Below are 57,671 nucleotides of genomic sequence, written 5' to 3' on the forward strand. Positions count from 1 at the left end.
TCGCTTCTGCCAAGGCGTCTTCAACCTTCTTAATCGCCGCTTTCTTCTCTTCTGTTGTTAAGTGCTGAACCGTGTCAAATGACGCTTTCTTCGTATTCGCTGTATTATCCAGAGAGGCAATCGCGTTCTCTCTCCCTACTGGCTTCACTCCGTTGATATTTCTCAACCCCTTTTGCAAGGCATCATCCACCTCAACAAAGCTGCTGGCATTGTCAAGCTCAAGTGTAGCTTGATGTGCATAGGTATCAACTTTTGCAGTAGCACTATTTTGCTCCACTTGGGATAAATTTTTATTCTTGCTAATAGAGTCGTTTTTTACTCGTCTAGCTTGCTCTATGTCATCCTTGGCACCCTCTTTCGCCTCCTGATATGTTCTGGAATGCCACTGATTGACAAGGAACGTCCATGCACCTTCATTTCCTCTCGTACCTACAGCATAGTCAAGCTTGTTGATATCGCTATTCCCTTGAGTATCGAAAGTTATTTTGTAACTATTGTCATTATTTCCCAGCGAAAAATAATATAAATGCGAACCACTATTATTTATATGTCTAAATTTTTCATTTGATTGGTCTTGCATCGCCTGAGTCTCATTTTTTCTCTCATATGGTTGGTTGTTTCTTACACCATGACGAGCTAAATCCTCAAAGGTGTCTACTGGTAGGCCGCTCGGACTATTCCTTCTATTGATACCAGTATTACTAACTGTTCCTTTAGTCTGATTGCCAAAGCCTGTTAGAGAGTGTCTTAGAAGATCAATCAAGTCCCCAGAATCAGAAGATACAGCAGTGGTGCCACCGTTTTTGCCATGAATACTAATACTATCTGTACCTTGCTTGAGTGTTTGCCCCGAAGGAATCGTCAACCAAACACCTGTCCCAGGTATTCGTCTATGTCCATTATTTATTTCAATATCCCAATGGAAACCATCCTTTGTAGGAGTTACTTTTGCAAGAATATAGGTTTTTGCATGATAGACAGGATCGGTCTTTTTGTTTATCGGTCTTCTACTAGAGAAAAACACATAGGTGTATCTATCGTAGGTTTTATCTCCCGACTTACCGTTTTCAATGTAACTTTCATGTCGATCTAAGGGACTTGTCGCCCTTGCAGACCTTCCACTGTAGGTAGCATTACGAAAGTCAGAGTAGCCACCATCACGTGGTTTAGGAGTTACTCCTCCAGCTGTAGTTTCCTCACCATATTTTTCTTCCAGCACTCCTTCGATGAGGTCTCGGGATTTTTTCAGGTCGACTAGGGCAGCGGCAAAATCTTCTTGGCTGATGGTATCACCCTTAGAAAATGCTTCATTAAACTTATCAGCTGCTGCTTTTGCTGCTTGGATTTTATCTTCCGACGCTTGATTTTCTTTAAGTCGTTTGACAATAGACTCTAATTCATCTTTTAGTCCATAGACGCCGTTTTCACCTTCTGTCGTATTGGTGTAGGTTGGAAGTTCTTGTCGACTAGGCTTTTCACTAGATTCAGTTTTTTCTGAGTTACCTACAGTTTCTGGGCTCACCTGATCCACAGCTGGTGTGGCTTGGCTCAAACCACCTCTTTTACGACGCTTTCCTCCACTTCCTTGATTGGTCACAGCTCCGTCTGGTGCAGAAAGCCCATGATTTGTCAGACTTGCTTCCTCTGAGACTGTAGAGCTTGGTAGCGACGGATTCAAGGCTTGATTGACACGGCGCGTAAGTTCTTCCATAGCTCTTACTTGCTCATCAACCTGTGCTTGTGTCGCTTTTGGATCTTCCAAAACTGCCTTAGCTGCTGCTAGACCTGCTTCCACTTCATCGTAGAGCGCTTTCATGGAGCTAAGAGTTAGTTTTTCCAACAAAGCTTGCAGATTGCCTTGGAGTGATTTAGCTTCTGTCGTTTTAGTGGCAGATGTGGGCTGGTCTTGCTCTTTTACTGCTCCTCCTTGAGAAGTTTCTTGAGCAGCTGGCTTCGTCTCTGGTTTGGTCGGAGCAAGGTCAGCTGTTTCCTGTCCCTTACTAGCGTCCTCGGCTTTAGTCTCTGGAGAGTTTGACTCCCCTGTAGACTTGAGCTCAGCCGACGGTTCAGTCTGAGAGACTTTCTCTGGCTCTTCCCCATCCGACTCCTGCGGATCCCCATCAGGGTTACCAGTAGCCCCAGCAACCACTTCACTAGCTGTTGCCGAAGATACTGCAGGTGCCTGCGCTTGCACCCCATTTGCAAAGAACATCAGAGCCGCAACCGCAACACTAGCAGCCCCAAAATGGTATTTACGGATGGAATAACGGAAAATTTTCTCTCCATTACCATCATTCTTTTTCTTGAACATAAGTAAATCCTTTCCTCGTCTAAGTGCTTTCTCAAGCTTAGAAAGCGCACAAAAAGCCGATAGACGATAATATATCAACTATATAGTAACACTTCTGACATACAAATCAACCCCCTCTCTGATAAGATAGAATCAGGAAATACAAGAAAAAAGCAACATTATATATATATATATGCACAGACATATAAAGTCTTTTAATACAGCTTATTTTTCAACAAAGATACAAGAGTTATACTACATTTATATATGCTCAACATCCTCTGCGCCAGTGTTACAATATTGTTACATTTTGATTACACAAACATTTCAAAATATATGATAGAAACCTGAGTATTTTATAGTAATTCTCTTCCTATCAATTAGGTCAACAGTTGAGTGTTACACCCTATCCTCAGCAAAGGACTATGGTCAGCATTTCCTAGCCGCTAGGACGCTCCAAACCACCTATTTAAGTCCATCATAGCTTGGGTCAGTAAGATACAGACCGCAAGGCGACGTTGACGTGGTTTGAAGAGATTTTCATTGAGTATAATTTTAACTTCTTATTTTTCATTCCTATTCCTTAAATAAAAAGCTCACTAAAAAAGTGAGCAACATTTCCAATGAGATACTTCTGTTGACGAGCGCGTCTCTCCGCCCCCTCATTGCCTTGCGAAGAGGCTTGGCGAATCGAAAGGAGGTGTTTTTTCCTGTTTTCAATTCTACTTATTTTTGTACATTTTTTTAATTTTATCAAACAAAAAAACGCAAGCCGAAGCCTGCGAAAAGTTTTTTTATAACCATTTAATTTCTTTCACATCTGTTTTACGAACTTTAGCATATTTCTTAGCGCTTGTAAAATGTAGAGTAACCGGTTTAAACACTCCACTTTTATCTCTTCGTAAACCTAAAATTGCGGATCTTTTGTTTCTATCTTCAAAAAATATGACGTCCAACTTCATAGTGTTTTTAGATAAATCTTTGGCTAGGATACAACAACTTGTTATCTTAGAATAGAAGATATCACCGATAAAACTATACAAAGATATCCTTTCTATAACATCGTTGTACATGGGATTATTTTTATATTCTTCCAAAATAAAAACACCAGCTTGAATAGCAGGTATTGTTTGACTAGCATAATCTCGTGTGATTTTGTGCAAGCCAAATAAGTGATGTAAATCAGTCAAGCAAAAATCTACTTCGAAAGTCTCTAAATGCTTATAATTCGTTGATACTTGACATGTTTTTCCATCGAATTTCTCTTGATAATCTAAAATACAATCAAGTAATTTCAACGACAAACTCCATATTTTCTCAAAATAAAAAAAGCACGGGGCAGTTCTCACTACTGCCCAAAGTGGATGATTAGAGTCGGCTTCTCTAACTCCCTATGTTGTGCTTATTAGGCTTATCGCAAGGGAACAGTTTTTAGCTCTGCCAAGCCACATAGCGTGCTTACTACTATGTGTCCATGTCTCCATGGATTGCCGAGCGGTTTAACGACGTTTTGGGAGTCGGGATAACGAGAAAAGTGATACTTTTACGTTTTTTCCAACTTAATTATGACATCTTTCTTTAAAAAAGTCAATATTTATCGCTTTCTTTAACGAAAAAAATCCCACAAGAACGAATCCTGTGGGGAGATACACATTTTAGAAAAGCTTTCCTTTATTCTACTATTTTTCTTGTATTTTATCATTCAGTATGATAAAATACAAGTTTTTTGATAAAATAACCAAAAACTACTCGCTATCCCCTCTCATATCACCCTACATATCGTTTGACATGCGACTGATAGTTCAGGGAAACTTCAAGGACAACTTTTCTCTCATCCCCTATGTAGGTCATTTCTACTCTTATAGGCTCAATTTGACACTTTTCTTCTTCGAATTGCTCATATTCCTCCTGAATAGTAAGTTCGATTTATCCAAATTTATTTTTGTCTATTTTGATGAACACTTCCACGAAGATAGTCTGAAAAAGAATCCGCCCCAATTTTCCTTCTCTTTTTAAGCATATTATTCCAGATATGATTGCCCTCTTGTTCAGTAATAAATTGCGCTTTAAACGCTTCAACCAGTATATCTCCTGTCGTCATATGTTCTAAAGAAAATTCTTCTACATATGGTTCAACATCTCTTAGGTTATTACTTCCTAATATCCCGTTATGCTTTTTCGCTAAGGAAATAGAAGCCGCTTCTCCCTTACCAATAACCTTGTTACTATCATGATTTCTTGTTAAATTTCTATATAATTCGTATTCCTCAGTTCCAATGTCTATGCTCACAATCTCAGCCGAACCCTTAGCTACTAACTGGTCTATCCTAGATTTTAAGTGGGGAATTGTAGGTATATTGATTTCATCATACACCTCTTGTGGAATAACAATTTTACCCGAATAGAGCTTTTCTAAAAGATGTTCAGTGCCAACCCATAAAAATGCTGAAATACAATCTGTATCAATAAATACACGACTAGTCAAACGACAACTCCCCCTCTTCATCTAGCCCATATACAATATCATATCTGAAAGCATCTAATAGCAGTTCCTCATACTTCCCTTGCGAAATTCTGTTATTTTCTAAAAGTTGTTCAGTCGATTTAATATAGTGTCCTAATACCATTTCCTTTTTACTTTCTGACAAAGGACGATATAAACTTGTATCATAGCCTAATCTTGAAGCTGTCTCTATAACACTAATATCCATCTTTTTAATTTCTTCTGCATCAAGGTATCCATCATTCCGCAATCTATATAACATAGCTTTATGACTGATACCATAAAACTGACCTAATTTTATAATATCTTCTACTTCAAGATGAGTTCTATTGGCATTTTCTCTTATTTCCTCAACCATCCTATACAGTGAAGATGGGGAAATTAAAAAATATGAAGCAAACTGATCCGCTTTTCTTTCAGTTTCATCTCCTTCACCAATCAAGATAAGACTGACTGAACTCTTCTTCACCTCATCATAATAAAGATGATACAATTCATGTGCTAAAGAAAATCTTTGCCTTCCTAATGACATGTCTGAATTGATTACAATGAGACTGGACTGAGTTCCTTTATAACAGACTCCGCTAATATTCTTTCCGAGTCCATAAAATACCAGCGTCAAATTTTCTATCTTTTGTACCAATTTAAAAATATCTATCGGCGCTTCACCATCAGCTCCCAACTTTTTTCTAAGATTTGAAGCTTTATTACTTAAATCCATTTTATCAATCATTTATTTTGTCTCCAATAGCTGATCTATCTCAAATTGATTCAATACAATTTTATTGATTTTCGCTAAAACTTTAATATCTTGGTCTACTATTTTATTTTTTCTAAACGATATGACACACTGTTGTTCAGCTTGTTCGCCAAACAAAAGATATTCAACCGTACAGCAAAACAGGGCAGATAGTTTCTCAATAACATCCGACGTGATATTCCTTTCACCTTTTTCCATTTTGGCAATCATGCTTTGATTCAAAGACAAATATTCAGCAATCTTATCTTGAGTAAGATTTGAAGATATTCTAAGTTCTTTTATTCTTTTTCCAACATCACATACATTTATCATATTCATACACCTCTCATAAAAAGAATAGCACACTCTTGTCATAAAGTCAATTTTTTAAATAAAAAAATTATGACAAAACAAGGAAGCAATTTATTGGTGCTGCTTAAAAATCCAAAAGTGATGATAGTAAACCTATTTGATGAGTTCCTATCAAAAATCATATCTTCAACCTCAAAACAGTACTTAAAGCTATCCGACTCGGTTTACATTGTCAAATTTAGATTTTATTTGAGCATAACTTTCTAGTTTGCTTTTTGATTTTTATTTAATATAGTAGCAAAAATTGAAGGAAATATCTCCACAAGAAAACGCATACTATTAAGCTTTTTCAAGGCCTAATAATATGCGCTGTTCTGATTTGAAAGACATTCCATTATTATTTTACTGTTATCAAGCCTTCAGGCTCGACTGTAAATTCTGGTTTTTCTGCTATCGTGCCATCTTCTTTAAGGTAATACCAGCCATCATTTGATTTGACAAAGGCATTGGAAACCATGTCCCCATTTTGACTATCAAGATAGTACCAAGTCTCCTTGTATTTGATCCAGCCTGTTTTCATGGCTCCTTCTGCGTCGAAATAGTACCACTTCTCAGCGATTTTCTTCCAGCCTGTCGCCATTTCGCCTGACTGATCAAACCAGTACCAGTTGCCGTCTATGTGCTTCTTCCAGCGGTCTGCAAGCATATAGCCTGAACCGTCAAAGTAATACCAGGTACCATTGATTTTCTCAAACTTATCTTTTGGATAAGAACCGTCTGAGTGTACATACCAGGTGCCAGTATCGTTCTGTTGCCATCCTGCTTCAATCGTCAAGCCGTTTTCAATATCCTGCTTGAATTGCTCACGGCTAATACCCCATTTGGCAAGATAAGGATAGGGGTCAATGTGATCTGAGTTGTTGTCAGGTTGGTTATTGGTGCAGTATTCGTGTGTCTTGATACCTGCCAAGTCGTCTGTATCAAGTGTTTTCGGTATACCAGCTTCATCCGCTAGATTGCGCAAGAGTTCGATATAGAGACGATAGTCAATCAGAAACTCTTCTTTTGATTCATGGCTTTCAATCAGTTCAACTTGTGCATAACCTTCTGCATTCCAACCGCCCCCAACGTCCCAGGCACCATTATCAACAGGTCCTACCTGCATAACACGACCATTACCGACTACGTGAGAAAAGAAGCCCAATTCAGGATCTTTTCTGTAATGGTAGTCAGCCTCATTTTGAACCGTTGAGTTGCGGTTGCCTGTGGAATGGGCATGGACTTGCCTATATGGTTGCACGCCGACTTGAGGCAAATCTGTTCTTAATTTACTCACATCAATTTCCATATTCTACTCCTTATCAATTAAAACAACTTATTTTTTTACAATCCAGAGCTAGAAACTCCTTTATTTCTACCTTACAAAGAAGACAATCTTAGTCACGATTAGGCTTGTAGATAGAACTTCAAAACGCACTATTTTGACATTGTAAATAGGACTGATAAGGTCTGCATTCTATCTACAACAACACCCCAGACTAAAAAGCTTTTCAAAAGTATATTTTTACAGTCTCTATATGTCCTTTTCATAAATACTATACTTTATTATATCATATAAAAGAAGTCAAAAGTATATTAAACTATTTTCAAGACCAAACTAAAGATGACAGCACAAGTTTTTTCGATTTTCACTAGAGGAAAGAGATTTTATTCAGTAAATCAAACTAGGATAACACTTTTGTTACCAAGATGGCCTTACCTTCTTTTATCAAGGGGTGACGGAATAATGAGAAGTACAGTTGAACTGTCATGGCAACCCAGATGAGGGGTTCACAAAGAATAACACCCTTATAGCCTGCCCAAGGGATAATCAAGACCACAAAAGCGATTTTCCCGATTAGTTCGATAAAGCTAGAAAGCAGAGGAAGAACCTTTTGCCCCAAGCCCTGCAAGCAATTGCGATAAATCAACAAGAGGCTCAAAATTGGATAAAAGGCTGAGCTGATTTGCAAGTAGAGACTTCCATTTTCTATCAAGTAACCATCTGTCGAACTAGCCAAGAAGGAAACCAAGGCTGGACTGGCAAAAAAGAGGAAGACACAAACAAACACTGCCCAGGACATACTTAAACGACTGCCGATTCGAAGACCTTGAACAATACGGTCTGGGCGCTTAGCTCCTAAATTCTGAGAAGCAAAGGTCGTCATAGATGCAGAAATAGCGGTCATAGGAAGAAGGGCGAAAGCCATAATGCGTCGAGCTGCCGTCTGGGCACTAATAATCACTGCACCAAAAGTATTGACAGAAGACTGTAAAATCACACTGCCGATGGACACAATTGAACTCATCAAGCCCATAGCCAAACCTTGCTCCAAAAGATCTGCGTACAAGGACTTATCCCATTTGAAATGCTTGCGCTGAGGCAAAAGTTCTGGCACACTCTTACGGATATAGTAAAAGCAGAGAACCGCTGATAAGCCTTGCGAAATGATGGTAGCAAGGCCCGCAGATTGTACTCCCAGATGCAGTCGCGTAATAAAATAGAGATCCAAAACCACATTAACCAGAGCAGAGAAAATCAGAAAACCAAGCGCAGCTAGACTGTCCCCAATGGACCGCAACAAGCCTGCAAAGAGATTATAAGCAAAGCTGACACCGACACAGGTCACAATCATAGAAATATATTGATAGGACTGGGGAAGAATTTCTGCAGGGGTATCTAGGTATTGCAAGAGAGGATACAAACCAAGAAAGCCCAGTAGCATAACTACAACACTCAAAAGAGCGCCTAAAATCCAGGTGGCTGCTACTGCTTCCTTGATTTTTGTAAAATTCCGAGCTCCATAATAACGGGCAATGACAATTCCCATGCCATTGCCAACACCAAGAGTAAAACCTACAATCAGGTCAAAAATCGCTGTCGTCGCTCCTACTGCAGCCAAGGAATCTTGACCAAGAAAACGCCCAACAATCAAGACATCAGCAGTGTTATAGAGCTGCTGAAAAATATTTGATAGCAAGATTGGGAAGGCGAAGCTTAAGAGCGAGGGAAGAATCGGACCATGTATCAAGTCCACTGTTCGTTTTTTATTCATAAGGCTATTATATCAGCTTTCTAGAGGAGCGACAAGAAACAGCAAACTGTAGGCAATCTGAAAACTTGAACAACAAACTGAAAAAGCAGTGGATTTCTCCACTACTTTGACAGCTTATTCTTCAATTTCGATTTCAAGTTCATCGCCTAGGTCAAGAGTTACTTCTTCATTCACAGAATCTGCTTGAACTGCTTCATCTTTTTTGTTTTCAGTATCTTGTTCTGAAGATTCTTCTCCATCAATCAAGCCAAATTTAGAACGGACTTGCTTATCAATTTCATCAAAGATTTCTAGGTGCTCTGCCAAGTATTTCTTAGCATTCTCAGAACCTTGCCCAATTTTTTCATCCTTGTAAGAATACCAAGCCCCTGCTTTTTTGATAATATCCAAATCGCTTGCGATCTTCAAGAGCTCACCAGTCTTAGAAATTCCTTCTCCGTACATAATTTCAACTACGGCTTCCTTAAACGGTGGAGCTACCTTATTTTTTACAACCTTAATCTTAGTTTCTTTACCGACATTGGTTTCTTTTTGGTCACCAGTTCCCTTAATTTGTGTATTACCACGAACATCCAAACGCACTGAAGCATAGAATTTCAAAGCACGTCCACCAGGAGTTGTTTCTGGATTTCCAAACATGACCCCAACTTTTTCACGCAATTGGTTGATAAAGATGGCAATTGTTTTGGTTTTATTGATAGAGGCACCCAATTTACGCATGGCCTGACTCATCATACGAGCCTGCAAACCAACGTGGCTATCTCCGATATCTCCATCAATTTCCGCACGAGGGACAAGGGCTGCAACTGAGTCAACCACGACAAGATCTACAGCACCTGAGTCAATCAATTTTCCTGCAATCTCAAGACCTTGTTCTCCTGAGTCTGGTTGAGACAAGAGTAATTCGTCAATATTAACACCAAGAGCCGCAGCATAAGCTGGATCGAGGGCATGCTCCGCATCGATAAAGGCTGCAATCCCACCTTCTTTTTGCGCTTGCGCAACTGCATGAAGGGCAACCGTTGTCTTACCAGATGACTCTGGCCCATAGATTTCAATGATACGTCCCTTAGGATAACCACCTGAACCAAGGGCAATGTCAAGAGCCAAAGAACCTGAACTCATCACTTGCACCTTTTGCTCGGCACGTTCACCCAAACGCATGATTGATCCTTTACCAAAGTCTTTCTCAATCAATTTAAGAGCGTCATTCAAGGCTTTTTCACGTTCTGCCCCAAATTTTTTTGAAATTTCATCTAATTTTTTTGGTTTTTTCGCCATTCTATTCTCCTACATTCTAATGGTCCTTAGACCTATCTACTATTATATCAAAAGTTAGTCACTTAATAAAGCCTTGCGAACTAGGTTAAAGGCATGCATAACCGCAATATGTCGTACATCTGCTCGACTTCTGCCTCCAATATTCACCTTGATAACCTCAGTTCCTTGCTCTTGAGCCAAGCCTATGAAGACTGTCCCAGCTGGCTGCCCTTCTAGGCTATCTGGTCCTGCCACTCCAGTCAAACTAAGGCCAAAATCAGACTGGGTCTTGCTTCGCGCCTGCTCAGCCATCTTCTGAGCTGTAAATTCAGACACCACACCGTGCTCTTCCAAATCCTTGACAGGAATATCCAACATCTTTGATTTTTCCTCCAGGCTATAGGTCACAAAACCACCCTTAAATATACTGGAAGCGCCCGAAAAATCAGCCACGGTCGCTTGGAAAAGACCTGCCGTCAAACTCTCGGCAGCCGTGATGGTTTTCTCTTGTTTTTTCAGTTCTTCTACCACAATGCTGGCTAAACTAGTTTCTTCCCCATAACCATAACAAAGTTCTCGTAAAGAAAGGCCTTCAAAAGTTTGGCGATTCAAGATTTGATGTTCCAAAATATCCAGCACTTGATTCGCCTCTTCTTGATTGCTAGCTTTTGTTGACAGACGTAGAGTTACTTCTCCTGTCTTGGCATAAGGTGCCAAGGTCGGATCTGTTTGATTATCAATCAAATCAGCCAAAATGGTCACCAGCTGGCTTTCGCCAATTCCAAAGAAACGAAGAACTCGGGAATATAGCTTGCTCCCTGTCATCAACTTGGGTAGAAGTTGGTTTAAAACCATGGGTTTCAATTCACTTGGTGGACCTGGAAGGACGACGTATGTCACTCCATCGACTTCCAATATTCCTCCCACAGCCAGTCCTGTTTCGTTTGGCAGTGGAGTCGCTCCTTCTACAATTTGAGCTTGTCTTTCGTTATTCGGTGTTCGGGCATAGTCTGGTCTCTGGGCAAAAAAGACATCCAACTTCTCCTGGGCCTGAGGATCGAAGACTAATTCTTTCCCTAAAAATTTAGCCAGAGTTTGTTTGGTCAAATCGTCCTCAGTTGGCCCTAAACCACCTGTCAAAATCACCAGACTGCTACGTTGACTGGCAATCTCAAGCAAGGATAAGAGACGGGCTTCGTTGTCTCCTACAGCCGTCTGAAAATATACGTCCACTCCAATCTCTGCTAGTTTTTCTGATAAAAACTGGGCATTGGTGTTGACAATTTGTCCTGTCAAAATCTCTGTTCCAACAGCAATGATTTCTGCTTTCATGTTTCCTCCTACCTATCTATTCGTATTTTTTTGAAAAAATCGCAGGAAATTTCCTACGATTGATTTTTTATTTGTATCAAAAGTTAATTATCTTCATCACCAACAGGTGCTCTTCCAAATAAATCTTCAAATAAAACCGCATTGGTTTCAAGCTGAGTAACTTCTTCTTGTCCCAAAGAACGTCGGAGTAGATTTTGCATTTCCAACATATGGGCTCTCGAAACAATCTGGTAAGAAACACCTTGAAGCATCTCTCCTTCACCCTGCAACTGCTGAGTTTCAATGGTTTTAAATGAATCTTTATAGCCTAGCAAGTTAGGGATACTTTTCGCAGACAAATCAATATTGGTCTGCATATTGTCACTCAAAGCTTTTAGAATCTCTTGATAATGACCAACGCTATTTAAACTGAGAGCTTTTTCCATGACTTTTTGAATAACTTCACGTTGACGTTTTTGACGACCATAATCCCCCTCAGGATCTTGGTAACGCATTCGTGCATAGACTAGGGCTTCTTCTCCCCCAATATGTTGCTCCCCAACACCGATAGAAATGGTATTAAATTCTTCTTGGTCACTGATAGAAATTGGGATACCTAGGGTATTATTGACTGTAATACCACCTACTGCATCCACTAGTTTTTGCAACCCTTTCATATTGACCATCACATAGCGATCAATATGGATATTCATCATTTTTTGAATGGTTTCTATAGCAAGCTCTGCTCCACCATCTGCATATGCTGAATTCAATTTCGCTTCATGAGCCTGACCATTCCCTGATTCAATGCGGGTCAGAATATCCCGCTCTAAACTCATCATCGTTGTTTTTTTCGTTTTAGGATTCACTGTCATCAAGATCATGCTATCACTTCTACCGACCCAAGTTTCAGTTCGTTCAGCATTTCCGGTGTCCACTCCCATTAACAGAATGGTCAAAGGTTCAGTTGCTTCTATAACCTTGGTTTCTTCGCCGATTTTTTTATAGGTTTTAGCTAAGGTTTCTGTCCCTTGTTGATAAATAGTATAAGCAAAAATACCTGCTCCTACTACAGTTACAGAAAGTAAAGCTAGCACCATTCCAATAATTTTTTTAACCATATTTCTACTAATCGATCAGTTTACCCATCAAGTAAACATCGATAAATTTCCCTTCTTCTATATATGCTCCACGCTCTTGGCGACCTTCAATTACAAAGCCATGCTTTTGATACAGATGAACTGCAGCTTGATTACGAGTTTGGACAGTCAGTTGGAGACGACGCAGAATGCCACTTGCTTGTGCCCACTCTATCGCTTCTTCTAGCAACAAACTTCCCAATCCATTATTCCAATATCTTTTTCCAATCACAATAAAGAGATCTCCAATATGACGAACTCTCTTACGCTGGTCAGCTGTGATATTTACAATACCAGCAATTTTATCATTTAAGAATGCAAGTAAGGTTATCTGATTGTCCGAACTAGCTTGCTTGTTGAGGAATACTTCCATCTCCTCACTGGTCAAGAGAATACCATCTCCGTCTAAGCTGGTAAAATCTGTCTCCAAACTTACACGATTTAAAAAGGCCACTAATTCAGCTGCATCTTTAGGCTCTGCTTCTCTAATGAGCAATTCATACTCCATGTTGAAGCTCCTCCAAGAGTTTTTCTGCACGCAAACCCTTTGCCTGAAAATTTAAACGGCGACCGTCTTCTTCTTTTAGAATTTCCAACTCTAAATAAGTATCTGGCAAGGCATCTCCTAAGAGATTTCCCCACTCAATAACAGTCACGCCTCCACCAAAGAGAAATTCATCCAAATCAATAGAATCCGCATCTCCTCCAATACGATAAACATCTAAATGGTAAAGCGGAAGACGCCCCTCATACTCTCTTACGATAGTATAGGTGGGACTTTTAATCATTTGAGAAATCTGCAATCCTTTCGCAAGTCCTTTAGTAAAGGTCGTTTTACCTGCGCCCAGTTCTCCAGTTAAGATTAAAACATCATTCTTTGCTAATAGATGACCCAAACGCTCCCCTAAGGATTGTAGCTCTTCTTCATTTTTTGTGTACATACTCTTATTATACCAAAAACTTTTCTTTTGTGTCTATTTTCCTACTAAACTTACCATCATAACATCCATAAAAACAAGCTTTCTCTAAAAGAAAATGAGCGTAGCAATGACCAATACAAGATCTCGGAAAATATGACCATAAAAGGAAACTTCCTTCTTAACCGAATTTGGGACAAGATAGGCTGCAAAAAACAAACCCAGTCCAATATAAATCAGAAGTGAGACAATGGTCATTGGATTTCTTAAGAAGAGAAGTGTTGCTAAAATAGTCACCAACACTGTCTTTTTTCTATCTAGCATAGCAAGCAAATCGCGCATGTATTTTTTCAAGGGTAAAAAAATCAGCAAATCTAGTCCAAATAGGAAAAAGAAGGATGGCAATAAAAAGTCAACTAATTCTTGCTGCAGCGTATTTTTGATGAACAAGTTATCTGACAGGACAAGAACAGCTCCTAACAAGTTAATTAAGAGCAAGATACTGTAAAAAAGCTTCACTGACTGCTTACTGGCTAGGACACTATGGACTTCTTGCTTACGGGTATAAAGATAATTTACTCCAGCACAGATTCCTGAAACGAAGACCATACTTCCGATGAAAAAAGCTGTACTTTGTTTAAAGGACAAGATGCATTCTTTCCATAGGAAACAGCTACTCAAACTGATTTGAATTAAAGCTAACAAAAATAAGATTCTCATTGATTTCATCTTTTCTCTCCCTTCCTACCAATCATTATACTAGGAGAAAAGAGAGAACTGTTTCTAATCTTCTCAAATGTCTCTTTAAGACGCTAAACAAACACGAGAGACTAATACTCAATGAAAATCAAAGAGCAAACTAGGAAGCTAGCCGCAGGTTGCTCAAAACACTGTTTTGAGGTTGCAGATAGAGCTGACGTGGTTTGAAGAAATTTTGGAAGAATATAAATTGAAATAAGGCTGATAGTATTCATTTCACTATCAGCCTTACAGGTTATTTAACGTTTCAGAAAAACTATAATGTCAAGATTAACTAAACAGTATCTAATTCCTTCAAATAATTTTCTATCTTCATCAGCATTAAAGGATTGTTATAAATCTTGCATAGCTCTCTTGCTTCCATATAATAATTTTTGACTTGTTCTCTGTCTAGAAATTTGGCTCCAGCATTTCCTACAAGAATAAGTAGAGGAGCCAGTTGGTAGCTTGTCTGTCTTTGTTTACAGAGTTCAATCGTCTCAAGAGCTTCTTGGATGGCTTCATTATATTTTTCCTTTGACAATAGGTAGTGAGCGTAGTTGTAACGAACTCTGATGTAGCCAAATAAAAATTCTTGATGCTCAAAATTTTTTGTCTGATATAACTCCATCAAATGAGAGTAGTTTGCCTCATATTCTTGTTCACGACCCACTAAGGAATAGAAATTAGATAGAGTATTCAACGCCTTTAAATAAATCAGAGTATTTGAAGAGACTTTTAATAATATATTTTCCAATGAAGAAATAGCCTCATACTTACTGTCATATTGATAGAAGTCAATAATAGCTTTAATCCATTCAAGGTAAGTTCGGTCTTCTAGTGTTAGAAAAGTGCTTCGTTCAATCTCTATTCTATAAATATATTCCAAATCGTCATAATTTCTGTCATCTAATAGTCGAGCAGATAATTGCTTGAAATTAGAGAGGTTAGATTTAATTTCAATTTGTTCATTAAAAAAATAATCTAATGGCACTTCGAGTCGTTGTGAGAGTTTGAACAAAAGGTCTGCGGAGGGAATGAAATGCCCTCTCTCAATTTTACTAATCTGGCTTTGTTCACAAATTCCTTCTGCAAGAGTTTGTTGGGAGAGTCTCAACTCTTTTCTTTTCAATCTGAATTTCTCTGCGAGTGTATTCATTAAAGATAATAAACCTTCCTATTTGCTTAATTTCGTTATAAAATTTTTAGTTCAAAATAGCAAGTTAAAAGAATAAATAATTCTTTATGGTAATAAACTAAAAAAAGTCAAAAATTACATAAAAATGCTTGACCGAATAATATATATATGTTAAAATGAAAACAAGGAAAAAGAAAAGGGTTTCACGAATGAAGAAAAATCGTGGAATTCAAAAATTATCTATATTAGTATTACTAGGTGTTTTTATGTTTAGTAACACAATTCCTTACCAACAGTTTATTCAGAAGAATAGACAATTGGAGATTCGAGTGCAATCACAAAAGAAGTCCAATGGTCTTGATGTTGGGAAGGCTGATTGATTTCGTATTACTTTAAAATTCAACTATTTAGAGAAAGGTATTCTGATGAGAGCTTGTAACAATACCAGATAGATATAAGAATGGAGATGTTTGATAAAATGCTTTCATAGCTAACCAACTGTTGAAAATTATGAGTTACAAAATCTAAAGTATTTAAGATTGGTTTATAAAATTAGGTCTCTGTCTGTAGAAAGGAACGTGCAGTTAGAAAGGAGGAAAAAATAGGATACTATAATTCAGACTGAGATTTCTAATTAAAATATGTAGTTGCATTTCGCTCATTTTCATAATATTTCATTCAGAGGAGTAATAATATGTTAAAATTTAGAAAAGTAGTTGCATCATCCCTTGCCGTTTTGGCATTTAGTTTAGCTCTTCCTGTTTTGGCAGTTTCTCACCGTGGTGGCGAGTGGACCTATGGAGGCCATCATGATCCAAATAATTGGGGAGCATTTTCGAATTATTATCATGGTTCACAGTATCACTGGGCCTATGTTGGAAGTAATGGACGTGACAATCAAAAAACAGTTTATGCAGGAGCACATAGTGCGGCCTATGCGTTTGTTAATACAAATTTTGGGGAGCAAGTTACATTTGATGCGGGATGGTAAAGAATAATTGAAGAAGATTCTTTTATCAATAGTTTAGTAAGCTTGTTTAGTTTATAGAGGGCAGAGGTATTTCTGCCCTCTGTTTTAGAATAAGGAATGCACTATGAAAAAATTATTTATACTCATATCCAACCTGCTTGCTAGTTTGTTCTTTGTTTGGGTATTTACCATTTGGACTGATACATATGTCTCCCATTATTACCCCAACGTTGTTGTACATGATTCTTCCCCTGAAACAACTTTTCAGCATGTTGCTACACGCTTGGAAAAACTAGCAGAAGAAACAGATAGCTTTATTGCGATTCAACACCAAGATCCTAACTCAGAAGGTACTCCAGTGTTTTCTTATACGACCTTTGGGAACGGAAAGTTGCCTGATGGGCTACAGGAAAAAAAACTAGAAGATGCTCAAAGTAGTAGTGTTGAAACAAACTATTTTGTATTCGATGGAAACCTAGATATTCACTTGCTAAGGGAGGAGCTAAGTCAACTTGGCTTGACTAACATGCACCTGATAATTCCATCCAAACTATCTACGTTAATGGCTATCTTTAGTAACGGATTTCAGTTAATCAGTCTATTGATTTTCATCTTAACCTTTGGAGCACTGACTTTAATTAGTCAAATTAGCCAATTACGGTCGTCGGGCATTCGCCTCATTTCAGGAGAGAAACGGTGGTCCATTTTCCTTAGACCAGTTGGTGAGGATTTGAAAGGGATAGCTGTTGGTTTCAGTTTAGCTGGCGTACTCGCCATTCTTATGCAAAAAATTCTGTCGCTTCCAACGCAATCCCTAATGACCATAGGAGAAGGCTTGCTCTGTTATAATCTCATCTTGTTGTCGATCTCCCTGTTTTTCGCTCAACTCTTCGCAGTTGGGATAAAAAAGATACACCTGATGCAGATTATAAAAGGGCAAGTGCCTGTCAGAGGAATCATTAGTTTGATTTTAATCGGTCAACTATTAGCGATTATTATTGTAACGCTGGGAATAGGGAGTAGCTTAAAGTATACCCAAGCCTGGCAACAGCATCGGATTGGACAAGAGGCTTGGAGCCAGGAAAGACAACTGATTACCCTATCATTCAGCCGTGAAGGAACGAGTCCTGGTTTTGATGAACAAGCTCAAAGGAAACTCAGAACTTGGTATCAATTGATGGATCTGGCTGTTTCAGAAAAAAAGGCTTTCTTATCTAGACACCAGTTAATTGACCGTTCTTTGCAAAATGGCATGGCTTCCTCCAAAAACTTGACAACCTCTACAGAATGGCACGATTACAGCCCGAATGGCAATGTCCTTATCGTCACACCGCAATACTTGGAGCGTCAAAACATTCCTGTAGATACAACTATTGAGCAAAAGATGAATCACCTTGATGTAGGGGAGTTTGTCTTATTGCTGCCTGAACACCTCCGTTCAGAGGAAGAACATTATAAATCTGTTTTTGAAGACGACTTAACCAGTCGCATGTCTAGTCAAGATGAACGACAACAAATGACTGCTACGGTAGGTTATTTAGAATCAGGTCAGGATCGTTTTGTGTATAATACGACCCCTATTTCTTACCAGCAGTTTTTGAAAGATCCAATCATCATTGTTATAACACCCCAATCAACTGGTCCACAGTCCATTTTCTTTTGGGTAGACGCAGTACAGAACTACGTTCTCTTTAATCAATTGTCTGATGCCCAGGAGCTTATCCAGAGACAAGGCATTGAAAATTGGGTCTCAGAAATGCAAACAGGTTACCACAACTACATCACATTATTGGATAATATCCAGAGGGAACGTTGGGTAATGCTAGCAGGAGCTGTGCTTGGGATTGTAACTTCAATCTTGTTGTTTAACACTATGAATAGGCTCTACTTTGAAGAATTTAGACGTGCCATTTTTATCAAACGCATTGCAGGTCTCAGGTTCTTAGAAATCCATCGCACTTATCTCTTTGCTCAACTGGGTGTGTTTTTACTGGGATTTGTTGCGAGTGTATTTCTTCAGGTAGAGATAGTAGTTGCTTTCTTAGTCTTGTTACTCTTTACTGGTCTATCTCTTTTACAGTTACATATCCAAATGCAGAAAGAAAACAAGATGTCCATGCTTGTTTTGAAGGGAGGTTAATATGATTGAACTTAAACAGGTGAGTAAATCTTTTGGAGAACGAGAGTTATTTTCGAATCTTTCAATGACATTTGAGGCTGGAAAAGTCTATGCCTTAATTGGTTCAAGTGGTAGCGGAAAAACAACCTTGATGAACATGATTGGAAAATTAGAATCTTATGATGGGACGATTTTTTACCGAGGTAAAGACTTGGCCAATTATAAATCGAGTGATTTTTTCCGTCACGAATTGGGCTACCTCTTCCAGAACTTTGGCTTAATTGAAAACCAAAGTATTGAAGAAAACCTTAAGCTAGGTCTCATTGGTCAAAAGTTGAGTCGGTCGGAACAGCGGTTGAGGCAGAAGCAGGCTTTAGAACAGGTCGGCCTGGCTTATCTTGACCTAGATAAGCGCATCTTTGAGTTATCGGGCGGAGAATCGCAACGGGTTGCCTTGGCAAAAATTATCTTAAAGAATCCACCCTTTATTCTGGCAGATGAGCCAACAGCTTCAATAGACCCAGCAACCTCTCAGTTGATTATGGAGATTTTGCTATCTCTTCGAGATGATAATAGGCTAATCATTATCGCAACACATAATCCGGCAATTTGGGAGATGGCTGATGAAGTGTTCACGATGGATCGTCTGAAATAAAAATCCTTGTTTTTAATTGCACGATGAGTTACTGAAATATTATCAGGAATCAATAATTGGAGTTAATTTAGAATTGTACTTTATCAATATTGAGGTAACTTTTTCTTGATAAAGGAAGAAATAGTGAAGAGAAAGTTAGAATGAAAAAATTCGACAATTATATTATTGAGAAGCCTTGCGATTCTAATTCAGATAAACTGCAAAAAATCTTAATAATTGAAAGTTTGGTAGATGATATTTTGCAATTTTCTCTCACAATCAATAATAGTGTAGGAGAGATTTTCCTCCTACAACCGTTTCAAAAGAAAACTATCTTTATTCCATGTTATTTTGAGGAAGATATTGTGAAAGTCAAAGATGATGATGAAGTTGAGTGGGATTTGTTAGAATTTCAAAAATTTAGAGCATTTTTGGCTTAGTAATCTGTGTTGAAGGCTCAAAACCTATGGTAAAAAAGTAGCTTTGAAAACGTATTGCCTCCAAAGATTTAGTTAAATAATGATTTAACACAAAAAGAAATTATTGAAGTTCTGGAAAGATGTTGTTTCAGTATTGAGAAAAGGTGGGAAAAACTTGCGATTTTCACAGAGAAAGGAAGAAAAAGTATAGAAATATAGTCAATCGAAACAAGAACAGGACAAAAGAACCTTTTGTGCTATATTTTTCTCCTTTCGCTTTACAATTGGCTTGAACACCTTTATTGTATCGCGTTTGGAGTTTTTTTGATATAACCTTCGACGCGCACCCGCATAGCGGGTGTTTTTTTGTCTCGCACCTAACGGAGCGAGACGAACTAATAGTCACTTAATCAAAAAACGCACCATATCAAAAACTAAAAAATTTGATATTATGCGTCATGTCTTAAACTAATTGACTATACTTTCTATTCAAATGAGCTTTTAACCGATTGATTGAGCCAATCAACTCTTAAAACCAAAGAGCAATTTCTCGCTTAGCTGACTCTTCTGAATCTGAACCATGTACAACATTTTGAATAGCTTGGTTTTCACTAGCAGCTTTTGCAAAATCACCTCGAATAGTCCCTGGTAAAGCTTCTTCTGGACGAGTTGCCCCCATCATGGTCCGCCAAGTTTCAATTACTTTAGGACCAGAGATGATACCCACAAGAACCGGTCCTGAAGTCATAAATTCATGAATCGGTGGGTAAAAACTCTGACCAACCAAGTCCTGATAGTGCTGGTCAATTAACTCTTCTGAAACCTGTGAACGCAACTCCAATTTTTCGATTGTAAAACCACGTTGTTCGATACGTTTCAACACTTCACCAACTAGCCCTCTTTTTACACCGTCTGGTTTAATGATAAAAAATGTTTGTTCCATCCCCGTCTCCTTTGTCAGCTTCTTTTTTTTATACTCTTCGAAAATCTCTTCAAACCACGTCAACGTCGCCTTGTCGTAGGTATATGTTACTGACTTCGTCAGTCTTATCTACAACCTCAAAGCAGTGCTTTGAGCTGACTTCGTCAGTTCTATCCACAACCTCAAAGCAGTGCTTTGAGCTGACTTCGTCAGTTCTATCTACAACCTCAAAGCAGTGCTTTGAGCAACCTGCGGCTAGTTTCCTAGTTTGCTCTTTGATTTTCATTGAGTATTATTTTACCACATTTCATGGAAAAATGGAGAAAGTTTTCAGAAAAGAGAAAGAGAACCCGAAGGCTCTCTCATTCTCTTTTATTCTACTGTTTCTTCCACAGTTTCAACGGTAGCATCCACAACTACTTCTGTTGTTTCTTCATTTCCTTCTTCCTCTACTGGAGGATTAAGGTATTCTTCTTCGTTGATAGCATGTGGTTCAAGGTTACGGTAACGAGCCATACCAGTACCTGCTGGGATGATCTTACCGATGATAACATTTTCTTTAAGTCCAAGGAGATGGTCTTTCTTACCACGGATAGCTGCGTCAGTAAGGACACGAGTTGTTTCCTGGAAGGAAGCCGCTGACAAGAAACTGTTTGTTTCAAGTGAGGCTTTGGTAATTCCCATAAGAACTGGGCGACCTGTCGCTGGAACTCCACCTGCGATAAGAACATCTTTGTTGGCATCTGTAAAGTCATTGATATCCATGAGGGTACCCATGAGAAGGTCTGTGTCACCTGGATCCATGACACGGACTTTACGGATCATTTGACGAACCATTACCTCGATGTGTTTGTCACCGATTTCTACCCCTTGGCTACGGTAAACTTTTTGTACTTCGCCGAGAAGGTACGTTTCAACTGACAAGACATCACGGACTGCAAGGAGACGTTTTGGTTGGATAGAACCTTCTGTAAGAGCAGCACCACGCGCTACTTGGTCTCCAACTTCTACACGCATACGAGCGGTAAATGGAACGACGTACTCACCTTCACCAGTTTCACCCTTAACAAAGACTTTCTTGGTACGAGTTGATGCATCTTCTTCGATAGCGGTAACTTGTCCTTTAACCTCTGTGATAACCGCTTCCCCTTTAGGATTGCGGGCTTCAAAGATTTCTTGGACACGAGGAAGACCCTGAGTGATATCGGTATTTGAGGCAACCCCACCCGTGTGGAAGGTACGCATTGTAAGCTGTGTACCAGGTTCCCCGATAGATTGGGCAGCGATTGTACCAACTGCTTCACCAACTTCAACTGCATCACCAGTCGCCAAGTTGATACCGTAACAGTGACGGCAGACACCATGACGAGTGTTACATGTAAATACAGAGCGGATAGTCACTTCTTCCACACCAGCATTGACAATTTCACGCGCCTTGTCTTCTGTAATCAACTCATTTGGACCGATGATCACTGCACCAGTTTCAGGATGTTTAACAGTTTTCTTAGTGTAACGACCGTTGAGACGTTCTTCGAGAGACTCGATCATCTCTTTTCCTTCTGCGATAGAACGGATCAAGAGACCACGGTCAGTTCCACAGTCGTCCTCACGGATGATAACGTCTTGAGCAACGTCAACCAAACGACGAGTCAAGTAACCTGAGTCGGCTGTCTTAAGGGCCGTATCGGTCATACCTTTACGGGCACCGTGAGTTGAGAAGAACATTTCGAGTACTGACAAACCTTCGCGGAAGTTTGAAAGGATTGGCAATTCCATGATGCGTCCGTTCGGAGCAGCCATCAGACCACGCATACCGGCAAGCTGTGAGAAGTTTGAGATATTACCACGGGCTCCAGAGTCCATCATCATAACGATTGGGTTCTTAGGATCTTGGTTGGCAATCAAACGTTTCTCTAGTTTTTCACGGGCAGCACGCCATTCAGCTGTAACGGCATTGTAACGCTCGTCGTCTGTAATCATACCACGACGGAATTGTTTTGTGATTTGTTCTACACGTTTGTGTGATTCTTCAATGATTTCAGCCTTGTCATCAACGACTGGAATATCGGCAATACCCACTGTCAATCCTGCAAGAGTTGAGTGGTGGTAACCGAGGTTCTTCATACGGTCAAGTAGAGCAGAAGTTTCTGTCGTACGGAAACGTTTGAAGATTTCAGCGATGATATTTCCAAGATTTTTCTTCTTGAATGGAGGGTTGAGTTCAAGTTTGCTGATTGCTTCCTTGATATCTCCACCAAGTGGCAAGAAGTATTTAGCTGGAACACCTTCTGTCAAGTTGGCATTGTTTGGTTCTTGCAAGTATGGTAGACCCTCTGGCATGATGTCGTTGAAGAGGATTTTACCAACTGTTGTAAGCAAGACTTTATGTTTTTGCTCTTCTGTCCAAGGCTTGTTGAGGCTGTCTGTTGCGATACCAACACGTGAGTGGAGGTGAACATAACCATTGCGGTAAGCCATAACCGCTTCATCACGGTCCTTGAAGACCATTCCTTCACCTTCACGACCAGCTTCTTCCATGGTCAAGTAGTAGTTACCCAAAACCATGTCCTGAGATGGAGTAACAACTGGTTTACCGTCTTTCGGGTTCAAGATGTGCTCAGCAGCTAGCATCAAGATACGAGCTTCTGCTTGAGCTTCTTCTGAAAGCGGTACGTGGATGGCCATTTGGTCCCCGTCAAAGTCGGCATTGTAGGCTTCACAGACAAGCGGGTGCAAGCGAAGGGCCTTACCATCAATCAAGACTGGCTCGAAGGCTTGGATCCCCAAACGGTGAAGGGTCGGTGCGCGGTTCAAAAGTACTGGGTGTTCTTTGATCACTTCTTCAAGGATATCCCAGATACGCTCATCTCCGCGTTCTACCAAGCGTTTAGCCGCTTTGACGTTTTGCACGATATCACGGGCAACGATTTCACGCATCACGAATGGTTTAAAGAGCTCGATCGCCATTTCACGTGGCACACCACATTGGTACATCTTAAGAGTTGGACCAACGGCGATAACGGAACGTCCTGAGAAGTCAACACGTTTACCGAGCAAGTTTTGACGGAAGCGTCCTTGTTTACCTTTAAGCATGTGGCTCAATGATTTGAGTGGACGGCTACCTGGTCCTGTGATTGGACGACCACGACGACCATTGTCAATCAAAGCGTCAACCGCTTCTTGAAGCATACGCTTCTCATTTTGAACGATGATACCTGGTGCATTCAACTCGAGCAAACGAGCCAAACGGTTGTTACGGTTGATAACACGGCGGTAAAGGTCATTCAAGTCAGATGAGGCAAAACGGCCACCATCCAACTGCAACATTGGACGAAGATCTGGTGGAATAACTGGAAGGATGTTGAGAATCATCCATTCAGGTTTGTTTCCAGACTTGTAAAAGGCATCCAAAACATCCAAACGACGGATGGCTTTGACACGTTTTTGTCCAGTCGCTGTTTTCAACTCTTCTTTGAGTTCAGCAATTTCTTTTTCAAGATCTACTTGTTTTAAAAGGTCTTGGATAGCTTCGGCACCCATCTTGGCAACGAATGATCCATAACCATATTCACGCAAGCGTTCACGGTATTCGCGCTCTGTCATGATAGACTTGTGCTCCAGTGGTGTATCCTTAGGATCAATCACCACATAAGCCGCAAAGTAGATAACTTCCTCGAGGGCACGAGGGCTCATATCAAGGGTCAAGCCCATACGGCTTGGAATCCCCTTGAAGTACCAGATGTGAGATACAGGAGCTTTCAATTCGATATGTCCCATACGCTCACGACGAACTTTTGTACGCGTTACTTCAACCCCACAGCGGTCACAAACAATCCCTCTGTAACGAATGCGTTTGTACTTACCACAAGCACATTCCCAGTCTTTTGTAGGTCCAAAGATAACTTCATCAAAGAGACCTTCACGTTCTGGTTTCAAAGTACGGTAATTGATTGTTTCAGGTTTTTTGACTTCTCCATAAGACCATGAACGGACTTTGCTTGGAGAAGCTAGGGTGATTTGCATACTTTTAAAACGATTTACATCAACCACTATTTCTTCCCTTTCTATTCTAAGTGAACTGCTTATTCTTGTTCAGCAGCTTCTTCTGTTGCTTCCGCTTTTGTTGCTTTCTCAGCTTCTTCAGCTTCAAAGGCTGCTTTAGCCTCTTGGGCTGCTTTTTCGCGGGCTTTTTCAAGGTCATCTACGTGGATGACATCTTCGTCCATTCCTTCATCCAAGTCGCGAAGTTCCACTTCTTGGTCATCTTCGTCTAGGACACGCATGTCAAGACCAAGAGATTGCAATTCTTTGACAAGAACTCGGAAGGATTCTGGAACACCTGGTTTTGGAATTGGTTTTCCTTTTGTAATAGCTTCATAAGCTTTCAAACGTCCGTTGATATCGTCAGACTTGTAAGTCAAGATTTCTTGAAGGACATTTGATGCACCGTAGGCTTCAAGAGCCCAAACCTCCATCTCACCGAAACGTTGTCCACCAAACTGAGCTTTACCTCCGAGTGGTTGTTGGGTAACAGTTGAGTAAGGTCCGACTGAACGCGCGTGCAATTTATCATCAACCATGTGGTGGAGTTTGATCATGTACATGACTCCGACAGAAACACGGTTATCAAATGGTTCCCCAGTACGTCCATCGTAAAGGATTGTTTTGGCATCGCTATCCATACCTGCTTCTTTAACAGTTGACCAAAGGTCTTCAGAACTTGCTCCGTCAAAGACTGGTGTCGCGATGTGAATACCAAGAGTACGCGCCGCCATACCAAGGTGGAGCTCCATAACCTGACCGATATTCATACGTGATGGCACCCCAAGTGGGTTCAACATGATATCGACTGGAGTTCCATCTGGAAGGTAAGGCATGTCTTCTACAGGAACGATACGAGAGACAACCCCTTTATTTCCGTGACGTCCGGCCATCTTATCTCCGACCTTGATCTTACGTTTTTGAGCAATGTAGACGCGAACCAGCATGTTAACACCTGATTGCAGCTCATCTCCATTTGCACGTGTAAAGATCTTGACATCACGAACGACACCATCGGCACCGTGTGGTACACGAAGAGAAGTATCACGCACTTCACGAGACTTGTCTCCGAAAATAGCGTGCAAGAGACGTTCTTCAGCTGAAAGGTCCTTCTCACCCTTAGGTGTTACTTTACCTACAAGGATATCACCTTCTTTAACCTCAGCACCGATACGGATAATACCCATTTCGTCAAGGTCTTTAAGGGCATCTTCACCAACGTTTGGAATTTCACGAGTAATTTCTTCAGGCCCAAGCTTTGTATCGCGTGTTTCTGATTCGTATTCTTCAAGGTGAACAGATGTGTAGACATCGTCTTTCACCAAGCGTTCGCTCATGATAACGGCATCCTCGAAGTTGTAACCTTCCCATGTCATGTAGGCAACGATTGGGTTTTGTCCAAGCGCCATTTCTCCATTTTCCATAGAAGGTCCGTCAGCGATGAAATCGCCTTTTTCAACGACATCGCCAACTTTAACAAGCGTACGTTGGTTGTAAGCGGTACCTGAGTTTGAACGACGGAATTTTTGGATGTGGTAAACGTCCAATGAACCATCTTCACGACGAACTTCTACCTTGTCAGCATCTGCGTAAGTAACTTTACCATCATACTGAGCAATCACAGCAGCTCCTGAATCGTGGGCTGCTTGGTATTCCATACCAGTACCAACGTAAGGTGCCTGAGGATTGATCAATGGCACAGCCTGACGTTGCATGTTGGCTCCCATGAGGGCACGGTTGGAGTCATCGTTTTCCAAGAAAGGAATACATGCTGTCGCAACGGCAACTACCTGTTTTGGTGATACGTCCATGTAGTCAACAACATTCGCTGGATACTCTTGGTTGACCCCTTGGTGACGTCCCATGACAATCTTCTCAGCAAAGGTTCCATCTTCATTCAGACGAGAGTTTGCCTGAGCTACAGTATATTCATCTTCTTCATCGGCTGTCAACCAAACGATTTCGTTTGTAACAACGCCGGTTTCACGGTCAACCTTACGGTATGGTGTTTGAACAAAACCATACTTGTTCAAATGTCCGTAAGATGACAAGTTATTGATCAAACCGATGTTAGGTCCTTCAGGTGTCTCGATAGGACACATACGACCATAGTGAGTGTAGTGCACGTCACGTACTTCATATCCGGCACGGTCACGAGTCAAACCACCAGGTCCTAAGGCTGACAAACGGCGTTTGTGAGACAACTCAGAAAGTGGGTTGTGTTGGTCCATGAACTGTGACAACTGTGATGAACCAAAGAATTCTTTCACCGCAGCTGTTACAGGACGGATATTGATAATTTGTTGTGGTGTCAAGACTTCGTTATCTTGAACAGACATACGTTCACGGACATTACGTTCCATACGAGAAAGTCCAAGACGTACTTGGTTGGCAAGCAATTCACCAACCGCACGAATACGACGGTTTCCAAGGTGGTCGATATCATCTACACGGCCAAGTCCCTCAGCCAAGTTGAGGAAGTAGCTCATCTCAGCAAGGATATCAGCAGGAGTGACGATACGAACCTTGTCATCTGGATTAGCATTACCAATGATGGTTACAACACGGTCTGGATCAGTTGGTGCAACAACCTTGAATTTTTGAAGAACAACTGGCTCAGTCACAACCGCTGCATCATTCGGAATGTAAACAATCTTGTTCAAGTCACCATCCAAATGGCTTTCAATACTTTCAATCACGCTACGAGTCATGATTGTACCAGCTTCTACCAAGATTTCTCCTGTTTCAGGGTCTACCAATGGCTCAGCAATGGTTTGGTTGAGCAAACGTGTTTTAACATTGAGTTTTTTATTGATTTTGTAACGACCAACTGCTGCCAAGTCATAGCGACGTGGGTCAAAGAAGCGAGCTACAAGCAAGCTACGTGAGCTTTCAGCAGTCTTAGGCTCACCTGGACGGAGGCGTTCGTAAATTTCTTTCAAGGCTTCGTCGGTACGAGAGTCCATTGGGTTCTTGTGGATATCTTTTTCAACAGTGTTGCGAACCAATTCGCTGTCACCAAAGATATCAAAGATTTCATCATCACCTGAGAAACCAAGGGCACGAACCAAGGTCGTAAATGGAATCTTACGAGTACGGTCGATACGAGTGTAGGCGATGTCTTTTGAGTCGCTTTCAAGCTCCAACCAAGCTCCACGGTTAGGGATAACCGTTGAACCGTAGCCCACTTTACCGTTTTTATCAACTTTATCATTAAAGTAAACACCTGGTGAGCGAACCAACTGAGATACGATAATACGTTCACCACCATTGATAATGAAGGTACCCATTTCTGTCATGATTGGGAAATCACCAAAGAAAACTTCTTGAGTTTTGATTTCGCCTGTTTCTTTATTGATCAAGCGGAAGGTTACAAAAATTGGTGCTGAGTAGCTAGCATCGTGTATACGAGCTTCTTCTAGCGTGTATTTTGGTTCCTTGATTTCATATCCAACAAATTCCAACTCCATTGTGTCTGTGAAGTTTGAAATTGGCAATACATCTTCAAACACTTCCTTAAGACCATGGTCTAGGAAATCTTTGAATGAGTCAGTTTGAATTTCAATCAAATTTGGTAAGTCAAGAACTTCTTTGATTCTTGAAAAACTACGACGGGTACGATGTTTCCCGTATTGAACGTCATGTCCTGCCAAGATGATTCTCCTTTGTAAATAAGTTCCAAGCCTATCAATCAGGCTTTTCTAATCGTCATATGGTTGTAAAACCCCTATCACCGTGTCCTCTTGACGAATTTTCAGAATCTTTAAGTCTGTGTTACAAATACTCGAAATCCTGAAAAAAAGCACAAAAAGAGCAGCTAAATCTGACTTTTTCAGAAGATTTAACTGCTGTGAGCCTTGTCTGGACAATATTTCAGACAAAACCTACGACAAATGATTATTTACATTATACCCTATTTAGCTAGATTTTTCAAGGGGATTCAGTAGATTTTTGGTAATCTTTTTCCCATAGAAAACTTAGCATCACATTCGAATCACACTATAGTACAAAAAACTGAAAAAGCTATTGACTGAAAATCATTTTCAAGGTATAATAAGAAACGTTAAGGCGGTATAGCCAAGTGGTAAGGCACGGCTCTGCAAAAGCTTGATCGTCGGTTCAAATCCGTCTACCGCCTTCTATAACTTGATTTATCAGGTTTCAAATGAACAGAAAGCCCAATTTGAAGGGCTTTTTTTATTTTTTCTTCTGATAAATACGGATAGTTTTGGGGCAAGTTTGGGGCTGAGTTTTCCCAGAATACGACTTCCCTATGAATTAACCGAAATAGACTCCAGTCTCTCGTGCTCTTTGCTATAAAGTCATTAAAGAACCTTTGAAACTGAAAAAAGCTTCGTCACGCCTGGTGACAAAAGCCTCTAGTTTACTCTGTTTCTTCTTCTATTTCGACTTCTGTAATTTGGACTTTTACCTTGGTAACACGTCCATTTTTCACCTTATCATTGGTTAGGATAAGCTGTTTGTTTTGGCTGACTAATTCATAACTGAGTTTTTCAGTCGTTGGAATGGTTCCAATTCCTGTCAAATAATAACCAGCGATGGTATCAACGTCATCACTTTCCAGTTCAACATCAAAGTAATTATTGAAATCATTGAGGGTCATAGTTCCTTGAACAATATAGGTATCCTCGCCAATCTGATGAACATCTATTGCTGCTTTGTCCGTTTCATCATCGATTTCACCAACAATTTCCTCTAAAAGGTCTTCCAAGGTTACCAAACCAGCCATCCCACCGTATTCATCCAGCAAGATTGCCATTTGTCTTTGAGTGTTTCGCAATTCTTTTAGCAAGTCATCCACAAAAATAGTTTCAGGTACAAAAAGTGGATCTTGTAAGATTTTCTTCCAAACAATATTATCAAAACCGTCCACAAAACCAGCCTTAAGGAGACTCTTGGTGTGAATGATTCCAATTACATTGTCCTTATCCCCATCATAAACCGGGATACGAGAATAATTTTGTTTTAAAATACTTTGGATAATGGCTTGACTATCATCCTGAATATCCACCATAAAGGCATCCGTTCGAGGAACCATAACCTCTCGTGCCATCAGTTCATCGAGCGAAAAGACACCTTGTAGCATCTCAATCTCATCAGCATCCAATGTTTCTTCACTATTTGTCAGCATATAGGCAATTTCATCACGGGTCATCTTTTCATCCGCATCATCGAATGACATAGGAGTCAAATGGCTCAAGAAATTGGTCGAAGCAGCTAAAAGCCAAACAAAAGGACTGACTAGTTTTCCGATCCCAATGATAACCGGCGCTGTACGAATGGCCAAGGCATCCTTTAGATTAAGAGCGATTCTCTTAGGATATAATTCCCCAAAAACGATGGAAATATAGGTCAAAAATGCCAAGGATAGAAAAGTTGCCACGGCTTGTGCTGTTTCGCCATTCCCAAGCCAAGAGGCAATCACACGTCCTAGAGTATCAGCTAAACTCGCCCCTGATAAGATTGTAATCAGGGTGATTCCTACCTGAATGGTTGATAAAAAGTGGTTAGGATTTTCTAGTACCTTCAGCAGGCGGATGTAGCGTCTGTCTCCTTCTTCCGCCTTTTGTTCAACTCGGGCACGATTAAGAGAAACCATGGCCATTTCTGTGGCTGAGAAAAAGGCATTTAATACCGTCAAGATAAACAATAAAACAAATTGTAGCAACAAATTCTGACTACTTGGGTCTTCCATAGTTCTTCTCCTAAAATAGTATCTTATCCTTTATTATATCACAAAATCTAGTCCAGTACATATTATTTTTTATCAGTGTCTATTCTAGTTCTACTTAAATTGTCCAGAAAAGAACTCCTATATCCACAAGTGACATAGGAGTTTATTTCATATTTTACTGAGTTACAGTTACTTCTCCAGTTCGGTAATCCAGTTGAAGTCCCTTTTGAACATTGGGAACTAGAACATTGAATTCCAATTCTCCATCCGAAGACTTGGCTTCAATCTGTGAAGCTGAAGGAACTAAATCCTCGTTTGAAGCGTAGTAAAGGGTTACACGGTAACGGACACGCTTGTTTTTATCCAAGGCTTTACGCACCTTACTTTCATAGTAGTTTTGACCAGTCGAATCCTCGGCCTGCGCCTGATTTGCCCAGGCTGTCTGAACAGCAATGTTTTTAGGATTGCTTGTCGAGGCATCAAAACCATCCAAACCACCGATTAAGGCATAGCCTAACAAGTGACCTCTATCGACTGCATGGGTATAAGAGCCCTTTAGATTCTTGACCTGATGCCAACCTGGTGGAGTCCAAGAAGTCGAACCATTCCCGGTTTCTTCACGATTCTTGTACTGGCGAGTAGCCTTAGACAAGAGGGCATTAGCTACGGTTGGCACTGTTTCCTTGCCCACTGTCTTTGTCTTATTATCAGCGTAGGGCTTACTTGAAACCTTGGCATTTAGGTTTGTTTTATTACCATTGACGATAAAAGCACCAGCCCCGTTCCACTCCAGACTCCCTTTTATTTGGCTTTTGACTGCGTCTGTTAAGACACTTTCCGCCAATTCTTGACCAGGCGCGTCTGGTGATTGACTTTTCTGACTCATTTTTGTCTTAGCAGCCTGATTTCCTAGTTCAGTCTGCTTAATATAGTAGCTCCCCGCAGATAAGAGCAATAACACTAGCAAACCAATCAGTGTCTGTCTTGTTTTTTTGTTCATATTTCTCCTTATCTTTAGAAAAAGGCTGGTCTCCCAGCCTAATTTCCTGTAAATTTATGAATCAATTCCTGCCATTTTGCTGGAGACAGGATAGCCCACGGATCTTGACCCTTGCCCAAGATTCCATAACCGACCATTAAACCGATTCCTAGGGCTAGAACGCCTAAAATCAGTACTATGATGACTAAAAGTAAACGCTTGACTACGTAGCTTGATTTCTTATTCATCTTCATCACTTGCCTCAATCCGCTGAATCTTAGCACCTAACTGCGCCAATTTCTCATGGAAACGGTAGTAGCCTCTATCCAAGTGAACCAATTTACCAACTACAGTTTCTCCCTGTGCTACCAAACCTGTCAAAATCAAGGCTGCACTGGCACGAAGGTCAGTAGAAAGAACTTCCGCTCCCTGCAAAGGTTGCCCACCAACAATACGAGCTGTATCACGGATAATCTCCGAGTGTAAGCCCATACGACGCATTTCTTCTAGGTGTTGGAAACGATTTTCGAAAACTGTCTCCACCATGGTTGATTCGCCTTTTGCAACTGTCATCAAGGCTGTAAATTGAGCCTGCATATCTGTTGGAAATCCTGGGTGGGGCAAGGTTTTCACATGGACAGCTTTTAGATTTTCTAGTTGAGAGCGAACGCGAATTCCTTCCGTCTCCTCCGTCACTTCCACTCCCATTTCAAGCAATTTGGCAATCAAGGGACGGTTGTGCTCCCAAACAGCGTCTTTAATCAAGACATCACCACCAGTCATGGCAGCAGCTACCATAAAGGTTCCTGCTTCGATACGGTCTTGGACTACATTGTGAGTCGTACCATGAAGTTTCTCAACACCAGTAATGGTAATGGTCTCTGTACCAGCACCCTTAACCTTGGCTCCCATTTCATTGAGGAGAATGGCTAGGTCCACAATCTCAGGCTCACGCGCAGCATTTTCAATCACTGTCACCCCATCAGCTAGAGTTGCAGCCATCATCAAGTTCTGCGTAGCACCAACACTTGGAAAGTCCATATAGATATGGGCACCGTGTAAGCGATCAGCCTTGGCTTCGATGTAACCAGCTGTCTGGCTAATCTTAGCCCCCATAGCTTCCAGACCTTTCAAATGAAGATCAATAGGACGGCTACCAATCGTACAACCACCTGGCATGGATACCTTAGCATGACCTACACGGGCAAGAATTGGTCCCAAGACAACGATGGAGGCGCGCATCTTGCTGACATACTTATAAGGGGCTTCCTCAGTGATGTCGCCAGTAGCATCCACCTCGACAAGATGAGCCTCCTCATCAAAGTCAACCTTGGCATTCAAACCACCAACCACCTGATTCATAATAAAGACATCCGACAAGATCGGTACATTCTGTAAGACTGTCTTTCCTTCACTTGCTAGAATAGTCGCTGCCAACAAGGGCAAGACTGCATTCTTTGCTCCGTCGATAGTAACACTTCCTACCAGACGATTATCGCCACCTTGAACCACAATTTTGTCCATACTCGTTTCCTTTACTCTTGATTTTATAATAGTCCTCTAAGCGCTTCTTGCCACAACTGATACAGGCTAATAAAGAAAGAACTCAGGATGTAGCCCATGACAATGCTGAAAAAACCTACTAATAAACGAACTTTTCTTGTATTCTCAGCTGTCACTTTTAAAACCTTTTCCCATCTAACAAGATCCTTTAAAAGGTAAAAACTCACATAAATAAAGAGCATATGACTGCTTAGAGTGAATAATAATTGAACCATTTGACTATTATACCATCTTCTCTGTTTGTGCGCTAGTTTGGAAATCCCCCTCAAAATCTAGGGATTGTTTTTCAAGTAATCAATTGCATCTTGTAGGGTTTTAACAGGCACGATTTTCATATCTGTCTTGATTGTTTTAGCCGCTTCTAGGGCTGTTTGGTAATTGTTTTTGGCATCTGGATGCGCTTTTTGTTCTTCTTCGCCAACAGGGTTATCAGGAGCAAAGAAAATCGCGGCACCTTCTCTAGCCGAAGCTACAACTTTCTTATCAATACCTCCAATGTCCCCCACATTCCCATCGCGGTCAATGGTTCCTGTACCGGCAACGATACGACCATTACGAAGGCCAGGGTCAGCTATTTGAGTATAGATGGCCAGACTAAACATGAGACCTGCACTTGGACCACCGATACCAGCTGTTGAAAAGCGAATTGGGACATCACTGGTCACTTCTGTACGGTCAATCAAACCGATTCCAATCCCATTTTTGCCATTTTCTAGAGTAATGATTTTTCCTTCTGCAGACTTGGTTTGCCCATCCTCTTCATAGGTGACCTTGACGGAGTCCCCTAGTTTTTGAGAATTGACGTAATCAATCAAATCTTTGGAACTATCAAAGGTCTGATCATTGACTGCTGTAACTGTATCAGAGATGTTGAGAATCCCTTTAAAGGTCGAATTATCCGTTACAGTCAAGACATAAACCCCAAGGTATTTGAGTTCGATATCCTTACCAGCTGTTTTTAGACCTTGATACTTGGCCATATTTTGTGATGTTTGCATGTAGAATTGATTGATTCGCATAAATTCAACATCGGAAGTTCCACCTGTGGTCTCCTGAGCACTACGAATATCTGTAAAAGGCGTCAACCAAGCATAAACCATATGGGCTAAAGTGGCATGCTGGACACCAACCGTAACGAATTGATAGGCCCCAGCCGCCTGATCTTCTGTGTCATTTACTTTAAGGACTTGGCGAATATCTTCCGAACCACCTGGAACCTCTATATAGTAGGGCAAGGGCACTACAAATGCCAAGAAAGTCACAATCAAGGCCGCAATGACATATAAGGGCCATCTAATCTTTTTTTTCATTTCTTAATTTCCTCCAAAATACTCTCAGGAACATAGCAGGCAACATCCTGACCAAACTTCAAAAGCTCTCGAACGCCCGATGAACTGATATAGAGATGTTCAGGTCGGCTATGTAAATAAATGGTCTCTATATCAGGAGACAGCTGATGGTTGTAGTAATCAAAACTGGCTTCGTATTGCAAATCCGCTGCATTCCTCAAACCCCGCACTAGGCAAGTAGCTCCCAGTCTTTTTGCGATATCAACCACCAATTCATCATGAGAAGACACAACTTCAACATTTTCCAAATGTTTCAAAGCCGTTTCTAGCCCTCGTTTACGATTTTCGATAGGGAGAAATCCTTGTTTGTGAGGATTAAAAAAAATACCGACATAGAGCTTATCAAAGAGTTTGCTAGCCCGTTCAATGATATCCAGATGCCCATTTGTCATCGGATCAAATGAGCCTGTGAATAAGCCAATCTTATCTGACATAGACTGTCACCTTACTAATTCCATAAATCTTTTCCTTCCAGATACCAAGACAGGCAATTTCTTCTGGAAGTTCAACGGCCTTATCCGTCTCACACACGACCATGACATCTTCAGAAAAAAGCTCCCTCTCAGCCATTTTTTCAATATCTGCTACGATTTGTTCCTTGGCATAAGGAGGGTCTAAGAAAATGAGGTCGAATTCGCCAGATACCTGTTCCAGTGCCCTTTCTGCATCCATCTTGAGGAGTTGAAATTTCCCAACTTCCTTGCTCATCTGAATATTTTCAGCCACGATAGCCTGTGCCTTACGGTCTCGCTCCACCAAAACAGCGCTGGACATGCCACGCGATACTGCCTCGATAGATAAACCACCACTACCTGCATACAGGTCCAAGACTCGTCCCCCTTCAAAGTAGGGACCAATCATGTTAAAAATGGCTCCCCTAACCTTATCCGAAGTAGGTCTTGTCGTCTTTCCTTCTAGTGTCTTGAGGGGACGTCCCCCATAGATTCCTGATACGATTTTCATACCGTTTATTATACCAAATTATGGGCGAAAAGAGAAAGAAAACCGAACCTTGCGGTTCGATTCTCTATAAAATATTTTCGTAAGTATCGCGAACTTCTTGAGGCCAAACACTTGTTTGCACTTCTCCGATGTGTTTCTTGCGAAGTAGAAACATAGCCATCCGAGATTGTCCAATTCCTCCACCGATTGTCAATGGGAATAGGCCATTCAACAGAGCCTTGTGCCATTCCAATTCCAAGCGGTCTTCATCACCTGTGATGGCAACCTGACGGCGAAGCGTTTCTTCATCGACACGGATTCCCATAGAAGACAATTCAAAGGCTCCACCTAGAGACTCATTCCAAACAAGAATATCACCATTTAGACCCTTGTAGCCATTTTCAGATTCGCTTGTCCAGTCATCATAGTCTGGTGCACGTCCATCGTGCGGTTTACCATCTGGCAACTCGCCACCGATACCAATCAAAAAGACGGCTCCAAATTCTTTACAGATAGCATTTTCACGCTCTTTTGGTGTCAAGTCTGGGTAGCGTTCTACCAACTCTTCTGTGTGGATAAAGGTGATTTGTTTTGGCAAGATAGATTCGATGTCATAGCGGGCTTCAACAGCTAGCTCTGTCAGGCGAATAGCCTTGTAAATCTTCTCAACTGTTTCTTTTAGATAAGCGATGTTACGCTTACCATTTGGGATAACCTTCTCCCAGTCCCACTGGTCAACATAAACAGAGTGGGTCGCATCAAGCGAATCTTCGTCTGGACGAAGGGCCTTCATGTGGACGAAAAGACCTTCACCTTCACCGAAACCAAAACGAGCCAAGGTATGGCGTTTCCATTTAGCAAGGGAGTGCACCACTTCATAAGTAGCATCAGGGATTTGGAGAACCTTGACCGATACGGCGTTCTCCACACCTGATAAGTTATCCTGCATCCCATCGCCGACCCTGCTCAAGATAGGACCTTGAACTTCGACAACTTCTAACTTATCTTTCAAATACTGGGTAAAAGTGTTTTTGACAAAGGAAATTTCTTCTTGTTGGTGGATAAAACTTTTCTTCATAAACTACTCCTCAAAAATTAGTTAAAAGCATTATACACCTATTTCCAAGAAAAGAAAAGAGAAAATTTAAAAAAATCAGTGTCACTCAAAACACTGATTTCATAGACCTTTTAGTCATTGCGACCGAAGATACGTAGAATACTTAGGAAAAGATTGATAAAATCAAGATAGATGCTGAGAGCCATTGACACAACCCAACCTGTCGCTACACGACCTTGTGATTGTTCATAGGCAAGGCGAATTTTTTGGTTATCCCAAGCAATCAACCCAGAGAAGACCAAGACCATGGCTACGCTGATCATATAATCAAAGAAACCGCTAGCCAAGAAAATATTGACTACCATAGCAATCAGTAAACCAATGAGAGCTGCCATCATTGCTCGACCAAGGCCACTCAAGTCTTTCTTGGTGAAGATACCAACTGCCGCCATGACAAAGAAGAGAAGGGCGCTCGATACAAAGGCAGATAAAACTGTACCCGGAGTATAGAAAGCCACCACAAAACTAAGGGTAAAGCCGTTTAATACTGAGTAAAGTAAAAATACTGGAAGAGCCGCTGGACTATTCTTTGAAGCCATACTGCTGGCAACGAAAACCAAGGCCAACTCCGCAAAAGTAGCAACGGTCAACCAGAGACGCCCCTGCATCAAAAAGTAAAGCAACTGAGACTGAAAGACCGTCAACATAAGGCCCGATACCAAAGCAGATAGTCCGATTCCCAGACCAACAAAGGCATAAACCTTAGCGTAAAATTGATTGAGACCTGCACGGTCACTTATAATAGTGTGATTCATCCTTTTCTCCTTTTCTATGAACATCTTTCCTTGATTATAACAAAAAAAGTTAAAATTAGCTTAAATGGAAGATTAAAATACCGGCTGCAACCGCAACATTCAAACTCTCAGCCTGCCCCTTCATACTAATATGGACCAACTGGTCTGCACTTTCAGCCATGAGGGGACTAATTCCTTGTCCCTCATTTCCCATGACTAGTACAAAATTTTCTTTAGGAGGCAGTTCTCTGTAATCAACAGAATCTTTAGATAGGGTTGTTGCCAGCACTGGGATAGCTGCTTCCTTAGCTTCCTCGAGAAGCGCTTGACTAGACATCCGGTAAATAGGCAGATGAAAATGACTGCCTTGCATCGAACGTAAGGTCTTGAGACTGTAGATATCTGCCGATTTATCTGAAACAATCACTCCAGTAAAACCTGCTGCATCCGCAGTCCGAATGATCGTTCCCACATTCCCAGGATCTTGCACATCTTCCAAAAACAAGAACTTGCCCTGACTCAAGTCAGCTTGCCCTACTTCTTCTTTTTGAACCACCGCAACAATGCCCTGTGGAGTCTGAGAATCCGCCAAATCTAGCAAAATATCCTCTGAAACCCAGACAGTTTGCGGAAAAGCAGCTAACTGATTTCGGTAATTTTCTAGGGCAAAGATTTTCTCAATCGTAACTCCAGCTTGGACAGCTTCTTCAAACAAGTGCCAGCCTTCAATCAAATAGGCAGACTTGCGGTATTTTTTTTGGTGTAATTTCTTGGCATTTTTTACCACAGAATTGGCTTTTGAGGTTATAATAGTCATAGAAATATTATAACACAATCAAAGGGGTTTGGTATGCAAAAGGTTAGAATGATTGCCCAAGGTAGGGTGCAAGGAGTCGGCTTTCGTTGGGGTGTTTACAGCTTGGCACTTGAAATTGGTGGCATCACAGGTCGGGTATGGAATAACGACGACGGAACAGTAGAAATATTAGCCCAAGCAGACTCATCTGCTACCATGGCAAAATTTATCCAAGAAATCCGAAAAGGACCAACACCTTTTTCAAAAGTCAGCTACTTAGATGTCAAACTGAGCAACTTTCCTCCCTACTCTGATTTTAAAATCGCAAATTAGGTCTCCAGAACTATTGTATATTTTGTAAAAAAACAGTAGAATAGAAAGGTATAATTTTTAAAGAAGGAATAAAAACAGTGAAATCTATTAAACGTTTTGCACTCTCTGCTATGGGAGTGGCTATGTTGCTAGTCTTAACTGGCTGTGTCAATGTCGATAAAGCCACAGGTCAGCCAACAGGATTTATTTGGAATACGATCGGAGCGCCTATGGCTGAAGCCATCAAGTACTTCGCTACTGATAAAGGTCTAGGCTTCGGTGTCGCTATCATCATCGTAACTATTATCGTGCGCTTGATTATCTTGCCACTTGGTATCTACCAATCATGGAAGGCAACGCTTCACTCTGAAAAGATGAACGCCCTCAAGCACGTCCTTGAGCCACATCAAACTCGTCTCAAGGAAGCGACTACTCAAGAAGAAAAACTCGAAGCCCAACAAGCTCTCTTTGCCGCTCAAAAAGAACACGGCATCAGCATGTTTGGTGGTGTAGGATGTTTCCCTATCCTCCTTCAAATGCCTTTCTTCTCTGCTATCTACTTTGCTGCCCAACATACTGAAGGGGTTGCTCAAGCAAGCTACCTAGGCATTCCTCTAGGTTCTCCAAGTATGATTTTGGTTGCCTTCGCTGGTATTCTTTACTATCTTCAATCGCTCCTTTCACTTCACGGAGTAGAAGATGAAATGCAAAGAGAACAAATCAAGAAAATGATTTACATGAGCCCACTCATGATCGTCGTCTTCTCCCTTTTCTCACCAGCTAGTGTCACACTTTACTGGGTTGTCGGTGGTTTCATGATGATTCTCCAACAGTTTATCGTCAACTATATCGTTCGTCCAAAACTTCGCAAAAAAGTCCGTGAAGAACTGGCGAAGAACCCACCAAAAGCAAGTGCTTTCTCTAAACCAAGTGGACGAAAAGACGTTACCCCTGAACAACCAACTGCTATCACAAGCAAGAAAAAACACAAAAATCGCAACGTTGGAAAACAACGTTCGAGATAAGAAGAAAAAGGCTTAGCTGATTTGCTAAGTCTTTTTTGCAAGTCATACTCTTCGAAAATCTCTTCAAGCCACGTCAGCTTCGCCTTGCCGTATGTATGGCTACTGACTTCGTCAGTTCTATTCACAACCTCAAAACAGTGTTTTGAGCTAACTTCGTCAGTTCTATCTACAACCTCAAAACCATGTTTTGAGCAGCCTGCGGCTAGCTTCCTAGTTTGCTCTTTGATTTTCATTGAGTATCAAAAGCCCGATGTTTCCATCAGGCTTCTTTTTTATCCATGTACACGTTTCATATAGTCTTGATAACTTTCGGTATCCATGAGTTTTTTAGCGTTCTTTACGCGATCTGCTGTTGGTGGTTTAACTCCTTCAAGTGAATATGGGATTCCCAATTCACGCCATTTGAATTCTCCCATGGTGTGATAAGGTAGAATTTCAAACTTATCAACATTTTTGAGGGTCTTGACGAACTTACCAAGTTCAATCAAGTCATCATCTCTATCTGTCAATCCTGGAACTAGCACGTGGCGAATCCAGACAGGTTTTCCAATATCTGATAGATACTGGGCACAAGCCAAGATATTTTTATTGGTTTGGCTAGTAACAAACTTGTGCTGTTCTTCGTTGATTTCCTTGATATCCAAAAGAACCAAGTCAGTGACAGCCATGAGTTTGTCAAACTTCTCAAGGTAACGTGGTTTATTACGGAAAGGAAGGGCACAGGTGTCCAAGGTACAGTGGATTCCTTGTTCCTTAGCCTTGGTGAAGAGGGCAATCAGGAAATCAATCTGCAAGAGGGCTTCTCCTCCACTAACTGTAATCCCACCCTTATTTCCCCAGAAACCGCGGTAGCGCAAGGCCTCTGTCAAAACATCATCTACCGTCCGTTCACGTGACTTATTGGACTCCATAGCCCAAGTGTCCGGGTTGTGGCAATACTGGCAACGCATGTGACAGCCCTGCAAAAAGACAATAAAGCGAATACCAGGCCCATCTACTGACCCAAAGCTTTCTGTCGAATGCACCATTCCTGTCACTTGTCCATAATCAATTGTTTCTTCAGACATATCGTTACCTTCCTTGAAAACGTTTTATAGTTTTATTATATCACGACTTGAAGGAAAAACAAGATTTTTGCCTATTTTTTAGAAAGCAATCTGTTTTTCAATTTCATTTTCAATTACTTATCATTTTATTCTTCAAAATCAAAACCATACAAGGTTGCAAAATAGTCCTCAGGGCGCTCTGCTCGGCGTATTTGACGGGCTTTGCCTTCTTCGGTATAAAGGATTTCCGCAGAACGAAGTTTGGCGTTGTACTGGTAGCCCATGGAGAATCCATGTGCACCTGTATCATGAATTACCAGCAAATCACCGATTTCTGTATGAGGCAGTTCGCGATTCACTGCAAATTTATCATTGTTTTCACAGAGCGAACCAACCACATCTACCACTTCAGCTGGTCCATCTGGATGGGTCACGTTAGTAATATGATGGTAAGCTCCGTACATAGCTGGACGCATGAGGTTGACTGCTGATGCATCCACACCTAGATAGGTACGGTAGGTTTTTTTCTTATGAGTCACTCTTGTGACCAAAGCACCGTGAGGGGCTAACATAAAACGACCCAATTCGGTAAAAATCTTGACCTGACCAAGGCCTGCTGGCGTAAGAACCTCTTCATAAACCTTACGAACTCCCTCACCAATCAAGGCAATATCATTTGGCTCCTGGTCTGGACGATAGTTGACACCAATACCGCCAGAAAGATTGATAAAGTCTAGCGAAATACCCAACTTTTCCTTGATTTCAACAGCCAATTCAAAAAGCTGACGAGCCAACTCTGGATAATAGAGATGGGTCACGGTATTAGATGCTAGGAAGGAGTGAATCCCAAAAGTCTTGGCTCCTTTTTCCTTCAAGATGGCAAAAGCTTCAAAGAGCTGGTCCTTGGTCATACCAAACTTGGCTTCTCCAGGATTGTCCATGATGTCTGTTCCCAGTTCAAAAACGCCTCCAGGATTGTAACGACAAGAGATGATTTCTGGAATTCTTGCTGCACGCTCCAGATGTTCAATATCTTCAAAGGCATCCAAGTTAATGGTCGCACCCAATTCACGCGCATAGGCATATTCCTTATCTGGCGTATTGTTTGAAGAGAACATAATCTCAGAACCTGGAAAATCCAGTTTATGGCTCATTAAAAGCTCTACATAACTAGAGCAGTCCACACCACAGCCTTCCTCTTGGAGAATTTTCAAAATAGCTGGAGTTGGAGTAGCCTTAACTGCAAAATATTCCTTAAAGCCCTTGTTCCACGAAAAGGCTTGGTTGACAGCTCTTGCCTTCTCACGAATCCCCTTCTCGTCATACAAGTGAAAGGGAGTGGGGAACTCGGCAACAATCGCTTCTAACTCTTCTCTATTGATAAATGGTGTTTTCATAAGCTTCCTTCTATTCTATTTGCAAAGAAAGGCTGGGACAAGCGTTCCAACCTTTAGTTCTATCTCTTATTTATCTTCGTCAAAGATATTGCCAACCTCAACATCGATGGCTTGGTTCTTGACATCAATATTGGTTACCTTCAAGAGTGACTTGTAGTCAAACTGCTTTTCACGTTCTTCTTGGGCATTGTCCGCAAAGACCGCTACACCTGCCAATTCTGAATCAAACTCTCGCAAGAGACTGATCATCCCATTGACCGTTCCGCCACCTTTCAAGAAGTCATCCACAATCAAGACACGGCTACCTGCCTTGAGACTGCGTTTTGAAAGGAACATTTTCTCAATGCGGTCACCACTTGAACCTGATACATAGTTGACGCTAACAGTTGAACCTTCGGTAATTTTCAGGTCACGGCGCACAATAACAAAAGGAACATTGAGGACATTGGCAACTGCATTTGCAAGAGGAACACCCTTAGTCGCTACTGTCATAACCGCATCAATTTTTTGGTCCATAAAGCTCTTGGCAATAATGCGTCCAATATTTTTCAAGATAGCTGGTGTGCTAAGCAAATCTGACAAGTAGATATAGCCACCAGGCAAGATACGGTCACTTTCTGACAACTTGGCACGCAAGTCCTCAACCATTTCCTTGGCATCATGGCTCGAGATTGATGGTGTGAAAATGACACCACCACCAGCACCAGTTACTGTCTGGATATGACCGATTTCAATTTCCTCAAAGGCGCGTTTGATAATCACGATATCTTCTGAGATGGATGATTTAGCAGATTCATACTTTTCAGCAAAAGTATTGAGACTAGTTAGTTTATAAGGATGATTAATCAAATAGTTGGAAATGACAACCATCCGATCACTTCTTCTTAATTTCATTTCTATTTCCTATTCCATTTTTATTCAAAAAATCAAAAAGCAAACTAGAAAGCTGGTCGCTGGTGGTTCAAAACACTGTTTTGAGATTGTCGATAGAACTGACAATTCCTGTAATATACATGTATATATACATACGACAAGGCGATACTAGCCTAGTTTGAAGAGATTTTCGAAGAGTATTCATTTTTGTCTTTTACTTATTATACCATATTCACATAAAAAAACGAACATTCTTATCCTAAAAAATGCTCATTTTTCTTAAATTGTTAATCTAAATCTGGTTTATAGAAGGAACGATTATCCATAGCGAAGATTTTATTGGTCATCTCTCCTTTATCCACCAAAGCCAGAGCTGTTGACATCATCATCATGCTTGCATCCAGATTGTCAATCATATGGATAATCTCTGCTTCCATAATGCGTGGACGGACTGGGCTTCCATACTCAAGTAAGCCGTGGTGACTAAGGATGACGTGACGAAGCAGAACGACTTCTTCCTTGGTATCATCAATGCCGAGCTCCATAACTGTCTTGGTAATTTCACTATCAATCAGAGCGATATGTCCAAGAAGATTACCTCGTACTGTATACTCAGTCTGGTCTGGTCCAGTCAACTCGATGACCTTAGCCAAGTCATGCAGCATAATTCCCGCATAGAGCAGACTCTTATTGAGCTGAGGATAGATTTCGCTAATGGCATCTGCCAAGCGTACCATGGTCGCCGTATGGTAAGCCAAACCCGTTTCAAAGGCATGGTGATTAGTCTTGGCAGCGGGATAGGAGTAAAATTCCTTATCATACTTGGTGTAGAGCTTTCGGACAATTCGTTGCCAAACAGGATTTTCAATTTTAAAAATCATTTGCGACATGTAGTCACGGATTTCCTTGACATCAACTGGCGACTTGACCTTGAAATCAGCCGGATCATTGGGTTCACCAGGTTGAGGCAGACGAAGGGTAATTTGATTGACTTGAGGGGTGTTGTTATAAACTTCTCGGCGTCCTTTCATGTGGACAACCTTACCTGCGGTAAAGGCCTCAACGTTATGAGGTTGGGCATCCCAGAGTTTCCCTTCAATCTCGCCACTATCATCTTGGAAGGTAAAGGCTAGGTAGTTTTTCCCAGCTCGAGTTTGCCTCAGGTCAGCTGATTTGATTAGGTAAAAGCCTTCAAACAGCTCATCTTTTTTCATGTGACTAATCTTCATATTCTTCCTCATTTTCTTGGAAATGGAGTAGATCAAGCGCAGGCTCACCTTCTGATAACTCAATGTGACGGAGCGTTCGCTCGATAGCTGTAGTGCGACGGTTTAATAATTCATCAATATTGCCAGAGGCATGTTGAAGATGTTTTTGTGCCTTGACCAGAATGCCACCAAACTTGCCAAACTCGGTCTTGACACTGGCAAGAGTCTTGCTGATATGGTCGGCGCTCTTTTGGATATTGAGGGTTTTGAAACCAACTGATAGGGAATTGAGCAGGGCTGACAGGGTACTTGGACCTGCAACAATAATCTGCTCCTCCCGTCTCAAGTCATCAAAGAAGACAGGATTGCGGACAATTTCTGAGTAGAGACCTTCTGTGGGCACAAACAAAACTCCAAAATTGGTTGTCCGAGGTGGTGCTATGTACTTGTTCCTGATATCCTTGGCAAAGCGCTTGACGCTTGCTAGGAGTGACTTGCGACAGCGTTCAATCTCATCCTTGTCACCCACTTCATAGGCTTCTTCCAAGCGGTAATAATCTGCCAGTGGAAACTTGGAGTCAATTGGCAGGTAGACGTAGTCTTGGTCGCCTTGTCCGGGTAACTTGATAGCGTATTCCACTCGTTCACTGGAGTTTTCAACCGTTGCGTATTCTCTTTCGTACTGGGCTGGTGTCATGATGTCTTCGATGATTTGCCCCAGTTGCAATTCACCCAGAATTCCTCGCGTCTTGGTTCCAGAGAGAACCTTGTTGAGGGCTCCGACATCGCGGGCAACAGTCTGCATTTCTCCAAGACCACGATTGACCGACTCCAGTTGTTTGGAAACTGTCTCAAAGGAAGCCTGCAAGCGTGTCTGCAAGGTCTTTTCCAACTTTTCCTCGACTGTTTGGCGCATTTGTTCCAAACGTTGCTCATTTGATTCCTGCAGGGCTTGAAGCCGTTGGTCGGTCTTGTCTCTGGTTTGGAGGAGATTATCTGTCATTTCTTGACGGACTTGCGTCAATCCTTGATGCAACTCAATTCGCACTTCTTGCAAACGGTCGCTGACAGCCACTTCCAAGTCTTTTTGATCTAACCGACTGGCTTGTCTGGCTTGTTCAAAGCGATAATCCAACTGGTCTGACAAGTGATCTGCCTGATCCTCCAAGATCTTGCTGAGATGTTTTTCCTGCTTAGCCTGCCTTTGCCAAATCAGAAAGAGGCCAGCTAGGTTGGCAATCAATAATAGAACAAGTAAACTTTCCATCCTACCTCCTGTCCTTACTATGCAAGACAACTACATAGCCATCTGGGCAAGTCACCGAAACTTCCCTATCTATATATTCGTTAGAAGCGTACACTTTTTTAAAGAAAAAATTCTCCTCTGCCAACTCATACTTGGCACCGAGAATAGTCAGCTGGCTATCCCGAACCGGCATAAAGGCTAGATAGTCGTAGTCTGAACGGGGTTCAAGCTGACTGGTCCCTTCTGGACAATAGGCAATCAAGTTTTGCCCATCCTCAATTTCTATCTGGCGCATATAAGGCGCCAACTTGGGATTGCTAGGAAGAAAAACATTGGCCAGCATGTGATCAATACGGCCACCCAAAGCACCAAAAATAGTAACCTCAGCCTGAGGATTTTGCTCAAAGATGGTTAAGAGAGCCAATTCCAAATCTGTATCATCTTTTTCTGGTCGGGCTTGGACAAAATGCTGGGCACGTTTTTGAATCACCTGTCGCTCTTCTTCCGTCACAGAATCAAAATCTCCAACCGCTAGAGCAAGAGGTAGATTTTCTTCCAAAACCCAGAGCGATCCTCGATCCACACCGACAAAACTATCAAAGTCCGTCCGATAATGGCCGCGGTCTCCGCCTGCAAAAACTGCAACCCTAGTCCAGTTGTTTTCTGAGAGTTTGTACTCGCTCATTGACATCTCCCTTAAAGACATAGGAACCTGCTACAAAAATGGTCGCACCAGCTTCTTTAGCTTGGGCAATAGTTTGGTCATCAATCCCGCCATCCACTTCGATTTCAAAGTTCAAACCTTTTTCCTTACGAAGAGCAACCAACTCACAGACCTTATCCATGGTCTCTGGTAGAAAGGCTTGTCCACCAAAGCCTGGGTTAACCGTCATGACTAAGACTTGGTCAACTAGGTGAAGCACATGCTTAATGGCTTCAACTGGTGTGCCAGGATTGATAACGACTGAAGGCTTAACTCCGAGTGAACGAATCTTTTGGAGGGCACCATGAATATGAGGCGTTGCTTCCACATGGATACTGATAATATCCGCACCTGCACGCGCAAAGTCCTCTAAATGATGCTCAGGGTTTGACACCATCAAGTGGCAATCGAAAACCATCTTGCTATGAGGGCGAAGAGCTTCGACCACACCCGCACCAAAACTGATTTGCGGTACAAAATGACCATCCATAATATCGATATGGGCATACTCTGCCCCAGTTGCTTCTAGGCGTTTAATTTCACGTTCAAAGTTGGCATAATCTGCTGCCAGAATTGACGGAGCAATCTTGTATTGAGACATAGGTTTCTCCTTATTTTGGAATTTTTTTGCTGACCTTTTTATATGTTTCTCTGCGATTTTCAATTTCGCTGAGGAATTGCAGGTAGTTGTCAAAACGGAAGCTGGCAATAACACCTTCTTCCACTGCTGGCTTGACCGCACAAGACGGCTCATGGGTATGGGTACAAGTACGGAATTTACAGTCTCGACTGACAGTAGCAATCTCTGGGAAGGCCTGATTGAGGTCTTCAGCCGTTGTTACTTCATAATCCAGTGATGAAAAGCCTGGTGTATCTGCGATTTTACCCCCATTAAGATTGTAAAAACTAACTGCTCGAGTAGTGTGGCGCCCGCGACCCAGACTGTCTGAAATTTCTCCTGTTTCAAGATTGAGATCTGGTGCGATTTTATTGAGAAGAGTTGATTTCCCAACACCTGTCTGCCCCATAAAAACTGTAACCTTACCTGTTAATAAAGGCAGGAGTTCCTCTTTGCTGGTCACAAAGTCATAGCCGATGTCACCATAGGTCTGCTGGTAAAAATCCAGTTCTCCCCCGTCTTCCAACAAATCCATTTTAGAAATATAGACGATGGGATGAATACCCTTATGCTCCAAAAGAACCAAGAAACGATCCAGCAAATTGCTGTTAAAATCAGGTTCCTTGACGGACATGATTACTACAGCTTGATCAATATTAACAATAGGCGGACGGACTAGACTGTTTTTGCGTTCATGAATCTTAAGGATATATCCCTCAGAGTTTTCCTCGGCAGAGAAATCTACCCAGTCCCCAACGTAAGGGGTATGCCCTTTTTTACGGAAATTCCCACGCGCCCGTGTTTGATAGACCTGACCATCACTCTCTACATAGTAGAAGCCTGCCAAGGCTTTAATAATTTGTCCCTGCATCTTAGAGTCCTTGCCCTTTAAGTGCGTCTGCTAGGCTGGCAAATTCTTCCAAGCTGAGAGCTTCCCCACGTACACTTGGTGACAAACCTGCTTGGTCCAAGGCCTTGGTCAGCTTGTCCTTGACTTCCTCAGTCTTGCCAAAGTAACCTGTCAAGTTATTCCATAAGGTCTTGCGACGATGAGTGAAACTTGCCTTGGAAACCTTAAAGAAGAAGTTCTCGTCTTCTACTGCTACAGCTGGCTCTGGACGACGCACCATTTTCAAGATAGCCGAGTCCACATTTGGCGCTGGCACAAAGACAGTCCGAGGCACGATAAAGGCAACCTTGGCAGTCATGTAGTACTGCACCGCAATCGACAAGCTACCATAAGCTTTGGTATGCGGCTGAGCGGAGATGCGATCCGCCACTTCTTTCTGCATCATAACCACAAACTCACTAAAAGGAATCCCACTCTCGATTAGGTGCATGAGAATAGGCGTCGTGATGTAGTAGGGTAAGTTAGCCACTACCTTGATTGGCAGGTCAGGATTTTTAAAATTCTGGATATGTTGCGCCAAATCAACTTTAAGAATGTCCTCGTTGACTACGGTCACATTGTCAAAATCACGCAAGGTATCTGCCAAAATCGGTACCAAACGGTGGTCGATCTCAAAGGCCATGACTTGAGCTGCACGCTCAGCCAAAAACTCCGTCAAGGCACCAATCCCTGGCCCGATTTCAATGACATTGACCTGGTCATCAATCTCAGCCGTATCCACGATTTTTTGAAGGATGTTGGTATCCGTCAGGAAATTTTGCCCGAAGGACTTTTTAAAGGTAAAACCGTGACGCTCCAGCACTGCCTTGGTCACGCTGTAATCTGCAATTCTCATCTATTCTCTTTTCTATTATCTGTTACTTCTATTGTAACACATTCCCCTTGTATTTTGGGGGTGAAAATCATACCAAAAAACTATCTTTCCTCATGAAGAAAGATAGTCTTGAAAATCTTTAAAAGGGGACTTAGCGCTTCTCTCGAAACATCCGTTCATACTCTTCGAAAATCTCTTCAAACCACGTCAGCTTCACCTTGCCGTACTCAAGTACAGCCTGCGGCTAGCTTCCTAGTTTGCTCTTTGATTTTCATTGAGTATCGAAAAAATCAGCTTCTTGATAACTTCGATTTTCAGGTAGGGTCAAATCTACATCCTCCTCCACATCGTCCACTGTCAATTCAACCGTTTGAGGTAAATTTTTCAAACGATAATGCTTTTGCCTTTGCCCTTCAATGCTAGCAAAATCAAGCAAATAGCCATTTACTCGGATTTGAACCAAAAGGAGATGATTGGTCATATTTTCCATGATGAGAATATCTTCTAAACCACCTCTGGCACTCGGATAATCAGATACCCTGCGAATACGGATTTTTTCACACATGAGCAAGCTCCCTCATATCAATGATTTCATCGGCCTTATTCCAGACTAGGGGATTATGAGTCGCAATGATGATCATTCGATTTTCATCTTTCAAGCCCACCAAGAGATTCATAACCTCCTCTGAATTTTCAGGATCAAGAGCTGCTGTTGGTTCATCTGCCAAAATCAAGGGTGGATTTTTCAAAATAGTCTTCGCAAGGGCAACTCGTTGTGCCTCTCCCCCAGATAAAGTATAAATTTTTTGTTCCAAATCCAAATACCCTAGATTAACCTTTTCTAAAGCCTCCACTTGCCTTTCCAAACGTTCTACTTTTGAGATTTTCTGACCAACAAAGCCCAAATCCAAATTCTCTTTGATTGATTGGTTTTCTAAAAGGCCAAAATTTTGAAAGAGATAGCCCATCTGGTCTCGAAAATACTCACGAGTGGGAATGGTTTTTAAATCTTTCCCCTGATAGAGAACCCTTCCACCATCTATCTTTTCTAGCTTTCCTAAGATATTCAGCAGCGTCGTCTTTCCGCTCCCACTCTTCCCGATTAAGGCATAGACCTTGCCCTTCTCCAGCTTGAGGTTTAAACCAGAGAAAATCGCGCGGTCATTAAACTTCTTTTCCAATCCTTGAATATCAATCATCTTATTTTCCTTTCAATACTGCCATGCTACCAGCTTCTTCTTTTTTGTCCTGCCTTACTAAAATCAACAGAGCGTTAAGCGTAAACAAAGCTACAACTAGAGCGCTAATCAAGCTATCTCCTGTCAAAACACTAGATAGGATTAGCCCAAGTAAGAGAACTCCTCCTTGCGCCAGTAAATACTTGCCATGAAGCTCATAGATTGTCATACCAGAAAGACGTTTAATCATGAGCTCCCGTCTGAACTGCTCAAAATAGAGAAGACTCATGGAATCAAATAACAAGATAGCCGTAGACAGGGTCAAAATCGTCCCAATAAGGAGAGAGTAAAACTCCACCCGTTTGTCATTTAGTACCTTGGCAAAAAATAGCTGGCTTTTTACCAAGTAAGAGACCTTGTGATACAGACCTTGCTCTTTTAGAGCGGTGATGCTGTCTCCATATCGATCTAGTTTCAAGGCACTATTAGCCGTAGTTCCCCACAACATCCCTGCAACAGGTCTTGTTCCAGTCGCTTGCGGCGTTAGAACTACAATAATCGGATCTTTTAGGTACTGACGTGTTGTCTTGTACCCATCATTATAGAGGAAACGTTCCTGTCCTGTTTCTGTAAAATCTAGCCTTAGCTGTGGAAGGTAGTGTTTCCGACTCGTCACTTCTACACTTTCAGATGAAAATCTTTGCAGGTAATCTGTAAATAATCCTTGGTAGTAGGCAGACTGCTCTCGCAAGCTCTCAGGCAAGATCAGCCCAAACTCTCCCTCAGACAAGTTTTGCATCTTATCCATAAACTCTGAAGAAACGGTAATCTTTTCTTCTATCAGATAGCGCGGTGAGACATAGATAACATTCCCTGACGGTGTGTAGTCACTGAGACGATTGCCATCTAGGTCCACTTCTGCTCCATCTGAGAAATTGTCAACATTGCTCATAATATAAAAAGAGTCTGTATTGGCTAACCGTTCTTCAGTAAATGTCTGCCACTCACGATTATCCTTACGCATTCCTTCTTCATCGGCAAATGCACTAGACCAACCAAAGGATAGACGGTAACGGTCTGAGGACTGGCTCCATTTATCGCTTGCCTTCTCCATCTCCTGCATTTCACGGTAGTGAGGTAGGAGAGTAGTTGCACTCGAACCGACCACCAGCACGGCCAAGAGTTGCCCCATCATCATCAATGTCATCATACGTTTGAGAGGGAGTTTCCCTTTCAAGAGATCCACCAGACTATTTCCCTGTAAACCAAGTAGATAGACGACACTTAGTAAGGTAGAAATCCCTGCCAAGGTCAAGCCATAAAGTAGAAGAGCAATGATGACAAGTTGCACCGTTGCCATAAACAAGGCACCTTGATACCAGAGAAGCCCCAATCCCACAAGACTGGATACCAGCACTGAGCAGATAAGCTGTCTCACATCTTCTAACACTGGTCTGAGAGCCACCCCAAACAAGCTCTCACCAGCGATTAAGCGAATCCCTGCTTGACGAAGGGATTTGATCCGATAAATCAGGGTCAAACTCATAAAGGTCAGCAGAAAAATAGCTAAACTCAGTAGCACCATAGGGGTGGCCGTCAATAGTAAGACTATCGAAAATGGATCTTCTCCATTCGAAACAAAGCCTTGATAACCAAGCTCTTTCAAGGTGGTCTGTAAACTCACTCCATCCAAACTTCCTGATACAATCAAGTAAGACCCTAATAAATCACTCGTTTCTGCACTATCCTTGGAGGAAATGGTCAGACCTTCTGGAAGCTCTCCCTGACCATAAGTGGCATAGGTAAAGCGTGTTTCTCCAGCTTCATTTGGCTCAACAATCCGACGGGCGATGAGACTATTGTGCTCTACTGCCAAGTTACTCAAAGCCTCTGTCACCTCTTCGCGACCAGCTACTGGCTGGTCTAGCCCAGTACCCATCACGTCAACAGAGGGATAGTTTCCAAATAAAATCTCTTCTCGATGGTCAACGGAATTTATTACCATATAAAGCGATACCAATACCATTGAAATCAAAATAAATAAGCGTTTCATCATTTCCTCCAAAAAGTTACTTGGTCACTTAGTGAGAAGATGACCACAGTCACTGCCATGTTAAGAAGTTTATTAAATTCTTTCTACTAGCAACATCTTCAAATATATTATATCCGTTTTTTCAAGAACTATCAAGGACATCAATGTCCTTAAAATCTAACTATTTCATATTATTTTTGGCTTATATCTAAAAAAACAGTTCTAAAGACGAACTTTAGAACTGTTTTGATATGAGGACAAGGACATTTTTGTCATTGCTTCACGATATTTATAAATATTTTTTTAAATCTTCTTGCCATTGTTTTTCTAACATAGTAACTAAATAAGAATTTTCTATTATATCAGCAAATAGCTTCGATTTCTGATAGAACTGTTCGGCAGATACATAATCATTTTTTATTATTAGAGATAATTTCCACTCCAACATCAATATAATTGGTTTCTTCTGGAAATCTTGTGTTTTTTCCATTATATGATTAAGGCTAAAGATATAAGATTCTAGTGAATCATAAGACGACAAATTATCCAAACAGGCTAGACCCGAAAACAAAGTGTTACTTAAAGCAAACAGATATTCTGGTGCAATCAATTCTACATGATTTGTCAAACGAACTAAAAACGAATGAATTCTGTTAATTTCTTCAATCTGATTTTGACCTTGTTTTATCTTTGTAAGCACTATAGCAAAATATAAGTTGATAACTTCTAATTCATTTATCAAAAACAATTCCTTATCATAAATTGTTTTAAAATAATCGTCCAGTACGGTTTCCCCATATTCTGGTCGTCCGCTTCGAATAACATCTATCGTTGCTCTAGTAGCTTCAAACCATACTTTTTCCTCATTAGGAAGTTGCTCATAAAATAAATCCTCTATCTCTTCCAAACACGCTTCTTTCTTATCATACTCCTCTTCTTTACCATAGATTGGTTCACGTAAAATCTGGTATTTCAATTCTAAATAAGCAGGAGGAAGAGCTGAAAAATCCGGCATAAGGCTATAAGCTGGAACTCCTAAACGGCGAGCAATATAGTCTAACTTGGGCAAACCCGGTTGCGAAGCTCCACTTTCAATTCGCGACAGTTGACGAACTGTCAGTTCTTGCTCATCTCCACAAAAATCTGGACGACTAATTCCTTTTTCTATCCGAATCTCTTTAATTTTTTGACCAATTAACATCAGACGCCTCCTCTTCTACCTGCTTCGAAAAATACTGTGAAACTTAAAAAATTGTAACGGCTACATCTTTCCTACTCATAAGATTTCATAGCTTCTTCCACTTCTGCCAAAGTAACCCCAAACAACTCTAGGCGTTTGAGGAGTTGCTTGCCGTTGGAATAGCCAATTCGGAGAGCCTCTCCTAGATATTCTCGTCGCTTACGGCTGTCTGCCCCTGCTAGAAAACCAAGGCGAATCAAGTCGCTACGACTGATGTCAAACTGACTCTCATGTTCAAATTGTTCTGTCACCTGAGCTAGAGCCGTTTTCAGGTCTTCATAGCTGGCATGCTCAATTCCCAGAGAACGCCCCTTGGTCTTGGACTTAGGAACAGCTTCATCTCGCTTGAGAAAGGCATGCTGAACTGTTGGAATGGCCGTCATAATCATGCGCCGAATCCGCTCCCCATTAAAATCTGGGTCTGTAAAGACAATGACTCCATGACGTTGGTGTAAGCGCTGAATCCGCTCTAGATCCTGATCATTGATGGCAGAACCTCGTGTCTCATAGGTCTCCACATCGAAATAGCGTTTGAGATTGGCCGTATCATCGCGACCTTCAACCACGATGACTTGAGAAATTTTTTCCTTCATCACTTGCTGTCCAATCCAAAAATTCGTTCTGCATTTGCAGTTGTTACCGCCGCTAGCTCTTCTGCCATCATGCCACGCAAATCTGCAATAAAATCCACTACATAGCGAGTATAGGCTGTTTTGTTTTCGCGACCACGTTTAGGAACAGGAGCCAAGTAGGGAGCATCCGTTTCCACCAAAATCTTGTCCAAAGGTAACTCTTTAGCTGCTTCTTGGATGTCAGTTGCTTTCTTAAAAGTCACCACTCCTGAGAAGGAAATAGTCATGCCAAGCTCCACAAACTTCTCTGCCCATTCAAGAGTTCCTGAGAAAGAATGCATAATGCCACCACGAGGACCAACGCCCTCACTCTTGATAATCTCATAGGTATCTTCCAGCGCATCACGGGTATGGACAACAAAAGGCAAATCCAAGTCCTTAGATAACTGGATCTGACGGCGAAAAACCTGTTCCTGCACCTCTTTTGGCGCTGTCATCCAGTGGTAGTCTAAACCAATCTCACCCAAGGCAACCACCTTAGGATGCTTGAGCTTATCAAGCAAGTAGTCTTCAATTTCCTCTGTGTAAGTCCCTGCTTCTGTCGGGTGCCAACCGATAGTCGCATAGAGCTGGTCATACTCATCTACCAACTCCAAAGCACGCTCAATCGTCGGTTCATCAAAACCAACAATATTCATCTGTGTCACACCCATCTCAGCAGCCAAGCTAATTTCTTCTGCCTCACGACCTGCAAATTCTTCTACATTCAAGTGTGTATGTGTATCAAAAATCATCTCTTCTAACCTCGTTTTCTATCTTCTATTATACCAAAAAAGAGGAGGGGCACCCAATTTTTCGGTTTCCCTCCTCTCTTCAATAGAGAGCTATTCTGCTAGCTTTTCTACTAGATATTGCCCATCTTCTATTCCACAGTTAGAGACAGAAGAGACTGGCTAGATTGATAGAACATCCCTATTCATCTAATACTCTTCGAAAATCAAATTCAAACCGTGTCAACGTCGCCTTGCCGTACTCAAGTACAGCCTACGGCTAGTTTCCTAGTTTGCTCTTTGATTTTCATTGAGTATAAAGTATGTGATTATCTTGGGTTCTCTCTTCTCTCACCCATCACTAGGATTGATGACTTCTCCAAATCCCCCTTATAATCTAACTTTAAGTAGAGAATAGAATTTTCTAGCTGTCCTATTTTCTACGTCTAGCCTTTCTTCCTAGCAAAGCAAAACCACTGGTTGCCGCCACTAAACCAAGACTAGCAAGTGCTGCACTTGATGCTGAACCTGTGTTAGGTAGTTGTTTGCCAGCAGGTGACTGGTAGGTAACATCTTGCATTGTTCCTGCAGTTGCTTGCGGTGCACTTGTTGCCTGAGGAGCAGCATTAGGAGCCACTGGTCTCTTAGGAACTGTAACCATGGCGATGGCTTGCACTCCAATCGTTTCTGCTTCCTTCACATCTTCCACAGTTTTCGCATTCTCAATCTCTTTGAGAGCTGCTTGTTTTTCTGCTTCCACTCTTGCTAAAAGTTCTGCTTGTTCTTTATCAGAAAGCGGTGAGCCTTTGATTTCATCCTGCTTGTCCTTGGCAGCTTTTTCAATGACATTTTTAGCTGATTCTTTTGCATTTGCTAATTGCTTAGAAGCTTGTGATTGAGCTGGGGTTTGTGAACCTGTGTGAGCCTGTCCGCCCGCCTGGCTACCACCGCCTGCATTCGCATTAGCATCTGAGCTTCCAGTATTGCCTCCATTATCTCCACCTGGTGTAGTTTCTGGCTTATACTCTGGTGTAGCTTCTTGAGTTACAGATTCACCTTTCGCAGATTGTTGAACTGTATCTTTCCCTAGAATCGTCACTACTGAACCATCTGGGAATGTGATTGTTGCTGTACCATCTCCAGCTACATTGATTGTCGCTCCGTCTAATGCTGAACCATTTGCTTGTAAAATAGCAACCTTAACTTTTTCTTTTTCTTCATCTGTTAAATGAGTTATATCTTTTACATCTACTCTTTGAGCAGGCGCTTTAACAGTTGATTTTTCAGCAGTCGGTTTAGTGCTATCTTGTGCTTTTGGATCTTGTGCTACCAATTGATTTCCTGGAATTGTAATAGCTGAACCATCTTTAAAGACGATTGTCGCTGTGCCATCTCCAGCTACTTCAACTTTAACATCGCTTCCGAATCCATTTGCATCTACTACAGCTTTTTTAACAGCTTCTTTTTCTTCATCTGTTAATCTTGTAGCTTCTGCTACTTTTATAGGGTTAGCTGGGATGATTACTTTTGTCTTCTCTGCAATTGTTGATTGCTCTTGTGTTGGAACTTCTTCTTTTTGAACTACTAGACTGGTTCCTGGGATTGTATTGACTGAACCATCTGAGTATGTCAATGTCGCTGTTCCGTCTTTAGATACCTTAACATCTGTCGCCGCTGGGTTGGCTGCTTGTACTTTAGCTGTTACTGCGGCTTGTTCCTCAGGTGTTAAGCTATGAGCATTTCCAACTTCTGTAGTTGCTGGCACCACTGCTGGATTTTGCGCGGCTTGTGTTGAAGCTTCATTGTCAGTATCTTTGGCTACTACTAGACTGGTTCCTGGAATTGTGTTTACTGAACCATCTGAGTATGTCAATGTCGCTGTTCCGTCTTTAGATACCTTAACATCTGTCGCCGCTGGATTTGCTTCTTTGACCTTAGCTGCTACAGTATCTTGCTCCGTCTGTGTCAAGTTGTGAGTATTTTCAACAGGTACAAAGTTTCCTGGAACTTGCGCTGGGTTCTTCTCTGCATCTGTCTGAACTTTTGGAGTTTCTTGTTTACTTCCTTTTTCAACAAGTTTATCCCCTGGAATTGTATCTACAGATTTATCTGGATAGGTGATGACTACTGTTCCATCAGGTCTTACTTCTACCGTAGTTCCTGCTGGGAAGTTGTTCGCTTCCTCAACCGCTTTTTTAACCGCAGCCTGTTCTTCTGGTGTTAACTTCGTAGTATTTCCTACTTGTGTTTTTCCTGGGATAACCGGCTCGGTTCTTGACGCGATTGTTCCTGTCTCTTTGTTAGCTGGCGCTACTAATTTATCTTTAGAAATCGTATCGCTTGAACCATCTTTATATGTGATAAGAGCTGTTCCATCTGATTTTACTTCTACTGTTGTTCCATCTGGGAATGTGTTAGTCCCTTCGATGTTTTGACGAACTTGTTCTCTTTCTTCATCTGAAAGTTTTGCTGGATTTTCCACTTCCACTTTGTTTTCAGGAACTTTCGGATCGAATTTAGATGCAATAGAGCCCTCTGGTTGAACTTCATTTATCTTATGAATACCAGCTTCTTTCGCCGCGTTGATTTCATCTTTAGATTGAGCTTTGTTGATGTCTTCAATCGCTTTGTCTTTGACCTTATTGATTTCTTCGATAGCTTTGGCTTTCGCTTCGTCTGATAAATCTTTATTGTTCTTGATTTCGTCAATGCGTTTTTGAGCTTCTTCCAGTATTTCAGCTTTTGCTTTCGCTTTTTCTTCATCAAGGTTTGTTACATCTGGTTTCTTAACTTCTGTATCAGCTTTTGGATCATATTTTTCAATATTTTCTTTTGCTTGATCTGCAATTTGCTTAGCTGTTCCTGCTGATGATGCTTCGTCAATAGCTTTATTAGCATCTTCTTTGGCGTTATTGATTGCTTCTTCAGCTTTTTGTTTTTGCTCTTCAGTTAAGCCCGTATCCTTCTTGATTTCATCAAGTTTTTTCTTAGCAGCGTCTTCTACTTGTTTTTTAGCGTCTTCTTTCGCCTTAGCAAGATCATTATCTTTATCAGCTGTGCCTAAGGAATCAACTACTTCTACTGGTACTTTTACAGTTACTTTAGTGCCATTCGCTAGTGTTACTTCCACTTCTGCTTCTTTAGTTCCTGTTTCAGTTGTAGTTGGTTTAGAAATAACTTTCGCTGTTAGTCCATCAGCTAGTGCTAATTGTTTTAGGATGTCTTCGTCAGTTAAGTCTTTACCTTTTTCTACAGTTACTTTTCCGGATACTAAAGCAGTTTGTAGGTCTAACTCTGGTTTAAAGATACTTGTAGATTGCCCTTTAGCAGTTTGTACTACTACATCTTCTTTTGGTAGATTTCCGTTTGGAGTCTCAACATTGCCTTGATCATCAACCTTGACATCGTCCTTGTTTAAGCCTGGATTTGCTTCAACAATAGCTTTCTTAACATCTTCTTTTTCTTTGTCTGTTAAGTTATCCGAATCTTTAACTCCTACAGGTGTGACAGGTTTCTTCAAAGCTGGTGTTACTATATCTTTTGCTGGTAAATTACCTTGTGGTGTTTCAACATTACCTTGACCATCAACCTTAACATCATCCTTGTTTAAGCCTGGATTTGCAGCTACAACAGCATCCTTAACAGCGTCTTTTTCTGCTTCTGTTAAGTTTTTAGGATCTTTAACTTCTACAGGTGTGACAGGTTTCTTCAAGGCTGGAGTTACAACTTCTCCTGCTAGTAAATTACCTCTTGGCGTTTCAACATTGCCTTGACCATCAACCTTGACATCGTCCTTGTTTAAGCCTGAATTTGCAGCTACAACAGCATCCTTAACAGCGTCTTTTTCTGCATCTGTTAAGTTATGGACATCTTTAACAGGGACAAGATTTGTCGGTTTTTTCAAGGCTGGTGTCACTACATCCTCTGCTGGTAAGTTGCCTTTTGGTGTTTCAACATTGCCTTGATCATCAACTTTAATTTTATCTTTTTTATCCGCTAAATCA

General features: G+C 41.3%; 49 protein-coding genes, 1 tRNA gene and 2 pseudogenes (1 of these 52 running past the window's edge). 8 read left to right on the top strand and 44 right to left on the bottom strand.

Going from position 1 to position 57,671, the window contains the following annotated elements:
• The 14 genes and pseudogenes from DSY56_RS08590 to DSY56_RS08660 form a co-directional block, all read right to left on the bottom strand.
• Nucleotides 1–2,311, bottom strand: a 2,311-nt coding sequence (locus DSY56_RS08590) for a DUF1542 domain-containing protein (RefSeq protein WP_200832419.1), incomplete at its 3' end; no start/stop codon positions are given.
• A 773-nt stretch (nucleotides 2,312–3,084) separates the two neighbouring features.
• A complete protein-coding gene (locus tag DSY56_RS11920) occupies nucleotides 3,085–3,588 on the bottom strand; it encodes a PBECR4 domain-containing protein (protein WP_000770308.1) in 504 nt (167 codons plus the stop codon).
• 764 nt (nucleotides 3,589–4,352) lie between these two features.
• Nucleotides 4,353–4,775: pseudogene (locus DSY56_RS08605) on the bottom strand (hypothetical protein); the annotation flags it as partial.
• A complete protein-coding gene (locus tag DSY56_RS08610) occupies nucleotides 4,768–5,514 on the bottom strand; it encodes an ImmA/IrrE family metallo-endopeptidase (RefSeq protein ID WP_306416195.1) in 747 nt (248 codons plus the stop codon). The gene DSY56_RS08610 and the pseudogene DSY56_RS08605, both read right to left, overlap by 8 nt.
• A 12-nt stretch (nucleotides 5,515–5,526) precedes the next feature.
• Complete coding sequence (locus DSY56_RS12605; protein ID WP_112445105.1) at nucleotides 5,527–5,871, bottom strand: helix-turn-helix domain-containing protein; 345 nt, start codon at nucleotides 5,869–5,871, stop codon at nucleotides 5,527–5,529.
• Between the two features lie 370 nt (nucleotides 5,872–6,241).
• Nucleotides 6,242–7,192: an N-acetylmuramoyl-L-alanine amidase gene (locus tag DSY56_RS08620; RefSeq protein ID WP_112445108.1), complete on the bottom strand. Its 951-nt coding sequence runs from the start codon at nucleotides 7,190–7,192 to the stop codon at nucleotides 6,242–6,244.
• A gap of 376 nt (nucleotides 7,193–7,568) precedes the next feature.
• On the bottom strand, nucleotides 7,569–8,939 hold the full coding sequence (locus DSY56_RS08625) for an MATE family efflux transporter (protein WP_112445110.1): 1,371 nt from the start codon (nucleotides 8,937–8,939) through the stop codon (nucleotides 7,569–7,571).
• A gap of 114 nt (nucleotides 8,940–9,053) precedes the next feature.
• Nucleotides 9,054–10,220 (bottom strand): recombinase RecA, encoded by a 1,167-nt coding sequence (gene recA, locus DSY56_RS08630; protein ID WP_112445112.1) that lies wholly within the window; start codon nucleotides 10,218–10,220, stop codon nucleotides 9,054–9,056.
• Between the two features lie 54 nt (nucleotides 10,221–10,274).
• The gene (locus DSY56_RS08635) at nucleotides 10,275–11,531 is read right to left on the bottom strand and encodes a competence/damage-inducible protein A (protein ID WP_112445114.1); all 1,257 of its coding nucleotides are present in this window, start codon (nucleotides 11,529–11,531) and stop codon (nucleotides 10,275–10,277) included.
• Nucleotides 11,532–11,614: 83 nt separating this feature from the next.
• Entirely contained in the window at nucleotides 11,615–12,631 is a 1,017-nt protein-coding gene (gene lytR / locus DSY56_RS08640; RefSeq protein WP_112445116.1) for a glycopolymer--peptidoglycan transferase LytR, read from the bottom strand.
• 7 nt (nucleotides 12,632–12,638) lie between these two features.
• Nucleotides 12,639–13,157, bottom strand: coding sequence for a GNAT family N-acetyltransferase (locus tag DSY56_RS08645; protein ID WP_061425432.1), 519 nt, complete (start codon nucleotides 13,155–13,157; stop codon nucleotides 12,639–12,641).
• A complete protein-coding gene (tsaE, locus tag DSY56_RS08650) occupies nucleotides 13,147–13,590 on the bottom strand; it encodes a tRNA (adenosine(37)-N6)-threonylcarbamoyltransferase complex ATPase subunit type 1 TsaE (RefSeq protein ID WP_000288247.1) in 444 nt (147 codons plus the stop codon). Before tsaE ends, DSY56_RS08645 begins: the two co-directional genes overlap by 11 nt.
• A gap of 84 nt (nucleotides 13,591–13,674) precedes the next feature.
• The gene (locus DSY56_RS08655; RefSeq protein ID WP_049532500.1) at nucleotides 13,675–14,295 is read right to left on the bottom strand and encodes a hypothetical protein; all 621 of its coding nucleotides are present in this window, start codon (nucleotides 14,293–14,295) and stop codon (nucleotides 13,675–13,677) included.
• Nucleotides 14,296–14,599: 304 nt separating this feature from the next.
• Nucleotides 14,600–15,463 (bottom strand): helix-turn-helix domain-containing protein, encoded by an 864-nt coding sequence (locus tag DSY56_RS08660; protein ID WP_112445118.1) that lies wholly within the window; start codon nucleotides 15,461–15,463, stop codon nucleotides 14,600–14,602.
• A 188-nt stretch (nucleotides 15,464–15,651) separates the two neighbouring features.
• Between DSY56_RS08660 and DSY56_RS12610 the strand changes: the two genes are divergently transcribed.
• From DSY56_RS12610 to DSY56_RS12680, 5 genes are all read left to right on the top strand, one after another.
• The gene (locus DSY56_RS12610) at nucleotides 15,652–15,822 is read left to right on the top strand and encodes a PhrA family quorum-sensing system peptide (protein ID WP_050243138.1); all 171 of its coding nucleotides are present in this window, start codon (nucleotides 15,652–15,654) and stop codon (nucleotides 15,820–15,822) included.
• A gap of 314 nt (nucleotides 15,823–16,136) precedes the next feature.
• The gene (locus DSY56_RS08670) at nucleotides 16,137–16,433 is read left to right on the top strand and encodes a lactococcin 972 family bacteriocin (RefSeq protein WP_050243139.1); all 297 of its coding nucleotides are present in this window, start codon (nucleotides 16,137–16,139) and stop codon (nucleotides 16,431–16,433) included.
• 103 nt (nucleotides 16,434–16,536) lie between these two features.
• Nucleotides 16,537–18,552 carry a bacteriocin-associated integral membrane family protein gene (locus DSY56_RS08675; protein WP_050243140.1) on the top strand — a complete coding sequence of 672 codons (2,016 nt, stop codon included), beginning with the start codon at nucleotides 16,537–16,539 and terminating at the stop codon, nucleotides 18,550–18,552.
• Between the two features lies 1 nt (nucleotide 18,553).
• Nucleotides 18,554–19,186, top strand: coding sequence for an ABC transporter ATP-binding protein (locus tag DSY56_RS08680; RefSeq protein ID WP_000571433.1), 633 nt, complete (start codon nucleotides 18,554–18,556; stop codon nucleotides 19,184–19,186).
• 140 nt (nucleotides 19,187–19,326) lie between these two features.
• The gene (locus DSY56_RS12680) at nucleotides 19,327–19,605 is read left to right on the top strand and encodes a hypothetical protein (RefSeq protein WP_050243141.1); all 279 of its coding nucleotides are present in this window, start codon (nucleotides 19,327–19,329) and stop codon (nucleotides 19,603–19,605) included.
• 508 nt (nucleotides 19,606–20,113) lie between these two features.
• Here the strand turns inward: DSY56_RS12680 and ndk are convergent.
• From ndk to rpoB, 4 genes are all read right to left on the bottom strand, one after another.
• Nucleotides 20,114–20,527: a nucleoside-diphosphate kinase gene (ndk, locus tag DSY56_RS08690; protein WP_050259719.1), complete on the bottom strand. Its 414-nt coding sequence runs from the start codon at nucleotides 20,525–20,527 to the stop codon at nucleotides 20,114–20,116.
• A 49-nt stretch (nucleotides 20,528–20,576) separates the two neighbouring features.
• Nucleotides 20,577–20,792, bottom strand: a complete 216-nt coding sequence (locus DSY56_RS12455) for a hypothetical protein (RefSeq protein ID WP_234990570.1) — start codon at nucleotides 20,790–20,792, stop codon at nucleotides 20,577–20,579.
• An 86-nt stretch (nucleotides 20,793–20,878) separates the two neighbouring features.
• Nucleotides 20,879–24,556 (bottom strand): DNA-directed RNA polymerase subunit beta', encoded by a 3,678-nt coding sequence (gene rpoC / locus DSY56_RS08700; RefSeq protein ID WP_200832421.1) that lies wholly within the window; start codon nucleotides 24,554–24,556, stop codon nucleotides 20,879–20,881.
• A 32-nt stretch (nucleotides 24,557–24,588) separates the two neighbouring features.
• Complete coding sequence (rpoB, locus tag DSY56_RS08705) at nucleotides 24,589–28,200, bottom strand: DNA-directed RNA polymerase subunit beta (RefSeq protein WP_050208230.1); 3,612 nt, start codon at nucleotides 28,198–28,200, stop codon at nucleotides 24,589–24,591.
• A gap of 414 nt (nucleotides 28,201–28,614) precedes the next feature.
• Between rpoB and DSY56_RS08710 the strand changes: the two genes are divergently transcribed.
• Nucleotides 28,615–28,685: transfer RNA gene (locus DSY56_RS08710), tRNA-Cys, on the top strand.
• Between the two features lie 246 nt (nucleotides 28,686–28,931).
• Here the strand turns inward: DSY56_RS08710 and DSY56_RS08715 are convergent.
• From DSY56_RS08715 to DSY56_RS08770, 10 genes and pseudogenes are all read right to left on the bottom strand, one after another.
• Complete coding sequence (locus DSY56_RS08715) at nucleotides 28,932–30,263, bottom strand: hemolysin family protein (protein ID WP_112445120.1); 1,332 nt, start codon at nucleotides 30,261–30,263, stop codon at nucleotides 28,932–28,934.
• A gap of 154 nt (nucleotides 30,264–30,417) precedes the next feature.
• The gene (locus DSY56_RS08720; protein ID WP_112445122.1) at nucleotides 30,418–31,242 is read right to left on the bottom strand and encodes a DNA/RNA non-specific endonuclease; all 825 of its coding nucleotides are present in this window, start codon (nucleotides 31,240–31,242) and stop codon (nucleotides 30,418–30,420) included.
• 38 nt (nucleotides 31,243–31,280) lie between these two features.
• On the bottom strand, nucleotides 31,281–31,469 hold the full coding sequence (locus tag DSY56_RS08725) for a DNA-directed RNA polymerase subunit beta (RefSeq protein WP_025169706.1): 189 nt from the start codon (nucleotides 31,467–31,469) through the stop codon (nucleotides 31,281–31,283).
• On the bottom strand, nucleotides 31,462–32,745 hold the full coding sequence (murA, locus tag DSY56_RS08730) for a UDP-N-acetylglucosamine 1-carboxyvinyltransferase (RefSeq protein WP_112445124.1): 1,284 nt from the start codon (nucleotides 32,743–32,745) through the stop codon (nucleotides 31,462–31,464). Before murA ends, DSY56_RS08725 begins: the two co-directional genes overlap by 8 nt.
• A gap of 23 nt (nucleotides 32,746–32,768) precedes the next feature.
• Nucleotides 32,769–32,999, bottom strand: a complete 231-nt coding sequence (locus tag DSY56_RS08735) for a DUF1146 family protein (RefSeq protein WP_078135418.1) — start codon at nucleotides 32,997–32,999, stop codon at nucleotides 32,769–32,771.
• Between the two features lie 57 nt (nucleotides 33,000–33,056).
• Nucleotides 33,057–34,567, bottom strand: a pseudogene (locus DSY56_RS08740) (SepM family pheromone-processing serine protease).
• Nucleotides 34,557–35,096 (bottom strand): 16S rRNA (guanine(966)-N(2))-methyltransferase RsmD, encoded by a 540-nt coding sequence (gene rsmD / locus DSY56_RS08750; protein ID WP_112445130.1) that lies wholly within the window; start codon nucleotides 35,094–35,096, stop codon nucleotides 34,557–34,559. Before rsmD ends, DSY56_RS08740 begins: the two are co-directional and overlap by 11 nt.
• 64 nt (nucleotides 35,097–35,160) lie before the next feature.
• A complete protein-coding gene (gene asnA, locus DSY56_RS08755) occupies nucleotides 35,161–36,153 on the bottom strand; it encodes an aspartate--ammonia ligase (RefSeq protein ID WP_000748003.1) in 993 nt (330 codons plus the stop codon).
• A gap of 110 nt (nucleotides 36,154–36,263) precedes the next feature.
• The gene (locus tag DSY56_RS08765) at nucleotides 36,264–36,947 is read right to left on the bottom strand and encodes a Bax inhibitor-1/YccA family protein (protein ID WP_112445132.1); all 684 of its coding nucleotides are present in this window, start codon (nucleotides 36,945–36,947) and stop codon (nucleotides 36,264–36,266) included.
• 55 nt (nucleotides 36,948–37,002) lie between these two features.
• Nucleotides 37,003–37,743, bottom strand: coding sequence for a TrmH family RNA methyltransferase (locus DSY56_RS08770; protein ID WP_112445134.1), 741 nt, complete (start codon nucleotides 37,741–37,743; stop codon nucleotides 37,003–37,005).
• Between the two features lie 33 nt (nucleotides 37,744–37,776).
• Between DSY56_RS08770 and DSY56_RS08775 the strand changes: the two genes are divergently transcribed.
• Nucleotides 37,777–38,055 carry an acylphosphatase gene (locus DSY56_RS08775; RefSeq protein WP_112445136.1) on the top strand — a complete coding sequence of 93 codons (279 nt, stop codon included), beginning with the start codon at nucleotides 37,777–37,779 and terminating at the stop codon, nucleotides 38,053–38,055.
• Nucleotides 38,056–38,132: 77 nt separating this feature from the next.
• Nucleotides 38,133–39,059, top strand: a complete 927-nt coding sequence (yidC, locus tag DSY56_RS08780) for a membrane protein insertase YidC (RefSeq protein ID WP_112445138.1) — start codon at nucleotides 38,133–38,135, stop codon at nucleotides 39,057–39,059.
• A 272-nt stretch (nucleotides 39,060–39,331) separates the two neighbouring features.
• On the opposite strand, the gene pflA is transcribed toward yidC, so the two are convergent.
• The 16 genes from pflA to DSY56_RS08875 form a co-directional block, all read right to left on the bottom strand.
• A complete protein-coding gene (gene pflA, locus DSY56_RS08790; protein WP_033687308.1) occupies nucleotides 39,332–40,126 on the bottom strand; it encodes a pyruvate formate-lyase-activating protein in 795 nt (264 codons plus the stop codon).
• 125 nt (nucleotides 40,127–40,251) lie between these two features.
• Nucleotides 40,252–41,502 carry a diaminopimelate decarboxylase gene (locus DSY56_RS08795; RefSeq protein ID WP_112445140.1) on the bottom strand — a complete coding sequence of 417 codons (1,251 nt, stop codon included), beginning with the start codon at nucleotides 41,500–41,502 and terminating at the stop codon, nucleotides 40,252–40,254.
• Nucleotides 41,503–41,568: 66 nt separating this feature from the next.
• On the bottom strand, nucleotides 41,569–42,396 hold the full coding sequence (gene purR, locus DSY56_RS08800; RefSeq protein WP_001825276.1) for a pur operon repressor: 828 nt from the start codon (nucleotides 42,394–42,396) through the stop codon (nucleotides 41,569–41,571).
• A gap of 266 nt (nucleotides 42,397–42,662) precedes the next feature.
• On the bottom strand, nucleotides 42,663–43,604 hold the full coding sequence (locus DSY56_RS08810; RefSeq protein WP_000703197.1) for a 3'-5' exoribonuclease YhaM family protein: 942 nt from the start codon (nucleotides 43,602–43,604) through the stop codon (nucleotides 42,663–42,665).
• A complete protein-coding gene (gene rmuC, locus DSY56_RS08815) occupies nucleotides 43,594–44,850 on the bottom strand; it encodes a DNA recombination protein RmuC (protein WP_112445142.1) in 1,257 nt (418 codons plus the stop codon). The genes DSY56_RS08810 and rmuC overlap by 11 nt, the downstream gene beginning before the upstream one ends.
• A gap of 1 nt (nucleotide 44,851) precedes the next feature.
• A complete protein-coding gene (locus DSY56_RS08820; protein WP_112445144.1) occupies nucleotides 44,852–45,514 on the bottom strand; it encodes a thiamine diphosphokinase in 663 nt (220 codons plus the stop codon).
• Nucleotides 45,477–46,133, bottom strand: coding sequence for a ribulose-phosphate 3-epimerase (gene rpe, locus DSY56_RS08825; RefSeq protein ID WP_112445146.1), 657 nt, complete (start codon nucleotides 46,131–46,133; stop codon nucleotides 45,477–45,479). Before rpe ends, DSY56_RS08820 begins: the two co-directional genes overlap by 38 nt.
• 10 nt (nucleotides 46,134–46,143) lie before the next feature.
• Entirely contained in the window at nucleotides 46,144–47,022 is an 879-nt protein-coding gene (rsgA, locus tag DSY56_RS08830; protein ID WP_112445148.1) for a ribosome small subunit-dependent GTPase A, read from the bottom strand.
• A gap of 1 nt (nucleotide 47,023) precedes the next feature.
• On the bottom strand, nucleotides 47,024–47,896 hold the full coding sequence (gene rsmA / locus DSY56_RS08835; RefSeq protein WP_112445150.1) for a 16S rRNA (adenine(1518)-N(6)/adenine(1519)-N(6))-dimethyltransferase RsmA: 873 nt from the start codon (nucleotides 47,894–47,896) through the stop codon (nucleotides 47,024–47,026).
• 250 nt (nucleotides 47,897–48,146) lie between these two features.
• Nucleotides 48,147–48,440, bottom strand: a complete 294-nt coding sequence (locus DSY56_RS08840; protein ID WP_000333262.1) for a hypothetical protein — start codon at nucleotides 48,438–48,440, stop codon at nucleotides 48,147–48,149.
• Nucleotides 48,433–49,074 carry an ABC transporter ATP-binding protein gene (locus DSY56_RS08845; RefSeq protein ID WP_000565529.1) on the bottom strand — a complete coding sequence of 214 codons (642 nt, stop codon included), beginning with the start codon at nucleotides 49,072–49,074 and terminating at the stop codon, nucleotides 48,433–48,435. Before DSY56_RS08845 ends, DSY56_RS08840 begins: the two co-directional genes overlap by 8 nt.
• A 1-nt stretch (nucleotide 49,075) precedes the next feature.
• Nucleotides 49,076–51,106, bottom strand: a complete 2,031-nt coding sequence (locus DSY56_RS08850) for a bacteriocin-associated integral membrane family protein (RefSeq protein ID WP_200832423.1) — start codon at nucleotides 51,104–51,106, stop codon at nucleotides 49,076–49,078.
• A gap of 268 nt (nucleotides 51,107–51,374) precedes the next feature.
• Nucleotides 51,375–52,286, bottom strand: coding sequence for a helix-turn-helix domain-containing protein (locus DSY56_RS08855; RefSeq protein WP_112445154.1), 912 nt, complete (start codon nucleotides 52,284–52,286; stop codon nucleotides 51,375–51,377).
• 71 nt (nucleotides 52,287–52,357) lie between these two features.
• A complete protein-coding gene (rnmV, locus tag DSY56_RS08860) occupies nucleotides 52,358–52,918 on the bottom strand; it encodes a ribonuclease M5 (protein WP_112445156.1) in 561 nt (186 codons plus the stop codon).
• Nucleotides 52,918–53,691: a TatD family hydrolase gene (locus DSY56_RS08865; protein WP_112445158.1), complete on the bottom strand. Its 774-nt coding sequence runs from the start codon at nucleotides 53,689–53,691 to the stop codon at nucleotides 52,918–52,920. The genes rnmV and DSY56_RS08865 overlap by 1 nt, the downstream gene beginning before the upstream one ends.
• A gap of 409 nt (nucleotides 53,692–54,100) precedes the next feature.
• On the bottom strand, nucleotides 54,101–57,671 hold the 3' end of the coding sequence (locus tag DSY56_RS08875; protein WP_112445160.1) for a DUF1542 domain-containing protein. It continues 5,492 nt past the right edge of the window; the window shows 3,571 of its 9,063 coding nt (coding positions 5,493–9,063); its start codon lies beyond the right edge, outside the window; its stop codon occupies nucleotides 54,101–54,103.

Source organism: Streptococcus sp. 596553 (assembly GCF_900411395.1).
In the GTDB taxonomy this organism is placed as follows: Bacteria; Bacillota; Bacilli; order Lactobacillales; family Streptococcaceae; genus Streptococcus; species Streptococcus mitis_BA.

Coding starts and splice junctions, on each gene's coding strand:
- DSY56_RS08610 (WP_306416195.1), bottom strand. CDS start 5,514: ATGGATTTAAGTAATAAAGCTTCAAATCTTAGAAAAAAGTTGGGAGCT.
- DSY56_RS12605 (WP_112445105.1), bottom strand. CDS start 5,871: ATGAATATGATAAATGTATGTGATGTTGGAAAAAGAATAAAAGAACTT.
- DSY56_RS08620 (WP_112445108.1), bottom strand. CDS start 7,192: ATGGAAATTGATGTGAGTAAATTAAGAACAGATTTGCCTCAAGTCGGC.
- DSY56_RS08625 (WP_112445110.1), bottom strand. CDS start 8,939: ATGAATAAAAAACGAACAGTGGACTTGATACATGGTCCGATTCTTCCC.
- recA (WP_112445112.1), bottom strand. CDS start 10,220: ATGGCGAAAAAACCAAAAAAATTAGATGAAATTTCAAAAAAATTTGGG.
- DSY56_RS08635 (WP_112445114.1), bottom strand. CDS start 11,531: ATGAAAGCAGAAATCATTGCTGTTGGAACAGAGATTTTGACAGGACAA.
- lytR (WP_112445116.1), bottom strand. CDS start 12,631: ATGGTTAAAAAAATTATTGGAATGGTGCTAGCTTTACTTTCTGTAACT.
- DSY56_RS08645 (WP_061425432.1), bottom strand. CDS start 13,157: ATGGAGTATGAATTGCTCATTAGAGAAGCAGAGCCTAAAGATGCAGCT.
- tsaE (WP_000288247.1), bottom strand. CDS start 13,590: ATGTACACAAAAAATGAAGAAGAGCTACAATCCTTAGGGGAGCGTTTG.
- DSY56_RS08655 (WP_049532500.1), bottom strand. CDS start 14,295: ATGAAATCAATGAGAATCTTATTTTTGTTAGCTTTAATTCAAATCAGT.
- DSY56_RS08660 (WP_112445118.1), bottom strand. CDS start 15,463: ATGAATACACTCGCAGAGAAATTCAGATTGAAAAGAAAAGAGTTGAGA.
- DSY56_RS12610 (WP_050243138.1), top strand. CDS start 15,652: ATGAAGAAAAATCGTGGAATTCAAAAATTATCTATATTAGTATTACTA.
- DSY56_RS08670 (WP_050243139.1), top strand. CDS start 16,137: ATGTTAAAATTTAGAAAAGTAGTTGCATCATCCCTTGCCGTTTTGGCA.
- DSY56_RS08675 (WP_050243140.1), top strand. CDS start 16,537: ATGAAAAAATTATTTATACTCATATCCAACCTGCTTGCTAGTTTGTTC.
- DSY56_RS08680 (WP_000571433.1), top strand. CDS start 18,554: ATGATTGAACTTAAACAGGTGAGTAAATCTTTTGGAGAACGAGAGTTA.
- DSY56_RS12680 (WP_050243141.1), top strand. CDS start 19,327: ATGAAAAAATTCGACAATTATATTATTGAGAAGCCTTGCGATTCTAAT.
- ndk (WP_050259719.1), bottom strand. CDS start 20,527: ATGGAACAAACATTTTTTATCATTAAACCAGACGGTGTAAAAAGAGGG.
- DSY56_RS12455 (WP_234990570.1), bottom strand. CDS start 20,792: ATGAAAATCAAAGAGCAAACTAGGAAACTAGCCGCAGGTTGCTCAAAG.
- DSY56_RS08715 (WP_112445120.1), bottom strand. CDS start 30,263: ATGGAAGACCCAAGTAGTCAGAATTTGTTGCTACAATTTGTTTTATTG.
- DSY56_RS08720 (WP_112445122.1), bottom strand. CDS start 31,242: ATGAACAAAAAAACAAGACAGACACTGATTGGTTTGCTAGTGTTATTG.
- DSY56_RS08725 (WP_025169706.1), bottom strand. CDS start 31,469: ATGAATAAGAAATCAAGCTACGTAGTCAAGCGTTTACTTTTAGTCATC.
- murA (WP_112445124.1), bottom strand. CDS start 32,745: ATGGACAAAATTGTGGTTCAAGGTGGCGATAATCGTCTGGTAGGAAGT.
- DSY56_RS08735 (WP_078135418.1), bottom strand. CDS start 32,999: ATGGTTCAATTATTATTCACTCTAAGCAGTCATATGCTCTTTATTTAT.
- rsmD (WP_112445130.1), bottom strand. CDS start 35,096: ATGAAAATCGTATCAGGAATCTATGGGGGACGTCCCCTCAAGACACTA.
- asnA (WP_000748003.1), bottom strand. CDS start 36,153: ATGAAGAAAAGTTTTATCCACCAACAAGAAGAAATTTCCTTTGTCAAA.
- DSY56_RS08765 (WP_112445132.1), bottom strand. CDS start 36,947: ATGAATCACACTATTATAAGTGACCGTGCAGGTCTCAATCAATTTTAC.
- DSY56_RS08770 (WP_112445134.1), bottom strand. CDS start 37,743: ATGACTATTATAACCTCAAAAGCCAATTCTGTGGTAAAAAATGCCAAG.
- DSY56_RS08775 (WP_112445136.1), top strand. CDS start 37,777: ATGCAAAAGGTTAGAATGATTGCCCAAGGTAGGGTGCAAGGAGTCGGC.
- pflA (WP_033687308.1), bottom strand. CDS start 40,126: ATGTCTGAAGAAACAATTGATTATGGACAAGTGACAGGAATGGTGCAT.
- DSY56_RS08795 (WP_112445140.1), bottom strand. CDS start 41,502: ATGAAAACACCATTTATCAATAGAGAAGAGTTAGAAGCGATTGTTGCC.
- purR (WP_001825276.1), bottom strand. CDS start 42,396: ATGAAATTAAGAAGAAGTGATCGGATGGTTGTCATTTCCAACTATTTG.
- DSY56_RS08810 (WP_000703197.1), bottom strand. CDS start 43,604: ATGAAGATTAGTCACATGAAAAAAGATGAGCTGTTTGAAGGCTTTTAC.
- rmuC (WP_112445142.1), bottom strand. CDS start 44,850: ATGGAAAGTTTACTTGTTCTATTATTGATTGCCAACCTAGCTGGCCTC.
- DSY56_RS08820 (WP_112445144.1), bottom strand. CDS start 45,514: ATGAGCGAGTACAAACTCTCAGAAAACAACTGGACTAGGGTTGCAGTT.
- rpe (WP_112445146.1), bottom strand. CDS start 46,133: ATGTCTCAATACAAGATTGCTCCGTCAATTCTGGCAGCAGATTATGCC.
- rsgA (WP_112445148.1), bottom strand. CDS start 47,022: ATGCAGGGACAAATTATTAAAGCCTTGGCAGGCTTCTACTATGTAGAG.
- rsmA (WP_112445150.1), bottom strand. CDS start 47,896: ATGAGAATTGCAGATTACAGCGTGACCAAGGCAGTGCTGGAGCGTCAC.
- DSY56_RS08840 (WP_000333262.1), bottom strand. CDS start 48,440: ATGTGTGAAAAAATCCGTATTCGCAGGGTATCTGATTATCCGAGTGCC.
- DSY56_RS08845 (WP_000565529.1), bottom strand. CDS start 49,074: ATGATTGATATTCAAGGATTGGAAAAGAAGTTTAATGACCGCGCGATT.
- DSY56_RS08850 (WP_200832423.1), bottom strand. CDS start 51,106: ATGAAACGCTTATTTATTTTGATTTCAATGGTATTGGTATCGCTTTAT.
- DSY56_RS08855 (WP_112445154.1), bottom strand. CDS start 52,286: ATGTTAATTGGTCAAAAAATTAAAGAGATTCGGATAGAAAAAGGAATT.
- rnmV (WP_112445156.1), bottom strand. CDS start 52,918: ATGAAGGAAAAAATTTCTCAAGTCATCGTGGTTGAAGGTCGCGATGAT.
- DSY56_RS08865 (WP_112445158.1), bottom strand. CDS start 53,691: ATGATTTTTGATACACATACACACTTGAATGTAGAAGAATTTGCAGGT.